This is a genomic window from Qipengyuania sp. BR81-2 (assembly GCF_055693895.1).
Genome location: NZ_CM146344.1, coordinates 1,788,911 through 1,842,480 on the forward strand (window position 1 = coordinate 1,788,911; position 53,570 = coordinate 1,842,480).

The 53,570-nt window shown below is 63.0% G+C and carries 63 protein-coding genes, 1 tRNA gene and 1 pseudogene (2 of these 65 running past the window's edge); 35 read left to right on the forward strand and 30 right to left on the reverse strand.

Annotated elements, in window-relative coordinates:
- Positions 1-352 carry the 3' end of an aldo/keto reductase gene (locus ACZ1G8_RS08960; RefSeq protein WP_472679089.1) on the forward strand. The gene continues 671 nt to the left of window position 1, outside the view, so the window shows 352 of its 1,023 coding nt (coding positions 672-1,023); its start codon lies off the left edge, out of view; the stop codon is at positions 350-352.
- 99 nt (positions 353-451) lie between these two features.
- Positions 452-1,126: a response regulator transcription factor gene (locus tag ACZ1G8_RS08965; RefSeq protein WP_221552439.1), complete on the forward strand. Its 675-nt coding sequence runs from the start codon at positions 452-454 to the stop codon at positions 1,124-1,126.
- A gap of 87 nt (positions 1,127-1,213) precedes the next feature.
- Here ACZ1G8_RS08965 and ACZ1G8_RS08970 read toward each other — a convergent pair whose 3' ends face one another.
- Both ACZ1G8_RS08970 and ACZ1G8_RS08975 read right to left on the reverse strand, forming a co-directional pair.
- Positions 1,214-3,970 carry a TonB-dependent receptor domain-containing protein gene (locus tag ACZ1G8_RS08970; RefSeq protein WP_472679090.1) on the reverse strand — a complete coding sequence of 919 codons (2,757 nt, stop codon included), beginning with the start codon at positions 3,968-3,970 and terminating at the stop codon, positions 1,214-1,216.
- 110 nt (positions 3,971-4,080) lie between these two features.
- Positions 4,081-5,661, reverse strand: coding sequence for a hypothetical protein (locus ACZ1G8_RS08975; protein WP_472679091.1), 1,581 nt, complete (start codon positions 5,659-5,661; stop codon positions 4,081-4,083).
- 241 nt (positions 5,662-5,902) lie between these two features.
- Here ACZ1G8_RS08975 and ACZ1G8_RS08980 point away from each other — a divergent pair, with 241 nt between their 5' ends.
- From ACZ1G8_RS08980 to ACZ1G8_RS09025, 10 genes and pseudogenes are all read left to right on the forward strand, one after another.
- A complete protein-coding gene (locus ACZ1G8_RS08980) occupies positions 5,903-6,286 on the forward strand; it encodes a hypothetical protein (RefSeq protein ID WP_472679092.1) in 384 nt (127 codons plus the stop codon).
- 194 nt (positions 6,287-6,480) lie between these two features.
- Positions 6,481-7,079, forward strand: a pseudogene (locus ACZ1G8_RS08985) (lytic transglycosylase domain-containing protein).
- 6 nt (positions 7,080-7,085) lie between these two features.
- The gene (locus ACZ1G8_RS08990) at positions 7,086-7,391 is read left to right on the forward strand and encodes a TrbC/VirB2 family protein (RefSeq protein WP_221429148.1); all 306 of its coding nucleotides are present in this window, start codon (positions 7,086-7,088) and stop codon (positions 7,389-7,391) included.
- 1 nt (position 7,392) lies between these two features.
- The gene (locus ACZ1G8_RS08995) at positions 7,393-7,677 is read left to right on the forward strand and encodes a VirB3 family type IV secretion system protein (RefSeq protein WP_221429147.1); all 285 of its coding nucleotides are present in this window, start codon (positions 7,393-7,395) and stop codon (positions 7,675-7,677) included.
- A complete protein-coding gene (locus ACZ1G8_RS09000; RefSeq protein ID WP_472679093.1) occupies positions 7,667-10,096 on the forward strand; it encodes a VirB4 family type IV secretion/conjugal transfer ATPase in 2,430 nt (809 codons plus the stop codon). The genes ACZ1G8_RS08995 and ACZ1G8_RS09000 overlap by 11 nt, the downstream gene beginning before the upstream one ends.
- On the forward strand, positions 10,093-11,283 hold the full coding sequence (locus ACZ1G8_RS09005; RefSeq protein WP_472679094.1) for a TrbL/VirB6 family protein: 1,191 nt from the start codon (positions 10,093-10,095) through the stop codon (positions 11,281-11,283). The genes ACZ1G8_RS09000 and ACZ1G8_RS09005 overlap by 4 nt, the downstream gene beginning before the upstream one ends.
- Positions 11,280-12,047 (forward strand): TrbG/VirB9 family P-type conjugative transfer protein, encoded by a 768-nt coding sequence (locus ACZ1G8_RS09010; protein ID WP_472679095.1) that lies wholly within the window; start codon positions 11,280-11,282, stop codon positions 12,045-12,047. Before ACZ1G8_RS09005 ends, ACZ1G8_RS09010 begins: the two co-directional genes overlap by 4 nt.
- Positions 12,047-13,144: a TrbI/VirB10 family protein gene (locus ACZ1G8_RS09015; protein WP_472679096.1), complete on the forward strand. Its 1,098-nt coding sequence runs from the start codon at positions 12,047-12,049 to the stop codon at positions 13,142-13,144. The genes ACZ1G8_RS09010 and ACZ1G8_RS09015 overlap by 1 nt, the downstream gene beginning before the upstream one ends.
- A 16-nt stretch (positions 13,145-13,160) precedes the next feature.
- Positions 13,161-14,186: a P-type DNA transfer ATPase VirB11 gene (virB11, locus tag ACZ1G8_RS09020; RefSeq protein WP_472679097.1), complete on the forward strand. Its 1,026-nt coding sequence runs from the start codon at positions 13,161-13,163 to the stop codon at positions 14,184-14,186.
- 209 nt (positions 14,187-14,395) lie between these two features.
- Positions 14,396-17,371 carry a TonB-dependent receptor gene (locus ACZ1G8_RS09025; RefSeq protein ID WP_472679098.1) on the forward strand — a complete coding sequence of 992 codons (2,976 nt, stop codon included), beginning with the start codon at positions 14,396-14,398 and terminating at the stop codon, positions 17,369-17,371.
- 67 nt (positions 17,372-17,438) lie between these two features.
- Here the strand turns inward: ACZ1G8_RS09025 and ACZ1G8_RS09030 are convergent, their stop codons facing one another.
- Positions 17,439-18,176 (reverse strand): queuosine precursor transporter, encoded by a 738-nt coding sequence (locus tag ACZ1G8_RS09030; protein ID WP_472679099.1) that lies wholly within the window; start codon positions 18,174-18,176, stop codon positions 17,439-17,441.
- Positions 18,177-18,236: 60 nt separating this feature from the next.
- Between ACZ1G8_RS09030 and ACZ1G8_RS09035 the strand changes: the two genes are divergently transcribed.
- Positions 18,237-18,313: transfer RNA gene (locus tag ACZ1G8_RS09035), tRNA-Arg, on the forward strand.
- Positions 18,314-18,354: 41 nt separating this feature from the next.
- Here ACZ1G8_RS09035 and ACZ1G8_RS09040 read toward each other — a convergent pair.
- The 8 genes from ACZ1G8_RS09040 to leuC form a co-directional block, all read right to left on the reverse strand.
- Complete coding sequence (locus tag ACZ1G8_RS09040; RefSeq protein ID WP_472679100.1) at positions 18,355-19,137, reverse strand: NUDIX hydrolase; 783 nt, start codon at positions 19,135-19,137, stop codon at positions 18,355-18,357.
- 288 nt (positions 19,138-19,425) lie between these two features.
- Complete coding sequence (grxD, locus tag ACZ1G8_RS09045; protein WP_472679101.1) at positions 19,426-19,758, reverse strand: Grx4 family monothiol glutaredoxin; 333 nt, start codon at positions 19,756-19,758, stop codon at positions 19,426-19,428.
- 38 nt (positions 19,759-19,796) lie between these two features.
- Positions 19,797-20,030, reverse strand: a complete 234-nt coding sequence (locus tag ACZ1G8_RS09050; RefSeq protein ID WP_472679102.1) for a BolA/IbaG family iron-sulfur metabolism protein — start codon at positions 20,028-20,030, stop codon at positions 19,797-19,799.
- A 6-nt stretch (positions 20,031-20,036) separates the two neighbouring features.
- On the reverse strand, positions 20,037-20,363 hold the full coding sequence (locus tag ACZ1G8_RS09055; protein WP_472679103.1) for a DUF1476 domain-containing protein: 327 nt from the start codon (positions 20,361-20,363) through the stop codon (positions 20,037-20,039).
- Positions 20,364-20,438: 75 nt separating this feature from the next.
- The gene (locus ACZ1G8_RS09060) at positions 20,439-21,437 is read right to left on the reverse strand and encodes an NADPH:quinone oxidoreductase family protein (protein WP_472679104.1); all 999 of its coding nucleotides are present in this window, start codon (positions 21,435-21,437) and stop codon (positions 20,439-20,441) included.
- A complete protein-coding gene (gene leuD / locus ACZ1G8_RS09065) occupies positions 21,434-22,045 on the reverse strand; it encodes a 3-isopropylmalate dehydratase small subunit (RefSeq protein WP_472681229.1) in 612 nt (203 codons plus the stop codon). Before leuD ends, ACZ1G8_RS09060 begins: the two co-directional genes overlap by 4 nt.
- Entirely contained in the window at positions 22,045-22,203 is a 159-nt protein-coding gene (locus ACZ1G8_RS09070; protein ID WP_472679105.1) for an isopropylmalate isomerase, read from the reverse strand. Before ACZ1G8_RS09070 ends, leuD begins: the two co-directional genes overlap by 1 nt.
- A gap of 39 nt (positions 22,204-22,242) precedes the next feature.
- Positions 22,243-23,679, reverse strand: a complete 1,437-nt coding sequence (leuC, locus tag ACZ1G8_RS09075) for a 3-isopropylmalate dehydratase large subunit (protein ID WP_472679106.1) — start codon at positions 23,677-23,679, stop codon at positions 22,243-22,245.
- Between the two features lie 90 nt (positions 23,680-23,769).
- On the opposite strand from leuC, the gene ACZ1G8_RS09080 reads away from it, so the two are divergent.
- From ACZ1G8_RS09080 to ACZ1G8_RS09090, 3 genes are all read left to right on the forward strand, one after another.
- On the forward strand, positions 23,770-24,192 hold the full coding sequence (locus ACZ1G8_RS09080; RefSeq protein WP_472679107.1) for an acyl-CoA thioesterase: 423 nt from the start codon (positions 23,770-23,772) through the stop codon (positions 24,190-24,192).
- Positions 24,193-24,234: 42 nt separating this feature from the next.
- Positions 24,235-24,753 carry a sterol desaturase family protein gene (locus ACZ1G8_RS09085; RefSeq protein ID WP_472679108.1) on the forward strand — a complete coding sequence of 173 codons (519 nt, stop codon included), beginning with the start codon at positions 24,235-24,237 and terminating at the stop codon, positions 24,751-24,753.
- A gap of 124 nt (positions 24,754-24,877) precedes the next feature.
- A complete protein-coding gene (locus ACZ1G8_RS09090; protein WP_472679109.1) occupies positions 24,878-25,168 on the forward strand; it encodes a hypothetical protein in 291 nt (96 codons plus the stop codon).
- A 12-nt stretch (positions 25,169-25,180) separates the two neighbouring features.
- Here ACZ1G8_RS09090 and ACZ1G8_RS09095 read toward each other — a convergent pair whose 3' ends face one another.
- Complete coding sequence (locus ACZ1G8_RS09095) at positions 25,181-25,339, reverse strand: YqaE/Pmp3 family membrane protein (RefSeq protein ID WP_160608000.1); 159 nt, start codon at positions 25,337-25,339, stop codon at positions 25,181-25,183.
- A 163-nt stretch (positions 25,340-25,502) separates the two neighbouring features.
- On the opposite strand from ACZ1G8_RS09095, the gene ACZ1G8_RS09100 reads away from it, so the two are divergent.
- Positions 25,503-27,455, forward strand: a complete 1,953-nt coding sequence (locus tag ACZ1G8_RS09100; RefSeq protein ID WP_472679110.1) for a TIR domain-containing protein — start codon at positions 25,503-25,505, stop codon at positions 27,453-27,455.
- 3 nt (positions 27,456-27,458) lie between these two features.
- Here the strand turns inward: ACZ1G8_RS09100 and ACZ1G8_RS09105 are convergent, their stop codons facing one another.
- From ACZ1G8_RS09105 to ACZ1G8_RS09170, 14 genes are all read right to left on the reverse strand, one after another.
- Positions 27,459-27,809, reverse strand: coding sequence for a YbaN family protein (locus tag ACZ1G8_RS09105; RefSeq protein ID WP_472679111.1), 351 nt, complete (start codon positions 27,807-27,809; stop codon positions 27,459-27,461).
- Between the two features lies 1 nt (position 27,810).
- Entirely contained in the window at positions 27,811-28,218 is a 408-nt protein-coding gene (locus tag ACZ1G8_RS09110; RefSeq protein ID WP_472679112.1) for a SufE family protein, read from the reverse strand.
- A gap of 43 nt (positions 28,219-28,261) precedes the next feature.
- The gene (locus ACZ1G8_RS09115; RefSeq protein WP_221547762.1) at positions 28,262-28,438 is read right to left on the reverse strand and encodes a hypothetical protein; all 177 of its coding nucleotides are present in this window, start codon (positions 28,436-28,438) and stop codon (positions 28,262-28,264) included.
- Entirely contained in the window at positions 28,435-28,671 is a 237-nt protein-coding gene (locus ACZ1G8_RS09120; RefSeq protein WP_472679113.1) for a hypothetical protein, read from the reverse strand. The genes ACZ1G8_RS09115 and ACZ1G8_RS09120 overlap by 4 nt, the downstream gene beginning before the upstream one ends.
- A 33-nt stretch (positions 28,672-28,704) precedes the next feature.
- The gene (locus ACZ1G8_RS09125) at positions 28,705-29,001 is read right to left on the reverse strand and encodes a hypothetical protein (RefSeq protein WP_472679114.1); all 297 of its coding nucleotides are present in this window, start codon (positions 28,999-29,001) and stop codon (positions 28,705-28,707) included.
- Positions 28,998-29,303, reverse strand: coding sequence for a hypothetical protein (locus ACZ1G8_RS09130; protein ID WP_472679115.1), 306 nt, complete (start codon positions 29,301-29,303; stop codon positions 28,998-29,000). Before ACZ1G8_RS09130 ends, ACZ1G8_RS09125 begins: the two co-directional genes overlap by 4 nt.
- Positions 29,303-29,554, reverse strand: coding sequence for a hypothetical protein (locus tag ACZ1G8_RS09135; protein WP_472679116.1), 252 nt, complete (start codon positions 29,552-29,554; stop codon positions 29,303-29,305). The genes ACZ1G8_RS09130 and ACZ1G8_RS09135 overlap by 1 nt, the downstream gene beginning before the upstream one ends.
- Positions 29,554-29,868, reverse strand: a complete 315-nt coding sequence (locus tag ACZ1G8_RS09140; RefSeq protein WP_472679117.1) for a hypothetical protein — start codon at positions 29,866-29,868, stop codon at positions 29,554-29,556. Before ACZ1G8_RS09140 ends, ACZ1G8_RS09135 begins: the two co-directional genes overlap by 1 nt.
- The gene (locus ACZ1G8_RS09145; protein ID WP_472679118.1) at positions 29,868-30,203 is read right to left on the reverse strand and encodes a hypothetical protein; all 336 of its coding nucleotides are present in this window, start codon (positions 30,201-30,203) and stop codon (positions 29,868-29,870) included. The genes ACZ1G8_RS09140 and ACZ1G8_RS09145 overlap by 1 nt, the downstream gene beginning before the upstream one ends.
- Complete coding sequence (locus ACZ1G8_RS09150) at positions 30,203-30,508, reverse strand: hypothetical protein (protein ID WP_472679119.1); 306 nt, start codon at positions 30,506-30,508, stop codon at positions 30,203-30,205. Before ACZ1G8_RS09150 ends, ACZ1G8_RS09145 begins: the two co-directional genes overlap by 1 nt.
- Positions 30,509-30,532: 24 nt before the next feature.
- Positions 30,533-30,910 (reverse strand): envelope stress response membrane protein PspC, encoded by a 378-nt coding sequence (pspC, locus tag ACZ1G8_RS09155; protein ID WP_472679120.1) that lies wholly within the window; start codon positions 30,908-30,910, stop codon positions 30,533-30,535.
- Positions 30,907-31,203 carry an envelope stress response membrane protein PspB gene (pspB, locus tag ACZ1G8_RS09160; RefSeq protein WP_221429119.1) on the reverse strand — a complete coding sequence of 99 codons (297 nt, stop codon included), beginning with the start codon at positions 31,201-31,203 and terminating at the stop codon, positions 30,907-30,909. The genes pspC and pspB overlap by 4 nt, the downstream gene beginning before the upstream one ends.
- Positions 31,204-31,206: 3 nt before the next feature.
- Entirely contained in the window at positions 31,207-31,896 is a 690-nt protein-coding gene (gene pspA, locus ACZ1G8_RS09165) for a phage shock protein PspA (protein WP_472679121.1), read from the reverse strand.
- 201 nt (positions 31,897-32,097) lie between these two features.
- Positions 32,098-32,250: a hypothetical protein gene (locus ACZ1G8_RS09170; RefSeq protein WP_472679122.1), complete on the reverse strand. Its 153-nt coding sequence runs from the start codon at positions 32,248-32,250 to the stop codon at positions 32,098-32,100.
- Positions 32,251-32,407: 157 nt separating this feature from the next.
- Here ACZ1G8_RS09170 and pspF point away from each other — a divergent pair, with 157 nt between their 5' ends.
- The gene (gene pspF, locus ACZ1G8_RS09175) at positions 32,408-33,439 is read left to right on the forward strand and encodes a phage shock protein operon transcriptional activator (RefSeq protein WP_472679123.1); all 1,032 of its coding nucleotides are present in this window, start codon (positions 32,408-32,410) and stop codon (positions 33,437-33,439) included.
- Here the strand turns inward: pspF and ACZ1G8_RS09180 are convergent.
- Positions 33,436-33,912, reverse strand: coding sequence for a hypothetical protein (locus ACZ1G8_RS09180; RefSeq protein ID WP_472679124.1), 477 nt, complete (start codon positions 33,910-33,912; stop codon positions 33,436-33,438). The two genes, pspF and ACZ1G8_RS09180, sit on opposite strands and share 4 nt — an antisense overlap.
- Positions 33,913-34,177: 265 nt before the next feature.
- Here ACZ1G8_RS09180 and rimP point away from each other — a divergent pair, with 265 nt between their 5' ends.
- The 8 genes from rimP (at position 34,178) to rbfA (ending at position 41,376) form a co-directional block, all read left to right on the forward strand.
- On the forward strand, positions 34,178-34,735 hold the full coding sequence (gene rimP / locus ACZ1G8_RS09185) for a ribosome maturation protein RimP (protein ID WP_472679125.1): 558 nt from the start codon (positions 34,178-34,180) through the stop codon (positions 34,733-34,735).
- The gene (gene nusA, locus ACZ1G8_RS09190) at positions 34,735-36,402 is read left to right on the forward strand and encodes a transcription termination factor NusA (protein ID WP_222441871.1); all 1,668 of its coding nucleotides are present in this window, start codon (positions 34,735-34,737) and stop codon (positions 36,400-36,402) included. The genes rimP and nusA overlap by 1 nt, the downstream gene beginning before the upstream one ends.
- The gene (locus tag ACZ1G8_RS09195) at positions 36,383-37,108 is read left to right on the forward strand and encodes a DUF448 domain-containing protein (RefSeq protein WP_472679126.1); all 726 of its coding nucleotides are present in this window, start codon (positions 36,383-36,385) and stop codon (positions 37,106-37,108) included. The genes nusA and ACZ1G8_RS09195 overlap by 20 nt, the downstream gene beginning before the upstream one ends.
- A gap of 20 nt (positions 37,109-37,128) precedes the next feature.
- Positions 37,129-39,636: a translation initiation factor IF-2 gene (gene infB / locus ACZ1G8_RS09200; protein WP_472679127.1), complete on the forward strand. Its 2,508-nt coding sequence runs from the start codon at positions 37,129-37,131 to the stop codon at positions 39,634-39,636.
- The gene (locus tag ACZ1G8_RS09205) at positions 39,633-40,058 is read left to right on the forward strand and encodes a PaaI family thioesterase (RefSeq protein ID WP_472679128.1); all 426 of its coding nucleotides are present in this window, start codon (positions 39,633-39,635) and stop codon (positions 40,056-40,058) included. The genes infB and ACZ1G8_RS09205 overlap by 4 nt, the downstream gene beginning before the upstream one ends.
- A complete protein-coding gene (locus tag ACZ1G8_RS09210; RefSeq protein WP_472679129.1) occupies positions 40,055-40,609 on the forward strand; it encodes a DUF1697 domain-containing protein in 555 nt (184 codons plus the stop codon). Before ACZ1G8_RS09205 ends, ACZ1G8_RS09210 begins: the two co-directional genes overlap by 4 nt.
- Positions 40,610-40,696: 87 nt before the next feature.
- Positions 40,697-40,915 carry a hypothetical protein gene (locus ACZ1G8_RS09215; RefSeq protein WP_472679130.1) on the forward strand — a complete coding sequence of 73 codons (219 nt, stop codon included), beginning with the start codon at positions 40,697-40,699 and terminating at the stop codon, positions 40,913-40,915.
- 56 nt (positions 40,916-40,971) lie between these two features.
- Positions 40,972-41,376 carry a 30S ribosome-binding factor RbfA gene (gene rbfA, locus ACZ1G8_RS09220; RefSeq protein WP_472679131.1) on the forward strand — a complete coding sequence of 135 codons (405 nt, stop codon included), beginning with the start codon at positions 40,972-40,974 and terminating at the stop codon, positions 41,374-41,376.
- Between the two features lie 4 nt (positions 41,377-41,380).
- On the opposite strand, the gene ACZ1G8_RS09225 is transcribed toward rbfA, so the two are convergent.
- Positions 41,381-43,009, reverse strand: a complete 1,629-nt coding sequence (locus ACZ1G8_RS09225; RefSeq protein ID WP_472679132.1) for an AbgT family transporter — start codon at positions 43,007-43,009, stop codon at positions 41,381-41,383.
- Between the two features lie 99 nt (positions 43,010-43,108).
- Here ACZ1G8_RS09225 and ACZ1G8_RS09230 point away from each other — a divergent pair, with 99 nt between their 5' ends.
- From ACZ1G8_RS09230 to ACZ1G8_RS09260, 7 genes are all read left to right on the forward strand, one after another.
- Positions 43,109-43,687, forward strand: a complete 579-nt coding sequence (locus tag ACZ1G8_RS09230; protein ID WP_472679133.1) for a thymidine kinase — start codon at positions 43,109-43,111, stop codon at positions 43,685-43,687.
- A 39-nt stretch (positions 43,688-43,726) separates the two neighbouring features.
- Complete coding sequence (locus ACZ1G8_RS09235; RefSeq protein WP_472679134.1) at positions 43,727-44,416, forward strand: site-2 protease family protein; 690 nt, start codon at positions 43,727-43,729, stop codon at positions 44,414-44,416.
- The gene (truB, locus tag ACZ1G8_RS09240) at positions 44,413-45,414 is read left to right on the forward strand and encodes a tRNA pseudouridine(55) synthase TruB (RefSeq protein WP_472679136.1); all 1,002 of its coding nucleotides are present in this window, start codon (positions 44,413-44,415) and stop codon (positions 45,412-45,414) included. Before ACZ1G8_RS09235 ends, truB begins: the two co-directional genes overlap by 4 nt.
- Before the next feature lie 5 nt (positions 45,415-45,419).
- Positions 45,420-45,689 carry a 30S ribosomal protein S15 gene (gene rpsO / locus ACZ1G8_RS09245; RefSeq protein ID WP_221431800.1) on the forward strand — a complete coding sequence of 90 codons (270 nt, stop codon included), beginning with the start codon at positions 45,420-45,422 and terminating at the stop codon, positions 45,687-45,689.
- Positions 45,690-45,865: 176 nt separating this feature from the next.
- Positions 45,866-48,163, forward strand: coding sequence for a polyribonucleotide nucleotidyltransferase (gene pnp / locus ACZ1G8_RS09250; RefSeq protein WP_472679137.1), 2,298 nt, complete (start codon positions 45,866-45,868; stop codon positions 48,161-48,163).
- Positions 48,164-48,352: 189 nt separating this feature from the next.
- Positions 48,353-49,414, forward strand: coding sequence for a class I SAM-dependent methyltransferase (locus ACZ1G8_RS09255; RefSeq protein WP_472679138.1), 1,062 nt, complete (start codon positions 48,353-48,355; stop codon positions 49,412-49,414).
- A gap of 61 nt (positions 49,415-49,475) precedes the next feature.
- A complete protein-coding gene (locus tag ACZ1G8_RS09260; protein ID WP_222405273.1) occupies positions 49,476-50,156 on the forward strand; it encodes a spermidine synthase family protein in 681 nt (226 codons plus the stop codon).
- A gap of 4 nt (positions 50,157-50,160) precedes the next feature.
- Here the strand turns inward: ACZ1G8_RS09260 and ACZ1G8_RS09265 are convergent, their stop codons facing one another.
- Entirely contained in the window at positions 50,161-51,342 is a 1,182-nt protein-coding gene (locus ACZ1G8_RS09265; protein WP_472679139.1) for a GGDEF domain-containing protein, read from the reverse strand.
- Between the two features lie 260 nt (positions 51,343-51,602).
- Complete coding sequence (locus tag ACZ1G8_RS09270) at positions 51,603-52,283, reverse strand: GcrA family cell cycle regulator (protein WP_472679140.1); 681 nt, start codon at positions 52,281-52,283, stop codon at positions 51,603-51,605.
- A gap of 73 nt (positions 52,284-52,356) precedes the next feature.
- Between ACZ1G8_RS09270 and ACZ1G8_RS09275 the strand changes: the two genes are divergently transcribed.
- A complete protein-coding gene (locus ACZ1G8_RS09275; RefSeq protein ID WP_472679141.1) occupies positions 52,357-53,274 on the forward strand; it encodes an ABC transporter permease in 918 nt (305 codons plus the stop codon).
- 42 nt (positions 53,275-53,316) lie between these two features.
- Positions 53,317-53,570, forward strand: partial view of an ion channel gene (locus tag ACZ1G8_RS09280; RefSeq protein WP_472679142.1) — the 5' portion only. 196 nt of this gene lie beyond the right edge of the window; 254 of the gene's 450 nt are visible here — the first part of the coding sequence; it begins with the start codon at positions 53,317-53,319; its stop codon lies off the right edge, out of view.

Below are 53,570 nucleotides of genomic sequence, written 5' to 3' on the forward strand. Positions count from 1 at the left end.
GGCGTGGGACGAAAGCACCGTGCGCAGCGAGACCGACGGGTTTGGCAAGATGCTCTACACGCAGAATGTCGATGCCGACCGCGAAGTGGTGGAGGCTGTTGGTGCGATCGCCGAGGATCGCGGCACCTCGCGGGCGACGGTTGCGCTCGCCTGGCATTTCGCGAAGCAGATGACGGCGCCGATCATCGGGGCGACCAAGCCCGGGCATATTGCTGCGGCGGTCGATGCGATGACCCTCGACCTCACCGACGAGGAAGTCTCCACGCTCGAGAATCCCTACCTGCCGAAGATGCCGGTAGGCGTCGCTTCGACCGCACCGGGCTTCGGGAAAATCACGCTCGCCGACGGCTGAAAAACGCGGTTGTTACAATCCCGATGAATCGGTCACACGGCAGTCACATGTCTGGGCCATCGCTGTTCGCGTATTCCAGGGGACAGGGACCGCCCGGGCGTGAACGTGACAACTATTCTGCTGACCGGCGAAGATGCATCCGATTTCGCCGATTTTGACCACGGCGATACGCGTTTCGTATTCGACCGACTCACCGAAGCCGGGCCGCAGCGCCTGCTCGACGGGCCGGTCTGCGCCTTCGTCGACTGGGTCATGGACGAGCTTTCCGGTCTCGAGATGTGTCGCCGCCTGCGCGCAGACCCTCGCACCGCCGATGCCCATATTACCATGGTGCTGGAAGGCTGCGATCCCGAGGACAAGCGCCGCGCGCTGGCCGCCGGTGCGGACGACTACATGGTCGGTCCGACCGATCGCACGACCGTCCTCGACCGTGTGCTGGCTCTGGGTACCGGCAGGGCGGCCGCCGTTTCGACGCAGCCATTCCAGCTTGGCGACCTAGAGATCGACTTGCCCGCCCTGCAGGCGCGTTGGCACGGCAAGCCCATTTCCCTCCGCCCGAACGAATTCCGGCTGCTCCGCTTCTTCGCTGAAAACGCCGACCGCGTGATGAGCCGCACCGAGCTGATCGACGGCCTCGGCAAGCAGGACCCACCGATCGACGAGCGGACGGTCGACGTCTGGATCGGCCGCCTTCGCAGGGCCCTGCGCAAGGTCGGCGCAGGCGAACCGATCCGCACGGTCCGCTCGCTCGGCTACGTATACGACAGCCACTAGAGCTTACGACCCTATCCCAAGGCAGACGCAAAAAGGGCCGCACCTCACGGGTGCGGCCCTTTAGTTCGTTCCGAGGAGATGGGGAGCTCAGAACTTCAGCGAAGCACCCAGGCTTATGCTCCGGCCAACATCGTAGCTGTTGATGTCGATCCGGGTGGTGCCATTGGTCTGGAATTCCTCGTAATCGCGGCCGGTGAGGTTGCGCGCCTCGAGCTTCATTTCGAGCTCGTTACCGCCGAACACCTCGAAGCCTTGGCGGACCACGAAATCGACCGAGAGACCCGGCTTCTCGATAATGTCGGGAAGCGGGCCTGCACCGCGGCCGGTGACCCGTTCGCTGGCGTATTTGAGCAGCACGGTGAACTGGCTCAGGCGATCGAGATCCTCGAGGCCGAGCTGGAGGTTCACGAGGTGGTCCGACTGACCGGTGAGCGGAACGCCGTCATCGAAGAAGTTCGTCGCCGGCTGGTCCGCGAAGGGGAAGACCAGCGCAATATCGTCCGGACCGACTTTGATCTCCGACTGGGTGTAGGTGTAGTTCGCGATCGCAACCAGCTGCTGGCTCTCGAACCAGCCGCCCAGGTCGACGAGATCGTAATTGTACTGGAACTCGACCTCTGCACCGAACAGCTCGGCCGAGGGCGCATTGGCGAAGCCCGATACAATTTCGTTGTCCGAGAAGCTGGTGAAGACTTCGATCGGGTTCTCGATGTCCTTGTAGAAGCCGGCAACACTCGCGCGGCTGCCACCACCGATGTAGTATTCGAGGCGTGCTTCGAAGTTGGTCAGCTCGCTGTCGACCAGACGCGGGTTACCGTTGAACTGACGGTTGGTTTCCGGATCGAAATAGGTCTGGAAGATCAGCTCGCGGAACTGCGGACGGGCAACCGTCTTCGAGGCGCTGGCACGGAACTGCAGCGCGTCGGTCAGTTCCCAAGTCAGCGTACCGCCCGGCAGCCAGTAGTCGTTCTCAAGCTGCGTGCCCGAGGTGGAGCCGAGCGGGCTGGCGAAGACTTCGACGGCCTCGACCGACTGCACTGCATCCTCGTAGCGCACGCCAACGTCGAGCGAGAGTGTTTCGAACGGACGGAGGTTGATCTTGCCGTAGGCCGCGTGGATCTCGAGGTCAGCCTGGAAAGCCGGGTCGGCCTGCGTCGTCTCGAAGATCGTCAGGTTGTATGGGCCGATGCCAGCTTCTGCCTGCGCCGCCGGATCGAAGGCGAAACCGATCAGCGCATCGCCGAGCAGGTTGTCCGGACGGAACGCGCCGAAGACTTCGGGGAAGCCCGAGGATGCACGAATGTCGAACTCGCGGCGGGTCGAGAAGCGGCTGGTGTCGGTATAGGCATAGCCAACCGTCGCGTTGAGCCAGTCGTTCACGAAATAGCCGACGTCGATGCCGCCGTAGTAGAGGTCTTCCGTCAGGTCAGAGAATGAGACGATGGCGCCGCCGCGCTGGGGGTCGAGCGTGTTGAGGAAGACGTCGCCGAACGGATCGTTCGCGTTGTTGGTGCGGACATACTCGAAGGTCCACTCGAACGGTGCCTCGCGCTGCGTCTGGGCGTAGCCGGCACGAAGGTCGACCGAGAGGTCGCCGAATTCGAGCTCGCCGACGAACTGGCTGTTGAGCAGCTGGCGTTCGAACCACGCGGTGTCCTGGATCAGTTCTTCGTCATCGTCCTGGAAGTCGATGCCCTGTTCGAGCGACGCGCGCTTGAGCGTGTCGTGGATGAAAAGGTTGGTGAGGCGGAACTTGTGCTCGCCGATTTCCAGACCGAAGCCGAGCAGCGCGTTGGTCAGCACGCGGTTATCCGTGGTGAACTCGCGGAAGTCGGTGTCGAGGTCGAGGTCCTCGTTCACCGCGGTCTGCTTGGTGATGAAGCGGTTGCGCCACTTGTTGCTGATCGAGGCGGTGGCAATGATGCCGAGCATGCCGTCGGAGCCGACGTCGAGCGAGGTACCCGCGGTAATGCCGGCCGAGAAGTTCGCCGGAAGGTCGCCGATCTTCTGCAGCAGGTAGAGGGTGGGATCGTTGAGGTCCTGCAGGACACCCTGAACGTTGACGTCGGGATCGCCGATACGGGCGCCGCTGTCGAAGAAGCCCTGGAGGTTGGCGTAGTTCGACACGTCGCGGCGGCCCTGGTCGAAGCCGGTCCAGTCGTAGTCGCCGCCGAAATATGTATAGCCGGGACCGAAGGTGGTCTCGCTGTCACCGCTCAGCGAACCGCTGATGGTCACGAAGTCTTCGGTCGGAATGGCGCGAGTGGTCAGGTTGACCACACCGCCGCCGAATTCGCCGGGGAAGTTGGCCGAATAGGTCTTCTGGACGAGGCTCGATGCGACAACGCTGGTCGGGAAGATGTCGAGCGGGACCACGCGGCTCAGCGGCTGCGGAGAGGGGAGCGGCAGGCCGTTGAGGAGTGCGAGCGAGTAGCGATCGCCGAGACCGCGGACATAGACGAGGCCGTTCTGCTGCGAGAGGCCGGTCACGCGGCTGAGTGCGCCCGCGATGTCGCCTTCACCCGTGCGGGCGATGCTCTCGGTGTCGAGAACGGTGACGACCTGCGGCGAGGCGCGGGTCACGTCGCGCGTGCGACGACCGGTGACGACGATGGTGCCGCCGGGGATCGAGATGTCGGGCTCTGCCTGCTGCTCTTCCTCGGCGATATCGCCGGGGACGGTGTCGTTTGCCGCATCGACGTCCTCGGTCAGTTCCTGGTCGGGAACTTCCTCTTCGGTCGGCGGCGGCCCCTCTGCTCCGGTGCTCTGCGCAAGCGCGGCAGCCGGGAAGGTCAGGGCGGTGGAAAGCAGGAGCAGCCCTGCAAGCTGCTTGCCAGTGGACATATGAATGACCCCCTCGAATTCAGGTCGGTATCAGTGGCGGGGCAAGGCCCCGGAAACGGGTTGGGGCGGGGGTCGCGCGGCGATGCGCGAACCCCGCCCCGATCATGCGATCAGTTGTAGACCGGCAGGCTCGTGCAGTCGGACACGGAGCTGTCGAAGGTCACGGTGGCAGAGTTGCAGGTCCAGCCGTTCACCCAGTCCTGGTTCTCGGTGAAGACGGCGCCGATACGGGCCGGGGTCTCGAAGAAGGCATCCCAGGCCGACACGTCGAACACCGGCACGGCGTCTTCGTTGCTGCCGTTGAGGAACAGCATCGCGAGCGTGTTGGTGAATGCCGAGTTGGTGTTGGTGCCGGCGTTGAAGCGCGTTTCGATTTCCGTTGCGGTCACACCCGAGCTGTCACGGAATGCGGTTGCGCAATCGAGCACGAGCGAGTCGAAGGCGACCGGGCCGGCTTCGTCGATGGCAGCGTTAGCCGCACGGTTCAGCTCTTCCGGACCGTCGATGCGCAGGCAGGGCGTGCCTTCGGTCGAAACGATCACCGAGTTGGCGATCGAGTAGTCGGCGAAGCCGCGGATACGGACGACTTGGTCGTCGGCGCGCTGGTGAACGAAGGTGGCGTTGGAGATGCGCGTGTTCTGGCGCGGCGTACTTTCGTTGAAGGCATTGTCCGAATCGGCCTCAATGATCGTGTCGCCGGCGCCGGGGCGCTGGATGGCGATGACGTACTGGAGGTTTGCCTTTACCCCGGTGTCGGTGTCGATGCTGTCGTCTTCCGCGCCGACGACGATCATGTTCTGGACATTCACGCGGCCACCGAAGAATTCGACGCCGTCATCCGAGCTGTTGTAGCTCATGATGTTGTTGAGCACGGTGCCCGAGCCAGTGCCGCCGGTGGTGAGCGATTGAAGCTCGCTGTCGCCCGAAAGGACGAAGCCCGAGTAACGGATCTGTACGTAGCTCATCTCGCCCGAGCTGTCGTCCGGGGTCGCACCGCCGAAGATGGCCGGCTGTGCAGCACCTTCAACCTGGCGTTCGCAGTTCACGCTGCCCGGGGTTGCGCCTGAAGCGATACAGTCGGTGACCGGAGCGCGGCCCGAAAGGACGACGCCGCCCCACTGGCCCGACGAGCTGTCGTTGTTGATGCCGAGCACGTTGTCGCGGCTGGTGAAGATGATCGGGCGGCTGGCGCTGCCGACGGCGCTGATCGTGTTGCCGCGGTTGACGTTGAGGAAGCTCGAGCCCGAAGCGTAGACGATTACGCCCGGTTCGATGGTCAGCTCGACATTTGTGTCGTCGAGGCCGTCGCTGTTGTCCGGAGCCGGACCGCCGTCGGTGCCGACATCGACGCGGCCGTTCATGCGATAGAGCAGGCCTTCGATGTAGGGGAGGGTCGAGCTGGCGTTGAAGCGAGCGGGCATAGTGCAGACGCGGTATTCGCCGGTCGGGCCGCTGATTGTGCCGTCGTCGGTTAGGCCCTGCGCGTCGGCGATGGTCGGGCAGCCTGCTGACGGGGTGACGAGCGTGCCCGAGGTCGGGGTCGGCGTCGGGGTCGGCGTGCCGCCACCGCCATTGCCGTTGTTGATGGTGATGTTGCCGCCGGTGCCGGGCGAGACGATTTCGTCGGCGCCGCAGCCGGCAAGAGCGATTGCGGAGGCGCCAAGGATAAGCGAGCGATGGAAATTGGTCACGGGTTCGGTCCCCTCAAAAACCGGGAAGAAAGTCGAGATTTCGAATGCGAATTCGTTGATCGCGACTCGCCAGCTAGGGACGCCGTGTGACAGTTTGTGTTGGTTCGTGACCGTTGTGTTGCAGTTTCAACAGCTGTGGCACGAAGATCGTAGATTTCAGTTTTGTGACAATGTGACGGTTTTGTTGCAGTCGGTTTTCCGGCGAGGTATTTCGCTCCCATAAGTCTGGGAGAGAAAACCAATGTCCTTGCTCGTAGCTGCCACCCTTCTGGTCGTCGCCGACAGCTCCGCCCTGGTCGTCACCGCACCCGAAACGGAATTCGATATCGGCTATGAAGAGCTGATCGCCGGTCACGATCACGAAGCGCTTGCCGCGATCGAGGAATGCGAGAAATCTTCGCACCGCGATCCTGCTCGCCAGATCAATCACGGCATCGCCCTCGCGCGGCTGGGCAATTATGAAGAAGCCCGCGTTCGCTTCAGTGCAGCGGCCCGCAATGCTGACCGCTACGAGCTCGAGACTTCGACCGGAGAATGGGTGGATTCGCGCGTTCTCGGACGCCGCGGTCTCGCCATGCTCGAAAGCGGCGATTTCCAGAGATACGCAGCGCTCGCGAGCCGCTAACTGGCGGCCACCACCGGGCCTAGAGCCCCCTTGGTCCGCATCGCCTTATCGGTGGTGCGGGCTTTATTTGCGCCGCTTAGGGGCAAATTTACCATATTCATGCTTACGTCACCCTACTGTCATGTATGAAGGCCATTGGGGCCGCACGGAGGGTGTACGACATGATCTGCACACACCCGGCGTTGGTGACGGGATTGATTTGCACCGCGCTGGCCGTCTTCCCGGCGAAGGCGGATGTAATTGAGATCGATGATGACGGTGCACGCTGGAAGGCCGGCGGGGGCACTGCCATTGCTGCTGTCCAGCCTCCTGCAAGCATGTTTGCCGCTCCGGTAGAGGAAGTTCCGGCAGAGATTTACGTGCCGGACACGATCGCCTCGGATCCGGCACACCATGCCCGCGGCGTGCCCGCTGCCTACCAGGCCAAGGTCGCCGAGCTTTCGGCCAAGTACGACCTCAGCGCCTCGCTTATCGAAGCGATGGTCTGGCAGGAAAGCCGCTGGCGGCATGATGCGGTTTCCCCGGTCGGGGCACAGGGCCTCGCCCAGCTCATGCCGGGCACTGCGCGCGACCTTGGCGTGGACCCGCGCGACCCCTTCGCCAATCTCGAAGGCGGTGCGCGGTACCTGCGCGAACAGCTCGACCGTTTCGACGGCGATTTGGAAAAGGCGCTCGCCGCCTATAATGCGGGACCCGGACGGGTCGAACGTGCGGGGGGATCCCGCGTATCCGCGAAACCCAGAATTACGTCGCCTCGATCATGGGGCGGCTCGCAGATCACTCACGGGAGTAAGAAAACTTGAAATCGCTTTTCGCAAAGCTGGCCGTCATCCTGGCCCTTGCAAGTCCTACCGCCGCGATGGCGCAGGTGCAGACGAACGATCCGGCCGGTTCGGGCCCGATCGTCAACGCGCTCGGCTGGCTGCAGGGAACGCTGCTCGGCAATGTCGCCACTGCGGTTGCCGTGATGGCCGTGGCTGCGGTCGGCTTCATGATGCTGACCGGCCGGCTGAACTGGCGTTTCGGCGCAACCGTGATCATCGGTGTTTTCATCCTCTTCGGCGCGGCATCGATCGTCGCCGGCATCCAGCAGGTTGCGGCATAAGATGACCGCCCTCGTTCGCCACCCCGTCCACAGAGCGCTTACGCGTCCGCAGATGTTCGCGGGCGTAACGTTCAACTATTTCATCATCAACGGGGTGGTGACGACCGAGATTTTCCTGATCACCGGCAGTTTCTGGGCGCTTTTCGCAGCGCTCGTCATGCACGGTGTCGGCTACTTCGCCTGCCTTCGCGAGCCGCGCATCTTCGACCTCTGGATCACCAAGGTCTCGAAGTGCCCCCGCGTGAAGAACTACAAGCATTGGGGGTGCAACAGCTATGCCGCGTAACGGCAAATGGATCGGCCCTGCCGCCTGGAGTTCGAAGGAAGCCCGTGCCGGCGACCGCCTGCCCTATGCGCGGCTGGTCGACGAGAACACCGTCCTGCTGCGCGACGGCAGCGTGATGACCGCCATCCAGGTCCCCGGCCTCCTGTTCGAGACCGAGGATAGCGAGGCGCTCAATGCCCATGCGGCGACGCGCGAGGTCATGCTTCGCTCGACGCTCGATGCGCGCTTTGTGCTCTATCACCACGTCATCCGCCGCCGCGTGTCGGTCGAGCTCGATGGCACCTTCCCCGATCCGATCAGTCGCCACATCGATGCTCGCTGGAAAGAACGCCTCGGTTCGGGCCAGCTGTTCGTGAACGACCAGTTTATCACGCTGATCCGCCGCCCCGCGCGGGGCAAGGCCGGCCTTGTCGAGCGTGTGGGCAAGACGCTGCGCCGCCAGAAGGACCGGCTCGAAGCCGATCCCAAGGACCTGCGTTCGCTGCGTGCGGCAGCGCAAGGTCTCGTCGCCTCGCTCCAGTCCTACGGGGCGAGCGTGCTCGGCGAATACACGGGGCCGCAGGGCAATCTGAATTCGGAAATGCTCGAGCTGCTCTCCGCGCTCTACAACGGCGAGATGCGCCCGGTGCGCAAGCCGAGCGAAGACGTCGATCTCGGCATGATGCTGCCCTATCGCCGCGTGAGCTTCGGCCTCGACGCGATCGAGCAGCGCGGTTCGGGCTCGCCCGATTTCGCCGCCATACTCGGTCTCAAGGACTACCCCGAAGCGACCAGCCCGGGCCTGCTCGACGGCCTGCTGCGCCTGCCATTCGAGATGATCGTGTCGGAAAGCTATGCGCCGACCGAGCGCCAGACGGCTCGTGAGCGCATGGACCTCGCGATCCGCCGCCTGAAGAGCGCGGACGAAGAAGCCGCCGCCGAACGCGCAGACATGTTGGCCGCGCGTGACGAGCTTGGTGCAGGAGCCGTCGGCTTCGGCGACCATCACCTCACCGTCATGGTCAAGGAACGCGACCTCGGCCGCCTCGACGATGCAACTGCCGCCTGTGCCGCCGCGCTTGCGGACACCGGCGCGATTGCCGTGCGCGAAGATACCAATCTCGAGCCGGCATTCTGGGGCCAGTTCCCCGGCAACGAAGGTTATCTCGTACGCCGCGCGCTGATCTCCAGCGCCAACATGGCGAGCTTCGGCAGCCTGCACGGCTTCGCGCTCGGGCAGGCCTACGACAACCACTGGGGCGATGCGGTCACGCTGCTGGAAACCACCAGCGCGACGCCGTTCTTCTTCAATTTCCATCACGGCGACCTCGGCAACTTCTCGGTCATCGGGCCCTCGGGTTCGGGTAAGACCGTGGTGATGAACTTCCTTGCCGCTCAGGCACAGAAGTTCGCGCCCCGCACGATCCTGTTCGACAAGGATCGCGGTGCAGAGCTCTTCGTGCGCGGCATCGGCGGGCGTTACGACAGCATCCGTGCAGGCCACCCCACCGGATTCAATCCGATGGCGCTCGAAGACACGCCGACCAACCGCGCATTCCTTCGCGACTGGCTGGGCGTGCTGCTCAAGGCCCATGGGCCGGAGGAAGAGGCGACGATCGCTCATGCGGTCGATGCTGCCTATGCGAACGATGCTTCGCTTCGCCGCCTGCGTCATTTCAAGGAACTGCTTTCGGGTAGCCGACGTCCGGTGCCGGGTGATCTTGCCGATCGTCTCGGCGCATGGATCGGTGAGGGCGAGAACGCATGGCTGTTCGACAACCCGGAAGACAAGCTCGACCTCGATGCCCGCGTGCTCGGCTTCGACATGACCGCGCTGCTTGAAAATCCCAAGCTGCGCACTCCGACCATGATGTATCTCTTCCACCGTATCGAGGAGCGTCTGGACGGCAAGCCGACCATGATCCTCATCGACGAGGGGTGGAAGGCGCTGGACGACGAGGTCTTCGCCGCACGCATCCGCGACTGGCTGAAGACGCTGCGTAAGCGCAATGCGCTTGTCGGTTTCGCCACGCAGAGCGCGCGCGATGCCCTGGAAAGCCGTATCTCGACCGCGCTGGTCGAGCAGACCGCGACCATGGTCTTCATGCCCAACTCGCGTGCGCGGCCAGAGGATTACTGCGATGGCTTTGGCCTCACCAGCCACGAGCTGGCACTGATCCGTACGCTTCCCGCGCACAGCCGCTGCTTCCTCGTGCGCCAGCCGGACGCAAGCGTCGTCGTGCGTCTCGACCTTTCGGGCGCGCCTGAAGTGCTTACGCTGCTTTCGGGCCGTGAAAGCTCGGTCCGCCGTCTCGACACCCTGCGCCAGGCGATGGGCGATGCGCCCGCCGACTGGTTCCCCGCGCTCACCGGCACTGCGTGGCCGGGCGGGGCGAACGAGGCCAATGACGATATCGAGATCGGACTGGCTGCGGAATGACCAGCGCGAACTGCCAGCAGGTCACCGAACAGGTAGGCAACGGTGTCGCAGCAGCACTGCGCGGCGTCGACTGCGTTGCCGGTGAAGCGAGCGCGGCTGCCTTCGGCAAGCTGTTCGCACCTGGCGGCGCGCTTGGCACGACGCTCACGATCCTTCTCACGCTTTACGTCGCGATCTTCGGCTACCTGCTGCTGACTGGTCGCACCAATATCGGCGTCCGCGCGTTGATCCCGCGCATGATGACGCTCGGTCTCGTGCTGACCTTCGCCACCAGCTGGGTCGCTTACCAGAGCGTCGTGTGGAACATCTTCGTCGGCACGCCCGACTATCTCGCCGGCATCCTGACCGGCACGCGAGGTTCGGCGACGGACGTCTTTGCGCAAAAGATCGACGTGGTCTTCATCGCGATACAGGAAGCCAGCGGCAACAATTCGGACTTTTCGGCATTCTCGCCGCACGGCATGATGTGGCTCGGCGCCATGCTGTTCATGCTCGGGACCGTCGGCCTTCTGGTCACGACCAAGATCGCACTCGGCATCCTCGTGGCGCTTGGCCCGATCTTCGTGGTGCTCGCGCTGTTCAATGGCACACGCGGCCTGTTCACGGGCTGGCTCAAGGGCCTTGTAATGTGCGCGCTTGCACCGCTCTTCGCGGTGCTGGGTGGCTCCATTATGCTCGAGCTTTCCGTCCCGATCCTCTCGGCCCTGACCGAGCAGCCGGGCGTAGTGCCCGCGCAGGCCGGCATGGCATTCTTCATGATCGGCGCGGTGCACGTCGCGCTGATGGTGATCGTCTTCAAGGTCGCAGGCGCGATGGTATCGGGCTGGAGCGTGTTCGGCCTCGTCCCGTCGAAGGAAGACGGCGGCACGGCTTCCGGGCCCGCCTCTGCTCCCATTGTCACGAACCAGCAGCAACCGCTCGCCCAGGCGCAGGCCGCTACGCAGGCGAGCGACCAGGCGCGCCGCATCGACGTATCGGCGCTCTCGACCGGCTCGGCCGCGAACGATAGCGGCGCAGGCGGCGAAGGCGGCGAAGGTTCGCGCACCACCAAGGTCTATGCCACCCCTTCAGGTGGCGCTCAGCTCTCGCCCGCTAGCAGCGGGCCCAGCCGCACGGCAGGGATCGGCAGCCGCTTCAAGTCCGCCCCGCCGCGCAGCCTCGATGCTTCTACGGAGAATAAGTCATGAAACGCGCGTTTATCCCCGCGCTCGCGCTCGCTGTCATTGCGGTTCCGGCACAGGCCGATCCGCGACTGCAGGAAGTCGTCTACGACGAGTTTTCCGTCGTCACGCTGCCCGGCCGCGTGAACGTACAGGCCAGCATCGTTTTCGGCGAAGACGAGGTGATCGAGAATGTCGCCATCGGCAATTCGCAGACCTGGCAGGTGACGCCCAACAAGCGCGCCAACATCCTTTTCGTGAAGCCGCTCGAAGTGCGCGCTGCGACCAACCTCACGGTCGTAACGAGCAAGCGCACCTACCTCTTCGACCTTGTAGCCAGCCCCAATGCGAAGCCGGTCTACGTGCTGCGCTTCAACTACCCGGTCGATCCGGAGGAGGAAGCCCGCAAGGCAGAACTCGCGCAGGCGGAACCCGCTGCGCCGGAAGATCCGTTCGCTTCGGTCGATCCGGCCGACCTCAACTTCGCCTGGAACGGCGAGGGCAATGAGGCGCTCCTGCCCGAACGAGCCTTCGACGACGGCGAAGCTACCTTCCTCACATGGACCAACGGCCGCGACGTACCGGCCATCCTCGTCACCAATGCCAAGGGCGACGAAGGTCCGGTCAACTATACCGTTCGCGGCGACACCGTCGTGATCGACGGAGTGCCGCGCTCGATCATCCTGCGTTCGGGCGAGGAAAGCGCGACGCTGGTAAATTCCGGACCGGTGCGCAGCACCGAAAGCCGCGATCTCGGCGATACGTCGCTTGCCCAGAGGGGAGAAAGCTGATGCGCAGTGCCCTGAAGACCTCGACCAAGGGTGTCGCAAACGACATCGATCCGCGCGACGAGAGCGATGCGGAGGTCATCGATCTCGCGCAGCGCAACGCCTTCCCGGCGGTGGCGCGCCCTGGCGGCAAGAGCGATGCGCTCGGCATGGTGGCGGGCATCGCCATCGTTGCCGGTCTCGGCGCGGTAACGCTGTGGAGCATGAACGCCGCGCGCACGCCGGCAACCGAAGGCATCGGCAATCCCGACGTTGCTGCGCCAGTGCCCATCGTGGCTCCGGTCCAGCCGCCCGTTGCAAACCCCGTCCCGCAAGCGGCCGCGGCGCCTGTAATGGCACCGGCGCCCGTCCTTGCGGCATCCCCCGAGGCTGTGCCGGCCGGCAATCCGTTCAACAATCCGACTGTCGTCTTCGATGCCGGCTCTGCTGTCGGCCTGGTCGATCCGACCGCTGACGGCGTCGCTGCAGCAGCAGGTGAAGCCACCGGCAACTCGGCGACCGATTTCGCCAGCCGCGTCGGCGGCGTGGGCGGCGCTCCCGCGCAGGCCAAGGCGATGACCAATCCCTCGACTACTGTCACGCAGGGCACGCTCATCCCCGCAATCCTCGAGACCGCGATCGATACCAACGTGCCCGGCTACGTCCGCGCCGTGGTGAGCCAGGATGTGCGCAGCTTCGATGGCTCGCGCATCCTCGTGCCGCGTTCGAGCCGCCTGATCGGCCAGTACCAGTCAGGCATGCAGAACGGTCAGAAGCGCGCCTATGTCATCTGGACCCGCCTCATCCGTCCGGACGGTGCATCGGTGAACCTCGCATCGCCCGCCATCGGTTTCGACGGCACCACGGGCCTTGCCGGCAAGGTGTCGGGTAACGGCTTCTTCAACCGTTTCGGTTCGGCAATGCTGCTGTCGGTCGTCGGCGGCCTCGGCACGATCGCGACCGGCGGGGCAGGCGGCATCGTGCTGGGCGGGGCGAGCCAGTCGGCTGCCGCTACCGCAGCCCAGCAGGATGGCGAACGCAGTCCCACGGTCCGCGTGAAGATCGGCGAACCGATCCGTATCTTCACCGCCCGCGACCTCGACTTCTCGCGCGTCAATTAAGGCAGGCGGAAGAGACGTGAGCGCCGATATCCATCCTTTCCTGCCGGACGATCATCCGGAAGAGGATGCGCCGAATGTCGACCTTCACGGCGAGCGCAGCGTCTATCTCGATGCATATCTCAAGCCCTTCGCCGAATGGCTCGAGCGCGACACCGTTACCGAAATCCTCGTCAACAAGCCGGGCGAGGTCTGGGTGGAAGATGCGGCTGCCGGCGGCATGCAGCGCATCCAACGGCCCGACATCGATGACCGGCTGATCCAGCGACTTGCCGAGCAGGTCGCGCGTGTCAGCCACCAGGGCATCAACCGCGAACATCCGTTGCTCGGCGCCACGCTTCCCGATGGCGCTCGCGTCCAGTTCTGCGGCCCGCCAGCCGCACGCAAGCACTGGGCCATGGCGATCCGTCGCCATCGCCGCCTCGACCTGCCGCTCGATGCTTATGATTCCGGCCCGCTCGGCAAGGGCGCGGTTGCGCCGATGCCCGATCCGCAGGCTGAACCGGTCGCTTTCCTTCGCGAAGCCATTCGCCAGCGCAAGACGATCCTCGTCTCGGGCGGTACCAGCACCGGCAAGACCACATTCCTCAATGCGATGCTGGGCGAAATCCCGAAGCAGGAGCGCGTCGTGCTCGTCGAGGATACGCCCGAGCTCAAGCTGCCGGGTAAGAACGGCGTAGGCCTGGTCGCGGTGAAGGGCGAACTGGGCGAAGCCAAGGTGACCGCGAACGAACTGCTGCAAGCGGCGCTGCGCCTCAGGCCCGACCGGATCGTGCTAGGCGAACTGCGCGGCGCGGAAAGCGTTAGCTTCCTTCGCGCCATCAACACCGGTCACCCCGGAAGCTTCTCGACGATCCATGCCAACAGCCTGCGCGGCGCGCTAGAGCAATTGTCGCTGATGGTGATGCAGACCGGCATCGGCCTGACGCGTGCGGATACCATCGCCTACGCTGCCAGCGTGATCGATGTCGTCGTGCAGCTTAGCCGCGATTCGAGCGGCAAGCGCGGTATTTCGCAGATTGCGCAGAGCGCCGACCTTATTTGACAATTCTGACGGGTGCCGTAGCGGCACCCTTTGGCTGGCGGCCATGCCGTAACGTCAATTGCATTTCGTGAAATTGCTGCACTGCAACATAGCGTCGCGAAAGGTTGCTTTTGCGCAAGATTAATGCGTGAAAACTTGCGCGCATACGAATGTGTGATAGCCTCGAACCCAGGCCTCCAGAGAGAAGGCCATCGGAGAGGAGAGGGATTATGAGGATCAGGGCTTCCCTGATGGCCGGCATCTGTGCCGGTGCGATTGCCGTTCCAGCCTATGCGCAGGATGTTACCGGAGACAGCGACGAGTCCGGCATCGCAGAAGAAACGACCACCGAACGCGTCATTATCGTGACCGCTCAGCGCCAGGCGCAGAGCCTGCAGGAAGTGCCGATCGCGGTCAGCGCCTTCGACACCGAGGCACTTGAGGCCCAGCAGATCGAAAACGCTAGCGACCTCCAGCTGACGCTGCCGAACGTCTCTTTCACCAAGTCCAACTTCACGGCATCGAGCTTCACGATCCGCGGAATCGGCGACCTTTGCGTCGGTGTGACCTGCGACAGCGCGACAGCCATCCACCTCAACTCCGCGCCGCTTTTCGGTACGCGTCTGTTCGAGACCGAATATTTCGACCTTGAGCGCGTCGAGGTCCTTCGCGGCCCTCAGGGCACCCTGTTCGGCCGCAACGCCACGTCGGGCGTGGTCAACGTCGTGACCGCCAAGCCCGACCTTTCGGGTTTCGGTGCCGCAGCCGAATTCGAATATGGCAACTACAACTCGCTCCGCGCCAAGGGTATGGTCAACGTTCCGATCGGCGATGCGATCGGCCTGCGTGTCGCTGGCTACTGGCTCGACCGCGACGGCTATACGGAGAACCTGTTCGACGGGAGCGATATCGACGACCGCGAAATGTATGCCATCCGTGGCTCGCTGCGTGTCGAACCGGGTCCGGACACGACCATCGACCTGATGGCCTACTATTTCCGCGAAGACGATAACCGCCTCCGCATCCAGAAGCAGAAGTGCCAGTACGACCCGACCGGCGTGCTGGGCTGCCTCAATTCGCGGCGCGACTTCTCAGGCAACAACTCGAATGCGACCTTCACCGGTACGCTGGGTTCAAGCGAGTTCCTCGCGATCAGCGGTATCCCGGCGAGCTTCGGCCTCGGAAGCCTCTATGACGGCGGTATCTACGCCAATGTCGACACGCCTGCGGACTCCCGCGTCGTGAACACCGCGTTCACTCCCGAGTACTTTGCCGACGAACTGCAATTGCAGGCCCATGTCGAACAGGACTTCGGGGATCTGCAGCTCTCGATCACGGGGACCTACCAGGAAGTCAGCGTCGATTCGCGGCAGGACTACAACCTCGCGATCGGCGACCGCGCCGGTTATGCAACCGCGCTCAATACGCTGCAGCTCTTCGGTACCAGCGGTGTGCCGATCACCGATCCGGGCACAGGGGCTATCCTCGGCTTCGTTCCGGGCTCGAGTGCGTATTTCGCGCCGATTTCAAACGGACTGATCCCCAACGGGCCTTCGGGCACGCTGTGTACGTCCGACAATGACAACGGGAACCTTGGCCTGTTCGAAGGCAACTTCCTGTGCGCCGACAGCGGCCTGCAGTTTGACCGTTCGAACCAGGACGACAAGGCATGGTCGGTCGAGGCGATCCTCTCGAGCGACTTCGACGGACCGTTCAACTTCCTGCTCGGCGGTATCTACGCCGACCGGAACACGACCGAGAACAGCTACTACGTCAACAGCTTCGCGATCGATTACATCACGGGCATTCTCGGGGCATTCAATACCTTCCCGAGCATTCTTGACGGCAACCCGGCGACGAACTTGCCGCCGAGCTATCTCGCTACCTCGTTCTTCCGCAACAACACGCTGGACTTCAAGCTGGAGAGCTATGGCATCTTCGGCGAGGTCTATTTCGACGTCACCGATCGCCTCAAGGTGACCGGCGGTCTGCGCTACAACAACGACAGCAAGACGAACGTCGCGCGGTCGACGCTGGCGAGCTTCCTGAACCCGTTCGGCACCGACGAGCCGTTCAACTCACCCTTCGTCGGGCTGTTCGATGCCGATCCGGGGCGTGCAGGCAACCAGCTGCTGCAGGAACGCACTGCGGACTTCGACGAGATCACCGGTCGCTTCGTGATCGATTATGAGATCTCGCCGGACAACCACCTCTATGCGTCCTACTCGCGCGGCTACAAGTCGGGTGGTATCAACCCGCCGCTGCAGCCTATTTTCGAGGTGTCGGAAACCTTCGGGTCCGAGAGCATCGACGCTTTCGAGATCGGTTCGAAGAACACATTCCTCGACGGCACGCTGCAGTTCAACGCAACGGCCTTCTACTACAAGTACAAGGACCTCCAGCTCAGCCGTATTATCGCGCGCACTTCGGTCAACGACACGATCGACGCCGATATCTGGGGCCTCGAGTTCGAGACGATCCTTCGTCCGGACTACAACTGGCTCGTCAACATGAACCTGTCGTTCCTCAACGCAGAGGTTGCCGGAGACCAGTTCTTCTCCAACCCGCGCGATCCGGGCGGCGGCGACCCCAACGCGGTGATCATCAAGGACATCACCAACGGTGCCAACTGTGCCGTCACCGGTGCCGGTGCCGATGGCTTCGTGGCTGCGGTCAACGGCAGCCTCGGCCTGCAGGGCCCGACCGAGTTCCCTGCGGACGGCGGCATTGCCTCCTCGGGTGCCTTCAGCATCTGTTCGGTGCTCGAAGCCCAGTCGGCAAACCCGACTCTCGTCGGCCTGTTCGGATCGGTCTCGGTCCTGAGCCCGGGTGTCCAGGTCAACCTGAAGGGCAACAAGCTGCCGCAGGCGCCCGAAATGAAGGCATCGTTCGGCGTGCAGTACACGGCGGAGTTCGGCAACGGCGCAACGCTGGTCCCGCGCTTCGATATCGCCTTCACAGGCGAGCAGTACGGCAACGTGTTCAACGGCACCGTCAACCGGATCGCACCGTTCGTCCAGGCGAATGCGCAGATCCAGTTCAACGATGCCAGCGATCGGTTCTACGCAAGGGCCTTCGTGCAGAACATCTTCGACTCGGATTCGGAGACCGGCCTCTATGTCACCGACGCGAGTTCGGGTCTGTTCAGCAACATCTTCACGCTCGACCCGCGGCGCTACGGCATCGCGGTGGGTGCCAAGTTCTAATCCGCTTGGATCACAAAGGGGAGAGGAAGGGGCGGTTTTCGGGCCGCCCCTTTTTTCGTGCCCGCTCCTAAGCTTCGCTGCGGCTCGTTGCGAAGGGCGAGAAATCGGTGTCGGTGTCGAAGATCTCGACCTGCTCTGCCTGCTTGAGCTTGCCGACGACGAGGTAGGTCACCGGCGTCAGCAGCGCTTCCCATGCCGTTTTGATGAGCCACTGAGAGAGGACCACCTGCCACAAGAGCTCGACCGGCCAGCCGGCGAGGCCCCAGAAGGCGAGGGGGTAGAAGATAAGGCTGTCGAGCCCCTGCCCGACGACGGTCGAGCCGATCGTGCGCATCCACAGGTGCTTGCCCTGCGTCCACACCTTCATCTTGGCGAGTACGAAGCTGTTGGCGAATTCGCCCGCCCAGAAGGCAACCATCGATGCGAGCACGATACGCCAGCTGTTGCCGAAGACGAACTCGTAGGATTCCTGCCCCGGCCAGCCCTCTGCAGGCGGCAACTGGACCACTACCCAGGCCATGAAAGCCATGAAGAGCAGCGCGGCAAAGCCGGTCCAGATGACTCGGCGCGCGCGGGCATAGCCATAGACCTCGGTCAGGATGTCGCCGATGATGTAGCTTACGGGGAAGAACAGCACGCCCGCACCGAAGGACCACTGCCCGATGACCGGCAGGTCGACATAGCTCGGCTTGGACGCGCCGATCAGGTTGGACAGCAGCAGGATGGTTACGAATGCCGCCATCACGAGATCGTAATAGCGGAAACGGTGTCCTTGCGGCACAGCGGGGCTCTCGGGCTTTTCCATAGCGCGCTGCCTATCCTTGATTGGCGCTCGGGCAAAGCCGCGTTATGGCGACGCTGGCGCGCGCCCGTAGCTCATCTGGATAGAGCGCGAGACTTCTAATCTTGAGGCAGCAGGTTCGAGTCCTGCCGGGCGCGCCAAACTCTTACACTACCGCTTTGGTCCTCAAGGGCGGGTTTGGTCAGCCGCGCGCGACGGTGTCGAGCGGCTCTCCGGTCACCGGATATCCCAGGTCTTCACCGATCTCGAGCCAGCTCTTGCCCTCGCGCTTGCCCATGTATGGCGTGATAGTGCGCACGGGGATGCGATCCGCCTGTTCCTTGGCCGCGGCGAAGTCGTCGAACAACGCGAGACGTTCAAGGTTGCGGCGGGTGGGAAAGATCAGCTTGATATCGCCGCGCTCGGCCGCATCGAGCGCACCTTGCGCGGTGCTCCAGAACAGGTGTGTGTTCTCGGACAAATCGGCCTCGATTTCGACGGCACCGGTGCCGAGGTCAGCGATGTAGAAGCGGGTGTCGTAGACGCGCGAGAGCTTTTCGTTCTTGGGGAACCAGCGAGCGAAGGGCGTCAGCTGGTCGAGATCGAGCGACCAGTCGAAATGATCGAGCACGCTGGCAAGATCGCCTGTCTCGAGCAGGTAGCGGCGCGCCGCCCGAGCCTTCTCGGCATCGATATCTCCCGAAAGACCGATCACGAGGCCGGTCTCCTCCAGCGTCTCGCGCACGACGGCGATCTGGTGGGCCGCCTCGTCGGGCTCGAGCGAACCGCCCATCATCGCACCGAGATCGAAATCGGCTGGATCCACGCGCCCTCCAGGGAAGACGGCCATGCCGCCTGCGAAAACCATCTCGCGGGACCGGATCGTCATGAGGACTTCGGGAGGACCATTTTCCGGCCCTCTGCGGAAGATCACGACGGTAGCTGCGGGAATGCCTTCGGGACTGTCGCCAGGGTTAATCGTCATGCGGACCTGTGTGGCGGGATTGCGCGCGAATGCCAAGCACGAGAAGGTTAATGCGTTCTGTCGGGAATTTTTACAAAAGCCGGATGCGGAAAGTTGGTGTTAACCACCGCAAGGCAGGCAGCGTGCGGCATCGGCCTTTTTGGCACGCGGCGTGCATATCTTCCTGCGTCCCATTAGTCTTCGAGAGGCGGACCCTTCTGGTCTCCCGGTCCGCCTCCCCGAACGAACAAAAAGGCCCGCCCGGCAGTCCCCCGGGCGGGCCTTTCCCGTTTCTGGTTCGGCTGTGTCTTAGCCTTCGGCCTTGGCGACCTGCTTTTCTTCCATCAGCTGCTGGAGTTCGCCGGCCTCGAACATCTCCATCATGATATCGCTGCCGCCGAGGAATTCGCCCTTCACGTAGAGCTGGGGAATGGTCGGCCAATCCGAATAGGTCTTGATGCCCTGGCGGATTTCCATGTCCTGCAGCACGTCGACGCTGTCATAAGCGACGCCGCAATGGTCGAGGATAGCAACCGCACGGCTGGAGAAGCCGCACTGGGGGAAGAGCGGAGTGCCCTTCATAAAGAGAACGACGTCGTTGCTGCCAACGATGTCGGAAATGCGCGAGTTTACGTCGGACATGGGTGTCCTGCCTTTGCTTTAGCGAAAATGTCTGGCTGTCAGTTGGGTGCTTGCGTGGTCAGTTGCAAGGCGTGGAGTTCGCCGCCCATGCGTTCACCCAGTGCTTCGTAGACCATCTTGTGCTGGGCGACGCGAGTCTTGCCGGCGAATTGCGGCGCGGTGACCTTGGCCGCCCAGTGATCGTTGTCGCCCGCAAGATCGCGCATCTCGACTTCGGCGCCGGGAAGCGCGGCCTCGATCAGCGCGACGATGTCTTCGGCTGGCATCGGCATGGTGGGTTACTTCTGGTCGCTCATGAACTGACGGCGCGCTTCGACGGCGCATTCTTCCAGCTTGGCGCGGATGTCGGCTTCGCTGACATCGCATTCGGCGGCGGTCAGGTCGCCGAGCAGCTTGCGGACAACGTCCTCGTCACCGGCTTCCTCGAAATCGGCCTGGACGACCGCTTTCTTGTAAGCGTCGGTTTCCTCTTCGGTCAGGCCCATGAGACCTGCAGCCCATTCGCCGAGCAGGCGATTGCGGCGCGCAGCGATCTTGAATTCGGTTTCCTGGTCAAAAGCGTATTTTGTTTCTTCGCCGCGTTCGCGGTCCTTGAAGTCGGTCATGTCCTGTCCCCTTGGAGATTGGTTGCCCTGCCGAATAGGCATCGCACGGCATAGCGGCAAGGGTGTGGCGACGGATTAGTCCATCGTGACGACAAGTTTTCCGATAGCGCCGCGATTTTCCAGCTTGGCAATCGCTTCGTGCGCACGTTCGAGCGGGTACGTCTCGCTGACTAGCGGGTTGATTTTGCCCGCCTTCCAAAGGTCGAAAAGCTCGGAGATGTTCTGGTTGTTGCGCTCCGGCTCGCGAGCAGTGAACGCGCCCCAGAAGACGCCGCGAATGTCGCAACTCTTCAGCAGGGTGAGGTTGAGCGGCATCTTGGCGATACCTGCGGGGAAGCCGATCACGAGGAAGCGGCCTTCCCAGGCGATCGAACGCAGAGCCGGTTCGGAATAGTCGCCACCCACGATGTCGTAGACGATATCCGCACCATTGGGGCCGACGGCGGCCTTGAAGTCGTTGGCGAGTTGCTTGGAGGTGTCCTTGTCGAAGGGGGCGCGCGGGTAGATCACCACTTCGTCGGCACCGGCCTTCTTCGCGACCTCGCCCTTTTCTTCCGTAGAGACGGCAGCGACAACGCGGCATCCATAGGCCTTGGCGAGTTCGACCGCAGAAAGACCCACGCCGCCTGCAGCGCCCAGCACGAGGACGGTCTCGCCCTCCTTGATGTCGCCGCGGTCCTTGAGGCCGTGGATCGTGGTGCCATAGGTCATGAGCAGCGCCGATGCCTGCACGAGGTCGATGCCTTCAGGTACCTTGAACAGGCGCGCGGCGGCTACCGCGACCTTTTCCTGCAGGCCGCCATTGCCGACGCCGCAGATCACCTTGTCGCCGACCGCGAAGCCTTCGACGCCTTCGCCCAGTGCCTCGATCGTGCCCGAGATCTCGCCACCCGGGGCGAAGGGGCGCGGGGGTTTGAACTGGTACATGTCACGAATGATCAGCGTGTCTGGAAAGTTGATCGCACAGGCTGCCACGTCGATCAGGACTTCGCCCTTGCCCGGCGTGGGGGCTTCGATGTCCTCGACGACGAGGGTTTCGGGACCGCCGGTTTCTTTCGACAGGACAGCTTTCATGCGGGTTCTCTCCGGTGTTTCGTGGGCGCATCGAGCCATGGGAGGCTTCCGGCGCGTTGTTTTTCGTGTTTTGCGATAATCTCGTCGCGCTCGAGCGTTAGCCCGATCTCGTCAAGACCGTTGATCAGGCAATGCTTGCGGAAGGGATCGATCTCGAATGCGAAGCGATCCTGAAATTGCGTGGTAACGACCTGGTTTTCCAGATCGATGGTAATCGGGTGCTCTTTCGCGACTTCGAGCAGGCGATCGACCTGCTCTTGTGGCAATTCGACCGCCAGGATGCCGTTCTTGAACGCATTGCCCGAGAAAATGTCCGAGAAGCTCGGCGCGATGACTGCGGTCAGTCCCATGTCGAGCATGGCCCATGCCGCGTGTTCACGGCTCGAGCCGCAACCGAAATTGTCTCCAGCGATCAGGATCGGGGCGCCCGCGAAATCCTCGACATCGAAGGGATTTCCCGGGGCCGCGCGGATCGTCTCGAAGGCACCCTTGCCGAGCCCCTCACGACTGACCGTTTTCAGCCAATGCGCGGGAATGATGACATCGGTATCGACATTCTTGAGGCCCAGCGGGATCGCCCGGCCGGAAATTGTCGATACCTTGTCCATCAATCTGTCTCCGGCTTCTCACCCGAGGGGATCGGCCCGGGCTGCTTGGGTTTGTTCTTCTTTTCGCGGCGCTTGTTCGCATAGAGCAGCGCGGCGGCGATGGCGGCGGAGCCGATGGCCCCTGCGATGGCGGCCTTGCCTTTGGGTAGTTTGGTCATGACCCCCTCATGGGATTTGACGCGGGCAAGGGCAAGAGGTCACTCGCTCATCAACTTGCGAACATCGGTGAGCCGACCGGTTACCGCGGCAGCAGCGGCCATGGCGGGGCTGAGCAGATGCGTGCGCGAGCCCGGGCCCTGACGGCCGACGAAATTGCGGTTCGAAGTAGATGCACATCGTTCGCCTGGCGGGACCTTGTCGGGGTTCATCGCAAGGCAGGCCGAGCAGCCCGGTTCGCGCCATTCGAAACCGGCATCGGTGAAAATGCGGTCGAGCCCTTCTTCCTCGGCTTGCAGCTTGACGAGACCCGAACCCGGCACGGCGATGGCCCAGCGCACGTTCGCCGCCTTTTTGCGGCCCTTGAGGATTTCGGCAGCAGCCCGCAGGTCTTCGATCCGACTGTTAGTGCAAGAGCCGATGAAGATGTTCTCGACCTCGACGTCCTCCAGTGGAGTTCCGGGGGCGAGGCCCATGTAATCGAGGCTCTTGCGGGCTGCTTCCTGTTTCGAGGGATCTGCGAAACTCTCGGGCGAGGGGACGCTGCCGCCGATCGCGACCACGTCTTCCGGGCTGGTACCCCAGCTGACCGTTGGTTCGACATTGGCGGCATCGATCACGACGGACTTGTCGAAGCTCGCTCCGGTATCGGTGGCGAGCGATCGCCACCATGCGACCGCCTTGTCCCATGCCTCGCCGCTCGGTGCGTAAGGGCGTCCCTTCAAGTAATCGAAGACCACATCGTCGGGCGCGATCAGTCCGGCGCGCGCGCCGCCTTCGATGCTCATGTTGCAAACGGTCAGGCGGCCCTCGACGCTCATGCGCTCGAATACGTCACCGCGATATTCGATGACGTGGCCGGTCCCGCCCGCGGTTCCGATCACGCCGATGATGTGGAGGATGAGGTCCTTGGGCGTGACGCCCGGGCCGAGTTTGCCCTCAACGCGGACTTCCATGGTCCTGGAAGGCCGCAGCAGCAGTGTCTGCGTGGCGAGCACATGCTCGACTTCGCTCGTGCCAATCCCGAAAGCCAGCGCGCCGATCCCGCCATGCGCCGCGGTGTGGCTGTCGCCACAAACGATGGTAGCGCCGGGAAGCGAGAAGCCCTGCTCCGGGCCGACGACATGGACGATGCCCTGCTCGGGCGCGACCGCGTCGATATAGTCGATATCGAAAGAGGGGGCGTTACGTTCTAGCGCGGCGAGCTGTGCGGCGCTCTGCTTGTCCTCGATGGGTAGGCGCGAACCGTCGGAGGCCTTGCGCGCGGTCGTGGGCAGGTTGTGGTCGGGGACTGCCAGCGTGAGGTCCGGACGCCTGACTTTGCGCCCTGCTAGCCGCAGCGCCTCGAAAGCCTGCGGGCTGGTGACTTCGTGGACCAGGTGCCGGTCGATATAGACGAGGCAGGTGCCATCGTCCTGCCGTTCGACCACGTGGGCATCCCAGATCTTCTCATAAAGTGTGCGCGGTTTGCTGGCCATGCCTCAGGGTGTGGCCCCAGTTCGGGACAGGTGCAAAAAGGCAAATCCAGAGTCTTCCAAACTTCATCTTTCTATGCTTTACTTACACTCATGTCAGCAAAGCCATTCTCTTTTCCGATCAAAGTTCTGCCCGCGGATATCGATTTCATGGGGCACGTGAACAACGCGCGCTACCTGAACTGGGTGCAGGACACTGTCCTCGCGCACTGGCAGAAACTCGCCCCTGCAGAGGAGGTGGCGAGCAAGGCCTGGGTCGCGCTCAAGCACGAGATTACCTATCGCAAGCCTGCCTTCCTCGACGACGAGGTGATCGCAGAGACGGTGCTCGAGAAGATCAAAGGCGCGCGCAGCTTCTACAATACGGTGATTCGCCGCGGTGAGGATGTGCTTGCCGAGGTGAAGAGCATGTGGTGCTGCCTCGATGCGGAAAGCCACATGCCTGCGCGGATCAGCCGCGAGGTGGCACGCGACTATTTCGGCATCGATACGCGCAAAGCATCGCCAGAAGCGTAGTCAGGCTTTGCGCTGCCCCTGTGCAGCGCCTATATTGCGACCATGGAAATCATCGCACCGATCTTGATTGTCCTTGCGACCGTTGCTGCCATGGAGTGGGTCGCGTGGGCGAGCCACAAGTACATCATGCACGGCTTTGGCTGGGGGTGGCACCGCGACCATCACGAGCCGCATGACAATGTGCTCGAGAAGAACGACCTCTATGCGATTGTCGGTGCCGCGATGAGCATTTCGATGTTTGCGCTCGGAAGCGAATGGGTTCTTGGCGCGAGTGCCTGGTGGCCTGCGACCTGGATCGGGCTCGGCATCCTGTTTTACGGCATCATCTACACGCTGGTGCACGACGGGCTGGTCCACCAGCGCTATTTCAAATGGGTCCCCAAGAAGGGCTACGCGAAGCGTCTGGTCCAGGCGCACAAGCTGCACCACGCCACCATCGGCAAAGAAGGCGGCGTAAGTTTCGGTTTCGTCTTCGCGCAGGACCCTGCCAAGCTGAAAGCCGAACTCAGGCGTCAGCGCGAAGCGGGCGAAGCGATCGTTCGCGAGAGCGCGGGAGCCTGACGCAATCGCCGATCCGCTCGACCTGACAGGGGACTGGGACGGCAGCTTTTCCTATCCGGGCGTTGAAGCGACAACGCCTTTTCGTGTAAGGATCTCAGAAACCTCCGGCCAGTTCTCGGGCCCGGTGATCGAACCCGATATCTACCGCCCGACCGCGACGATCGAGGCCGAAATTTCCGGTGTCAGGACTGCCCGCTCGGTCGATTTCACCAAGGTCTATCTCGATGCGCCCCGCGGCTATGAAAATCCGGTCGATTACGTCGGCCAGATTTCGAGCGACGGCCTAGAGGTGACCGGTGTCTGGAGCCTGCTCGACATGAACGGCACCTTCGAAATGCAACGCGAGCAGGGTATTTCGGAAACGGAAGAGGCCGAGACCGCCGAAACGGTCTCGGCCCCTGCCGAATTCGATTAGTCTGTCGCCGCTTTACCTGGCGTAATTCACGTAGAGACCGTGGATCAGGCCCGGGATGAATCCGAGCAGGGTCAGGACGAGATTCAGCAGCGTCGTACCTCCAAGTCCGTGCTTGGCAGCAACGCCGAGCGGGGGAAGCAGGATGGTCGCGATCAGAATCAGAATTGCCATGGAGAGTGTCCTTTCGTCAGCCCTCCCGTCGTATGGCATATCAACGACTTGACCGGGTGGGGGTTCCAAAAATACCGCGGTGGGGCGCTCCTCGCCGCCACTTTGGGCGGCCTATCCGTTTGCGTCATTGGACAAGCGAGAGATTGATGGCACATTGCCCGCAATGGGGGATGTCTTCCTTTCCTATGCGCGGGCCGACCGAGAGCAGGCCGAGCGGCTGGCTGCCGAGATCGAAGCTGCCGGATATTCGGTCTGGTGGGATCGCCATATCGATGGTGGATCGGAATTTGCTGCCGAGATCGAACGCCGGCTGGAAGAAGCGCAGGTCGTGCTTGTCCTCTGGTCCAAGGATGGTGTCGCGTCGCGCTGGGTTCGCGACGAGGCCGGAATAGGCCTCGAGGCGGGCAAACTGGTCGCGACAAGCCTCGACAGGACGCCTCCTCCGATAGGCTTCAAGCAGATCCATGCAATCGACATGACCGACGAGCGGGGGCACTCGGACCTGCTGCGCGCTTTGGGGCACAGGCTCACGAGTCTTCCGGAAACGCCAGCCCCCAAGGTCGAACGGCCGGCGGCCAACCGGACTGTCGCCATACTGATGGTAGCCATGGCTCTCGTGGTCGTGGCTGCGGGGTTCTGGTGGATCAACCGGTCCAGCGACAGCGAGGCTCTTGCCAGCGAACAGACCGGCGTCGCCGTCCTGCCTTTCCGGTCGCTGTCCGAGAACGAGGATGACAGATATTTTGCGGAAGGAGTTGCCGAGGAAATCCTCAACCGGCTCGGAGCACTGGCGGAATTGAGGGTCACCGCACGCTCGTCGAGTTTCCAATTCGCAGGCACCGATCTGGCGCCTGCGGGAATTGCCGAGCAGCTCGGGGTCACGCATCTCGTCGACGGGACGGTACGTCGTAATGGCGAAGACTGGCGGGTCACGGCCCAGCTCGTGCGAGCAAGCGACGGCAGCCAGCTCTGGAGCAACACCTACGACGTGACAGGTTCGGACATTCTCGAGGTCCAGTCCGAAATTGCCGAACGTGCGGCAGAAGCGCTCGGCGTCCTGCTCGACGATAGCAAGCGCAAGCGGATGGGCGAGGCGGGGATCGACAATCCCGAGGCCTATGCCCTCTTCGCGCGGGGGCTGGAGCTATTCGGGAAGGCGCATAATCAGGGTGCTACGTACGAGAACCTTGCCGAGGCCAACGCGCTTTTCGACCGCGCCTTCGCAATTGAGCCGAGGTTCTGGAATGCGCAGATCGCCGCGATCGACCGCTACAGCCACTTGCTGACCGACCACAGCATCGGCTTCGATGTGGGAGGGCCGGAGGTCGCCGAAGAGGCGCGTCTCGAAATCCTGCGCAGGCTCGCACTGGCGCGAGAGAATGCCCCACGCTCGGCCTATCCGGTGATCGACCAGCAGGCGATCCAGTATTCGGACGACTGGTCGAACGCCAAGGAAGTCGTCCTGCGAATGCTCACCAATCAGGGCGGCTGCAGCATGCTGACCAGCTACGACGACTGGCTCGTGATCCGGTTGGGGCTGGTCGAAGAGTATATCGATTATGCCCAGCGCTTGCAGAAGTGTGATCCTTTCGCGAGCCGGGTCCCCCTCGTAGCCATGCTCATTTATGCAGACCGCATCGAAGAAGCGATCGAAGTTGCCGAGACTTCAGGTGACACGTCGGAAGCGATGATGCGTATTCATGTCCTTGCGCTTGCGACGGCGGGACGGACCGAGGATGCCCGTGAGGTGTTGGGCAAGATGGATCCGCAAGCCTACTATCGCGGTCAGGCCGAGACTTGGGTGTTGGCGGCCGAAGGCGATCGTAAAGGCCTGCAGGCCCAGATGGATTTCTTCGAGCAGATGGGCGCACCCGATGTCGCGTTCATGCATGTCGCAACGCTGATGGGCGATCAGGAACTCGCGAATGAGGTTGCGGCGCGGATCGACGCGCGGCCGGCAGGCCCGATCTGGTTTGCGCACAGCGGCATAGTGACCTGCCACTGCGGAAATGGTTTCGATATGGATGCGACGCCAAGGTTCAAGGCGCGCCTTGAGCAAGCCGGCGCCTCACTCGATCTTCCATCGCCGATGGACTGGCCGCTGCAGAAGGACTGAGGATCACTCGTTGCGGGTGGCGATCCAGCTGCCCGCGATCACGAGGATGGCGGCGGAAATCCAATACCAGGGATGGCCGAGGGTGAAATAGGTGACCACCGCGCCAGTCGCCATCGCGCCGATTGCCATTGTCTTTGCGCGCCGGCTGATTGCGCGGCGCTCACGCCAGTCACGGACCTGCGGACCCCATGTCGGATGGTCGAGGATCTTCTGCTCGAGCTCGGGACTCGAGCGCGCGAAGAAGTATACCGCCAGCAGGAGAAAGGGGACGGTCGGCATGATCGGCAATGCCGCGCCGATCGCGCCAAGGCCCACGCTGATGAAGCCGAGGGCGCGGTAGACCGTCCGCCACATGTCAGCTGGCCGCGATCCTGGCGGCGTGATCCTTCACCAGCGCGATCATGTTCGGCACGCCCTGTGTCCGGTTGCTCGAAAGCTGGTTCTTCAGGTCGAACGGCGCGAGCGCTGCGTGGATGTCCAATCCGGCAACTTCTCCGGCGGGCTTGTCCTGCACGGCAGAGATCACGAGCGCGACAATGCCCTTGGTAATCGCGGCGTTGCTGTCGGCGAGGAAATGGAGCTTGCCGCTATCACCCGTGGGATAGACCCAGACGCTGGCCGAACAGCCACGCACCAGCGTGGCATCGGTCTTGAGCGCAGCGGGCATGTCGTCGAGTTCGCGGCCGAGTTCGATCAGCAGGCGATAACGCTCGTCGCCTTCGAGGAACTCGTATTCTTCTTGGATATCGGAAAGGGAGCGCATGGCCGCGCCATCTAGCGGCGTGCGGCGCCTGCGTCCATCGGACTCAGCCCATCAGCCCGCCGGGGCGCGTAAATGCATGGTAGATGACGTAGATCCAGCTGATAAAGCCGTGAAATATGGCCCAGAGGATCGACTGGTTCTTGGTCCAGGAGATCGCGATCGCGAGCGCGCTCCCGATGCCGATACCGACCTTGGCGACTTCACCGCCGCGCTCGATCACAGGTCGACCCCGCTGGCGATAGCCTCGAGCTTTTTGATGCGCTCCTTCAGGTCGGCGAGCTCGATGCGCGCTGCGCCCATCGACGAGCCTTCTTCCTGCCGCGGGCCGGAATGCTCTTCCAGTTCACGCCGTTTGAGGTCCAGCCAGCCCTGCCAGCCGCGCAGCATGGCCGCAGCCACGATGACCAGCCCGGTAAGGCTTGCCGCTGCAATGATTAGTGTCGGTTCGAACATTTCCCCATGTCCTCCTTGAACCAGTGCCTATCCCTATTCGCCTTTGCCGGACTGCTTGTCGCGCAGTGCCTCGATCTCGGCGGATATTCTCTTTGTTTCCTGCGCATCGAGCGAGTTACCGTCGGTGGCGATCCGCTCGAGCACCTTGATGCGTTCACGCAGGTCCTCGATTTCATGCTCGGTCTCGGCATCGCGTACCGCATTGCCGAAGCTTTCCTTGCCGGTCTCATCCACGATGATTCCGCGCTCCGCCCGGTGGCGGGCCTTGAACATCTGGACCATGCCCCACACCACGATGGCGACGACTGCGACGATGGCCCATCCGCTCACGATGCCGGCTCCCGCTTGTCCTCGACCGCGTCGAGGGCGCGCAGTTCGTCAATCTGCGAGGCGAGCGCATGGTTGCTGTCAGTCGCGATGCGTTCGAGCACCCGGACGCGCTCCTCCATCTTGGAGTAGTCGCCCTTCTGGAAGCGGGCCTGCTCGGCGCGTGACTGCTCTATCTGCGCCTTGAGTTCGAGCTTGCGCTCGTCGGCACGGATCTGGCTGCGATGGATGACGATGCCGGTCAGCATGCCAAGGCTGGCGACGGTCAGGATGAATCCGAAAATAAGTACGAGATCGGCGTCCATCACACAGTCTCCTTCTTGGGCCTGAGGGCCTCGATTTCTTCCGCAAGGTCGATCGAGCGATCGGTCGCAATTCGTTCTAGCACTTCGACGCGTTCTTCGAGACCGCTCTTCGACCGTGCCTTGACTTCTTCTCCGGCGTTGCGAGCCCGAAGGCGCGTGATGCCGAAGGTAAGGCCGACACCGCCTGCAAGGGCCAGCGCCGCAATGATCAGGGCGTCCTGCACGAGCTGGGCGTCAGCTCCGCCGAACATCAGTTGGCCTCCTTTCCATCACGCAGGCGATCGATCTCGCTGGTGAGGTGGTAGCCGCTGTCGGTCACGATGCGCTCGACATTGCCGAGACGATCCTTGAGCGAGCCGAGTTCTGCGCGCAGTTCGGCATTTTCCTGGGTGAGCAGCTTCACGCGCTCCACCGCCTGGTCGTTCCTTGGATACACCGCCTTGCCCCAGCTGTTTTCAAGCGGATAGCCGTGCTTCACGCGGATCCAGGTGTTGGCGACCCAGCCGAGTGCGATGAGAGCCGAAGGAATGGCGAGCATCGCTACGGGGATTTCAGACAGGTCCATTATGCTTTCTCCGAAGTCTTGATATCAAGCGGTACGCCGGTGCCGGTGTCGCGGTCGCGCAGGGCTTCGATCTCGTCGCGGAGCGAATAGCCGCGGTCGGTGACGATCTTCTCGAGCACGATCATGCGGTCCTGCATGGAGTCGAGCTTGTCGTGCAGTTCGCGGTTTTCCTCGCGCAGGCGCTTGGTTTCCGCGTTGTCGCTGCGTTCCGTCTTGCCGCCCCACTCATCTTCGAGTGAGTAGCCGTGCTTGGCACGGATCCAATTGTTGATCAGCCATCCGGCGGTGCTGAGCGCCACGAGGACGATGACGAAAGTGGGGCCACCCCAGTCCATTACGCTTTCTCTCCCTGCTTGATATTGAGCGGCACACCGCTGCCCTTTTCCTCGACCTGGCGCTGGTCACGCAGCGCCTCGATCTGCGTGGCGACGTCGTAACCTTTGTCGGTCACGATGCGCTCGAGCACCTGGACGCGGTCTTCAAGCTGCTGCACGCGGCTGGCGTATTGCGCAGCCTTCTCGGAACTCGCTTCGGCGGTGGCCGAGATGCGCTTCTCCTCAAGCTTGCGCTGGTTCACCAGGTAGATGATGCCCAGCACCATGATGAAGGGTGCAAGCGGGATCAGTATTGCCAGATCCATGGTCTTTCCTCCCCTCTTCGCGGCTTAACGCAGGCGCTCGATTTCGGCGTTCAGGCGCGGGTTATTGCTGACGTAGAAGGTTTCGACGTCGGCCAGGCGGCGATCGATGTCCTTCATCCGGCTGCGGATCTCGCGAGCGGTGCGCTTCGGGTTTTGGCGCACGCCCTGCCAATACCTCTGCTCTGCAGGCTCCGAATAGAGATGCGCGGGCTTCTTGTTCAGCAGCAGGCCGGCGAGGAAGTAGAACGGGATGGTCGAGCCACCGGTCATGAACGTCAGGCCGAGGAAGCCGAGGCGAACCCAGAAGGCATCGACGCCGGTATAGTCGGCGATGCCCGAGCACACGCCCATCAGCTTCGCATTGCTCTTGTCGCGATAGAGGGTCGTACGGGGGGAGTTCACTTCGAGGCTCCTTTCTTCTCGGAAATCAGCTGTTCGAGTTCGCGCAGCTGCTGGTTGTCCTGCTCGCTGTCATGGACGAGGCGTGCGGGACGGAAATCGGGGTTGTCGGAAGCGACCAGGCGCTCCACGGTGTCCATGCGGTCATCGAGGCGCTTGGCGAGGTTGTAGAGTTCCTCCAGCAGCGCTTCGTCATCGGTGGTGATGGTGGCCGAGGTCTTCCACTTCGTGATGTAGTGGAGAATGATCCACGGCAGCGCGATGAAAATCGATACGATTGCAAAAATCTCGTCCACGGATCAGTCCTCTTTCTTGGCGCTGCCCTTGCCGAGCGCCTTCTTCATCTGTTCAAGTTCGTCGTCGATCGCATCGGCACCCTCGAGGGCGGCGATTTCGTCGGCGAGGCTGGGCTTATCCTTGCCATCGGTGATGGCGAGGGCGTCGGCACGGCCTTCGGCGTAATCGACGCGGCGTTCGAGCTGGTCGAAGCGGCTGAGCGCATCGTCGACCCGATCTTCGGTCATCAGCGTGCGCAGTTTAACACGATTTTCCGCGCTCTCGAGACGCGCCGCGATGGCGGTCTGGCGGCTGCGGGCTTCGCGCAGGCGGTTCTGCAGCTTCTGGATGTCCTGTTCGTAGGCGCGCAGCGCATCGTCGAGCACCGAGATTTCCTGCTTGAGCTGGTCAGCCATGTCGCCAGCCTTCTTCTTTTCGACCAGGGCTGCACGGGCAAGGTCTTCGCGGTCCTTCGACAGCGCGAGCTGTGCCTTCTCGCCCCAATCTGCCTGGAGCTTGTCCAGTTTGATGGTGTGACGGTGCATTTCCTTCTGGTCGGCGATGGTGCGTGCGGCACTCGCGCGGACCTCGACCAGCGTCTCCTCCATTTCGAGGATGATCATGCGGATCATCTTCTGCGGATCGTCCGCCTTGTCGAGCATGTCGTTGAAGTTGGCCGCGATGATGTCACGGGTACGGCTGAAGATTCCCATCAAAGGTGCTCCACTAGAAAAAAGTCGGCGGCGCGCTGGCCTGTGTCCTTGGTCGGCGTCGGCGAACGACGAAGCCGTTCTACCTCGCTATCGAGCCGCGACAAGGTTACGCGGTTGGGACGGGCCGAAGCGTCCTTGCGCGATGAAGCGCGGGGGGACTGTCGGGAGTAGTACGCTCCGGCCCGAGGGGATCGAAATTGCTCACGCGATCTCCACATGATTGATCGATGCCACCAGCGGCATCGGGGTGGTAACCGCAATCTGTGAGCTCAAGGCGACGAATGCCGTCATCATTGCGATGCTGGCGAGGGCTGCCTTGCCGAGTTGGGTGCTGAAGAATTTGCGGTCGTACATGGTGTCCTCCCTGGACTGAAACTGTTGTTGTCCCATGTTCAGCAAGCAGCGTGCCAAAAATCGAAAAACGGGAGAAAACCGTGCCGTTGGGAGAGGTTGGTGATTTTTCCCATGGCGGGGATTGCCAAGGCTTGGTGAAAATTCCTATATATTGGCCATGGAGAGGGAAAATCAGTTTCTCGGGCAGTCCGGAGCCTTCCTCGATGCGGTCGAGCGGACCAGCCGCGCGGCCCCCATGCGCAGGCCCGTGCTGGTCATCGGCGAGCGCGGAACCGGCAAGGAACTGATCGCCGAACGCCTGCATCGCCTGTCGACCCGCTGGGACGAGCCTCTCGTCACCATGAACTGTGCCGCGCTTCCCGAAACACTGATAGAGGCGGAGCTGTTCGGCCACGAGGCCGGGGCGTTCACGGGTGCTACCAAACAACGCGCCGGAAGGTTCGAGGAAGCCGACAAGGGCACTCTATTCCTCGACGAACTGGGTACTTTGTCGATGGGCGCACAAGAGCGCCTGTTGCGCGCCGTCGAATATGGTGAGGTCACCCGCATCGGTTCGTCTCGTCCGATCCGTGTCGACGTGCGCATCGTGGCTGCGACCAATGAGGATCTGCCTGCCAAGGCAGAGCGCGGCGAATTCCGCGCCGACCTGCTCGACCGGCTCAGTTTCGAGGTCATTACCTTGCCGCCGCTGCGCGTGCGCGAAGGCGATATCGAAGTGTTGGCAGACTATTTCGGGCGCCGCATGGGCGCAGAGCTCGGCTGGGAAGCCTGGCCCGGTTTCGCCGATCATGTCGCCGAGGAGCTTGAGAACCACCAGTGGCCGGGCAACGTGCGCGAATTGCGCAATGTGGTTGAACGCGCGGTCTATCGCTGGGACGACTGGGGTGCGCCGATCGGGCATGTCGTGTTCGACCCCTTCGACAGCCCGTGGAAGCCGGTGGCGATGCCGTCCTCGCGCCCGAAGGCGCAGCAAGCTGCGGCCCAGCCCGCGCCTTCAGCTGCGGCCATGCCCGATCTCGAGCATGTCGACGATCTCAAGGCGGCAGTCGAGGAGCACGAGCGAGCGATCGTCGAGCATGCGCTCGGAAAGCACCGCTGGAACCAGCGCCAGACCGCCAAGGCGCTCGGGCTGAGCTACGACCAGCTACGCCACTGCATCAAGAAGCACGGGCTGACCGACGACGATTAGCTTTCCTCGGTGTCGCGCCGACAGGTCAGCTCGTCTGCTCCTATATATAGGACCACGTTCTCGCCCACAGGTTCGATCCAGAGGTCGTCCATGCCTTGGCGCACGACCACGACCGGCCGTGAATGCATGAATGCCGACTCGATGAAGCCTTCGCCCCGTCGATGCTCGAGCGTGTCGCGCGGCGTGTAGAGATCGAGGTTCCCGCTCCAGGCGGTCAGCACGTATTCGCCAGGCCGGTCCGCAGGTGGTTTCTCGGTGAAGTTGCAGGCCTCGCTCTTCTGAGGCTCGAGTTGGTTGATCCAAGTCCCGATCCCGGGGTTGGGGTCCTGCCGGTCGGCAAAATCGGGCAACCCTTCCTCGGGCGTCCACGCCGCATCGCGCTCGCGCGGGCCGGTATCGGGCGCTTCTTCGACGGTTTCGCCGCAGGCGCTCAGCGTCAGCAAGGCGGCGATGGTTGAAATGACAAGTCTCATCTCGCATCCCCTAGTTAAAGGGCTCTCCCGGCCAAATTGGCTAAACGGGAAGACCGGGGAGCACGGCGCGGCCTCGTTGACCGCGAGCCGACCATACCACGAAGCGGCTAGAATGCAGAACTGTGTTGCTTTTTGCAGGAGTCGCCCCTATCTGGCTCCCATCCCGACATTGTCGCGACATTGTAGGGGCTGGCGCCGCAAGGGGCCGGCCGAAAAGCCTTTGAGCAACCCGGATGTCGCATTGCATGTCTAAGACGGAGTACGAATGGCTGATCTTGAGCGCTTGAACGAAGTGATCGAACCCGAAGCGAAGGCGCTGGGTTTCGAACTCGTGCGCGTCAAGATGATGCCTTCGGAAGCCGGCGACGGCGGCGAAGCGCTCCAGATCATGGCGGAAGACCCGGCAACCGGGCAGCTCGTGATCGAACAGTGTGCCGCCCTCTCGCGCCGCGTTTCGGAAAAGATCGACCAGCTCGAAGAGCAGGGCGAAGTGCTGATCGAAGGCGCCTACCACCTCGAGGTGAGCTCGCCCGGCATCGACCGTCCGCTGACCCGCCCCAGGGATTTCGCCAACTGGGCAGGGCACGAGGCCAAGATTTCCATGGCCAAGGGCTTTGATGGCCAGCGCAACTACAAGGGCGAACTCAAGGGCATCGAAGGTGACGACGTCGTCATCGAGGATGCCAAGGCGGGCGAGGTCAAACTCGATCGCAACCAGATCCACTCGGCAAAGCTCGTCTTGACCGACGAGCTTATTGCCGCCACCCAGCCGCTCGATACGAGCGGTGCCGACGACATCGAAGAAGAAAAGGCAGACGACTGATGGCCAGCGCCATTTCCGCCAACAAGGCTGAACTCCTTGCAATCGCGAACGCGGTCGCATCGGAAAAGATGATCGACAAGTCCATCGTGATCGAAGCGATGGAAGAGGCGATCCAGAAGTCCGCCCGCAACCGTTACGGCGCGGAGAACGACATTCGTGCCAAGCTCGATCCGCAGACCGGCGACCTTCGCCTGTGGCGTGTCGTCGAGGTCGTCGAAGAAGTTGAAGACTACTTCAAGCAGGTCGATCTCAAGCAGGCCCAGAAGCTGCAGGACGATGCCAAGATCGGCGACTTCATCGTCGACCCGCTGCCCCCGGTCGACCTCGGTCGTATCGATGCACAGTCGGCCAAGCAGGTCATCTTCCAGAAGGTCCGCGACGCAGAACGCGAGCGCCAGTACGAAGAGTTCAAGGACCGCGCAGGCGAAGTCATCACCGGCGTGATCAAGTCGGTCGAATTCGGCCACGTGATCGTGAACCTCGGCCGGGCCGAAGGTGTCATCCGCCGCGACCAGCAGATCCCGCGCGAAGCCGCCCGTGTCGGCGAGCGTGTCCGCGCGCTCATCACCAAGGTGGAGCGCAACAACCGCGGCCCACAGATCTTCCTGAGTCGCGCGCACCCCGATTTCATGCGCAAGCTGTTCGCGCAGGAAGTGCCCGAAATCTACGACGGCATCATCGAGATCAAGGCTGCCGCCCGCGACCCGGGCAGCCGCGCCAAGATCGGCGTCATCAGCCACGACAGCAGCATCGATCCGGTCGGCGCCTGCGTCGGCATGAAGGGTAGCCGCGTCCAGGCCGTCGTGCAGGAGCTGCAGGGCGAGAAGATCGATATCATTCCCTGGTCGGAAGATGGCGCGACCTTCATCGTGAACGCGCTCCAGCCGGCCACCGTCAGCCGCGTCGTCCTCGATGAGGAAGATGGCCGTATCGAAGTCGTCGTTCCCGACGACCAGCTGTCGCTCGCGATCGGCCGCCGCGGCCAGAACGTGCGCCTCGCCAGCCAGCTGACCGGCAACCAGATCGACATCATGACCGAGGAAGAAGCCTCGGAGAAGCGCCAGAAGGAATTCGCCGAGCGTTCGAAAATGTTCGAAGAGGAACTGGACGTCGACGAAACGCTCTCGCAGCTGCTCGTCGCCGAAGGCTTCGCCGAGCTCGAAGAAGTCGCCTATGTCGAGCTGGAAGAACTCGCCAGCATCGAAGGCTTCGACGAGGAACTGGCCGAAGAACTCCAGAACCGCGCCAAGGAAGCGCTCGATCGCCAGGAAGCCGCGCACCGCGAGGCACGCCGCGAACTGGGTGTCGAAGACGACCTTGCGGAGCTGCCGCACATCACCGAAGCGATGCTCGTCACGCTCGGCAAGGCAGGCCTCAAGACGCTCGACGACGTGGCCGACCTCGCCACCGACGAACTGATTGCCAAGAAGCGCGAAGCTCCGCGCCGCCGGAACAACAATCCCGACGGCCCGCCGATGCGCCGCGATCGCCCCATGCGCGAGCAGGACAAGGGCGGCGTGCTTGGCGAATACGGTCTGACCGAAGAGCAGGGCAACGAGATCATCATGGCTGCCCGCGCCCATTGGTTCGAAGACGAAGAGGAAGCTCCGGCAGCCGCCGACGCGACCGACACGCAGGAGGCCGCCGATGCGGACTCCACGCAATGAGCGCCTGAGCCCCGACATCGCTGAAGCCCCGCGGCCCCGTAAATCGGAGCCCGAAAGGCGCTGCATCCTTTCCGGAGAGACGGACACGCGCGACGCGCTTGTCCGCCTTGCCGTCTCGCCTTCCGGCCTGGTCCTGCCCGATGCGCAGGAAAAGGCACCGGGACGGGGCGCCTGGGTGTGCTCCTCGCGCGAGCAGATCGAGCAGGCGCTTGCCGACGGCAAGCTGAAAGGCGGCCTCTCGCGCGCCTTCAAGACCGGCGACCTCGAGATCCCGGAAAACCTGCCCGAAAAGATCGAGGAGGCGCTCACCCGCGTCCTGCTCGACCGGCTGGGCCTCGAAATGCGCGTCGGAGCCCTTATCTTGGGGACACAGCGCATTGCCGAGACGGCGCGGATGGGCGGCGTGGCGCTGCTTCTCCACGCGAGCGATGCCAGCGAGGACGGGCGCAAGAAGCTCGATCAGGCCTGGCGCGTCGGCCGCGAGGCCGAAGGCTCGGGCGAGAGAGGCTGGACGCTACCACTGGACCGCGACGCTTTGTCTGTGGCATTGGGCCGCGACAATGTCGTCCATCTCGGTCTGACACATGATGCTTCTGCCGCGCGGGTGCTCAAGCCCTTGAAGCGGCTGATGCATTACCTGGGGCAAGACATCCCGACTGAATATGGGCGTGCCGAGATGCGCGCCGGTGACGATACGAACGATTGAACGAAGAGAAACGAGCAAGAATGAGCGACGACGACAAGAAACCTGCCCGCAAACCGCTGACCCTGAAGGGCGCGCAGTCGGGCGAGGTCAAGCAGACCTTCAGCCACGGCCGCACCAACAAGGTCGAGGTCGAGGTGAAGCGCCGCCGCAAGCTCGTGAAACCGGGCGAGGCGCCGCCTCCTCCTCCGCCGCCTGCCCCCGAGCCGACGCCGGAACCCGCACCGGCGCCTGCGGCCAAGAAGGCTGCGCCCAAGAAGCCCGCTCCGCCCAAGGAAACTCCGCAGGAACGCGTCGCGCGTCTCCAGCGCGAGGCCGAGGAAGAGCGCTTGCGTCTGACCGAAGAAGCGCGCAAGCGTGACGAGCAGAACGCCAAGAAGGCTGCCGAGGACGAGAAGAAGCGCGCCGAGGAAAACAAGAAGGCCGAAGCCGAGGCTGCCAAGAAGGCCAAGGAAGAGGCTAAGAAGGCCAAGGAAGAGCCTGCTGCAGCTGCAGAGGAAGAGGCGCCTGCCGAGAAGGGCACGCCGACGCCTGCCGCGCGCAAGTTCACGCCGGTCAAGCGCCCCGAAATCAAGAAGCCGGAACGCGCCAAGAAGAAGGACGACAAGGCCGCACGCACTGCGGAAAAGCCGGACAAGCGCCGTTCGGGCAAGCTTACCGTCAAGAAGGCTCTCAACGAGGACGAAGGCCGCCGTGCACGCAGCCTCGCCGCTCTCAAGCGCGCCCGCGAGAAGGAGCGCCGCCTGCAGGGTGGTGGCTCGAACAAGCCGCGTGAGAAGCAGGTCCGCGACGTGGTCGTCCCCGAGGCGATCACCGTCGGCGAACTGGCCAAGCGCATGGGCGAGAAGGGCGCCGACCTCGTGAAGGAGCTCTTCAACCTCGACATGATGGTCACCGTCAACCAGACGATCGACCAGGACACCGCGGAACTGCTCGTCGAACAGTTCGGCCATAACATCCAGAAGGTCTCGGAAGCTGATGTCGACATCCAGGCCGAAGAGGACGTCGATCCGGATGAGACGCTGCAGTCGCGTCCGCCGGTCGTCACCATCATGGGCCATGTCGACCACGGCAAGACCAGCCTGCTCGACGCGCTTCGCGGCGCCAATGTCGTTAAGGGCGAAGCCGGCGGCATCACGCAGCACATTGGCAGCTACCAGGTGACGACGAAGGGCGGCGACACGATCACCTTCCTCGACACGCCGGGCCACGCCGCCTTTACCGAGATGCGCCAGCGCGGTGCCAATGTCACCGATATCGTGGTGCTGGTGGTTGCTGCCGACGACGGCATCATGCCCCAGACGATCGAGGCCATCAATCACACCAAGGCCGCGGGCGTCCCGATGATCGTGGCGATCAACAAGATGGACAAACCCGAGGCGGATCCGAACAACATCCGCAGCCGCCTACTTGAACACGAAGTCATCGTGGAAGCGATGTCGGGCGATGTGCAGGATGTCGAAATCTCCGCCAAGGAGAAGACCAACCTCGACGAACTGCTCGAGAAGATCGCGCTGCAGGCCGAACTGCTCGAACTCAAGGCGAACCCCGACCGCATGGCCGAGGCAACCGTCATCGAGGCACAACTCGACAAGGGCCGCGGCCCGGTCGCTACCGTCCTCATCACGCGCGGTACGCTCAAGCGCGGCGACACTTTCGTCGTCGGTACGGAAAGCGGACGTGTCCGCGCGATCGTCAACGATCAGGGCAAGCAGATCAAGGAAGCCGGTCCTTCGATGCCGGTCGAGGTCCTCGGCCTCGGCGGCGTGCCGAGCGCCGGTGATACGCTAACCGTCGTCGAAAACGAACAGCGTGCCCGCGAAGTGGCGGCCTACCGCCAGGAAAAGGCGACCGAAAAGCGCACTGCGCTCGCCCCGACCAGCTTCGACACGATGTTCAACAACCTAGCGGCGAACATCATCGAGTTCCCGGTATTGGTGAAGGCCGACGTCCAGGGCTCGGTCGAGGCAATCACGACCGCCCTGCACAACCTCTCGAACGACGAGATCAAGGTCCGCGTCCTGCACGCAGGCGTGGGTGCGATCACCGAGAGCGACGTCAGCCTCGCATCGGCCTCGAACGCGCCGATCATCGGCTTCAACGTGCGCCCCAATGCGAAGGCACGCGAGCTGGTTAAGCGCGACGGCGTGGAGATGAAGTACTACGACGTCATCTACCACCTGACCGAGGAAATCGCGAAGGAAATGGCTGGCGAGCTTGGTCCGGAGCGGATCGAGAACGTCGTCGGCCGTGCCGCCGTCAAGGAAGTGTTCCGTTCGGGCAAGCGCGACAAGGCTGCCGGTCTGCTCGTCGAGGAGGGCGTCATCCGCAAGGGACTGCATGCACGTCTCACGCGCGAAGATGTCATCGTCTCGGCGACGACCATCGCCTCACTGCGCCGCTTCAAGGACGACGTGGACGAAGTCCGCGCCGGTCTCGAATGCGGTGTGGTCCTTGCCGACACCAACGACATCCAGCCGGGCGACCAGCTTGAGGTGTTCGAGGTCGAGGAGCGTGAACGCACGTTGTGAGCGAGACCGCTAGCGCAAGGCCGCATAACGAAGGCGCCGCCCATGCCGACCTGATGGGCGTCGCCTTCGATCATTTCGACGAGGAGCGCGAGGAAATCACCTTGCGCTTCACCGCGCCCGCCAGCTTCATCACCCCGCGCGGCACGGTACAGGGCGGGCTTGTCGCGGGCTTTCTCGACGAGGTGATGGGCTGGGCGCATGTCTGGGCCACCAAACACGAGGAAGCGCCGCTCAATCTCGATATCACCATGACGCTGCTGCGCCCGGTGATGGCCGGGCCGCTGGTCGGCAAGGGCCGCGTGATCAAGCGCGGGCGGCGGGTGATTTATCTCGAAGGCGAATTGTTCGACGGGGAGGGCACCCTCCTCGCCCGTTCGACCAGCACCGCCATTCCCACGCCGCGACCCGGCAGCAAGGGATGAGCGTCCGGCTCGCGCTTCTCGGCAGCATCAATATCGGCGGCAACCGGATCAAGATGGTCGAATTGAAGGCCGCTCTTGCAGCTGCGGGCTATGACGATGTTGAAACGGTCGCGGCCAGCGGAAACGTGATCCTGCGCGACGACAGCGATCCGGCCATGCTTGAAATCCGGCTCGAAAGCGTGGTGCAGGACAGCTTCGGGTTCAAATCCTGCGCGATGGTGCGAACATCCGAAGAAGTGCGCGCGGCGGTTGCCGACAATCCCTTTCATGGTACCGGCCCCGAACACGGATCGGACAAGATGGTCCATTCGATTTTCCTCAGCCAGCAACCCGACGGCGCGGCGGTGGAGGCTTTGATCGAAGAGCACCGCAGCAAGGGCAGCGAGAGGCTGGCGCTGGGAGACAGGGTCCTGTTTCTCGACTATGTCTATGGCGTCGGAGTTTCAGACCTGTCGAACAAGTTCTTGGAAAAGCGGTTGGGCTGCAAGGGCACGGCGCGGAACATGAACTCTCTCAAACGCATACTCGCAAAGATGGAAGAATTCACCTGATGGCAAGTCCATCCATATTTGCTTGTAGGTAACTGAAAGCTAACGGGTTCAGCCTAGGTAACCCTCCACCGACCGGAGGATTTCACCGTGCAAGATAACGATCCGACTGTCGCGAAGGCGATCTGGAAGCAGGTCAGCGGCAACGCCAAGGAGGACTGGCCGCGAGCAAAGCGCGATTTCGTCCAGGGCGAGGTCGATAATGCACTCCTCCAAATCGGCATTCCCTGGTTCGGATCGCTGAAAGCGACCCGCTACTACTTCCTCGGCTTGTTCCTCATTACGATATTCGGGGCCGCCGTATTCTAGACGGGTCGGCGCGCCTGCGCTTGCGCTGATGGCCGCAAGCCGCCTATGGGCGCGCCATGGCCAAGCACCAGCATTCCACGCCCGAACAGCAGTCCGTTCGCGTCCTGAAAGTGGGCGAGCGGGTGCGCCACATCCTGTCCGAACTGCTCGCGCGCGGCGAAGCGCATGACGACGTGCTGCGCGCCAGCCACATTTCCGTGACCGAAGTCCGCATGACTCCCGACCTGCGCAACGCCAAGGCCTATGTGAAGCCCCTACTGGGTCAGGGTGAGGCCGAGGTCCTGAAGGCGCTGCGCACAAACACCGCCTTTTTCCAGAAGGAAGTCGCCAAGCGACTGGGCCTGAAGTTCGCGCCCAAGCTTGCCTTCAAGCCCGACGAAAGCTTCGACGAGGCAGACAGGATCGAACGACTGCTCTCCGACCCCAAGGTCTCACGCGATCTCGGGGACGAAGAGGAATAGTCGTTTACGGCGTTACCGTCGGCATGGTGTAGCCGACCGGGGCATCGGGTCCCAGCGGGATGCCGAGGTAGAACCAGCCCACGATCAATGCGACGCCCGAGATGAGCAGCCATACCGAGTAGGGCAGCATCATGGCGGTGAGGCTTCCGAGACCGAAGTCCTTCTGCCAGCGCTGGGCGAAAACCAGGATCAGCGGGAAGTACACCATCAGCGGCGTGATGATGTTGGTTGCGCTGTCGCCCACGCGATAGGCAGCGGTCGCGCCTTCCGGGCTGATGCCAAGCAGCATGAGCATCGGAACGAGGATCGGAGCGAGCAGCGCCCATTTCGCCGAAGCGGAACCTACAAACAGGTTCAGCAGGCCGGTGAAGATCACCATCAGGCCCAGCACCAGCGGCAGCGGTAGGCCGGTTGACTCGATCGCCGCTGCGCCATGCACTGCGGAAATCAGGCCGAGGTTCGACCAGCCGAACATCGCAACGAAGTGCGCCGCAGCGAAGGCGAGGACGAGGTAATAACCCATGTCCTTCATGCTCTCGGCCATCATGTTCACAAGGTCGCGGTGGTCCTTGATCGTGCCGGCGGCACGGCCATAGGCCCAGCCGGTCAGCAGGAAGAGCAGGAAGAAGCCTGCGACCAGCGACTGGTAAAGCGGTGCCAGCTCGGTATGGATCGAGCAGTCAGGAATGGCCGAGCCATCCTCCGCAAGGCAGGCCGCCTCGTTCACGAGCGGGGTGCCGGGTGCGAACACCATGACTGCCCAGAGGCCGACCACAGCGAGAGCTGCAAGACCGGCTGCGCGCAGGCCCTTGCTCGCCGCGGCATCATCGTCGGACGTCACGCTGTTGGTATCGTCCGAACCCGCGGTTGCACCGCCAGTCCATGCGCCGAGGCGCGGCTCGATGATCTTGTCGGTCACGTACCAGATGATCGGCAGGTAGAGGAACGTCATAGCGCTGATGAAGTACCAGTTGCCCGCGATATTGGCGGTCCAGCTGGGATCGAGAGCGCTTGCGCCCACGGCTTCCTCGGTGATGCCGAATAGCAACGCGTCGAGCTGGCCGGGCGAGATGTTTGCCGAGAAGCCGCCCGAAACGCCGGCAAAGGCTGCAGCGATACCTGCCAGCGGATGGCGTCCGGCGGCGGCAAACAGGATGCCCGCGAGCGGGATCAGCACCACGTAACCCGCATCGGCTGCATGGTTGCCGAGCATCGCGACCAGCGCCACCACCGGCGTCAGCAGCGACTTGGGCGCGGCCTTCACAGCCTTCGACATCCCGGCTGCGAAGAAGCCCGAGCGTTCTGCAACGCCCGCGCCGAGCATCACCACAAGCACGTATCCCAGCGGGTGGAAGTGGGTGAAGGTCTTGGGCATTTCGACCCAGAGGCGCTGGATGTTGTCGGCGGCCAGAAGGCTCACCGCCTCGATCCGGAGCGCGCCGCCGGTTTCAGCGTCGATCGCCGTCGGATGCAGCGCTGAAACGCCTGTCATCGCCGCGATGATCGAGATCACGACCAGCGCGATGATCAGGTAGAAGAAGATGAAAACCGGATCGGGCAGCTTGTTGCCCGTTCTCTCGACCCAACCGAGAATGCCTGTCTGCGCGTTCGACGCGGTGCTCGCCTCTGCCATCGATGGTCCCTGTATCGTTTTGTGCGTAGTGGGGTGTCATCCCCAATCCTGTCTGACGGTCTCCTTAACAGTCTCGTCGTGTCAGGCTAGGCCCCATCAATGGCCAAGCTCTATTTCTATTTTGCCAGCATGAACGCGGGGAAGAGCTCGACGCTCCTACAGACCGCTTTCAACTATGGCGAACGCGGGATGACGGTGTCCCTGTGGACTGCCGCGCTCGACGACCGGCCGGGCTTCGGCGCTATTTCCAGCCGTATCGGTCTGTCGAGCGATGCGCACCGCTACGAGGCGGATACCGATATCGAGGCGCGGGTGCTCGAAGAGCATGCCGAGAACCCGCTCGCCTGCGTACTGGTCGACGAAGCGCAGTTCCTCACCAAGGAGCAGGTCTGGCAGCTGGCGAGCCTCGCCGACAAGGCGGGCATACCGGTGCTTTGCTACGGTCTTCGCACGGACTTCCAAGGCGAGCTGTTTCCCGGCTCCGCTGCGTTGCTGGGCATTGCAGACAAGCTGATCGAAATGAAAGCGGTCTGCGACTGCGGGAAGAAGGCGACGATGAACCTGCGCGTCGATGAATTTGGCAAGGCCGTTAGCGAGGGTGCGCAGACCGAGATCGGCGGGAACGACCGCTATGTCGCCATGTGCCGCAAGCATTTTTCCGAGGCGATCGAAGGCTAGAGGGTGCGCAGGCGCCGCAGCGTACCTAGATAGTGCCGCATGATCGACACGCTCTCTCTCGCGCTGATCCTCATACCCTGCCTGATCGTGGCCATCGTTTTCCACGAGGTCGCGCACGGCTGGACCGCCCTCGCGCTCGGCGACACGACCGCGCGCGACATGGGGCGGCTGACGCTCAACCCGATCAAGCATGTCGATCCGATCGGCACGCTTCTGGTGCCGGGCGCGCTGGCGCTGTTCGGCGGACCCATCTTCGGCTGGGCCAAGCCCGTGCCGGTGAATGCAAGGCGGCTCGACAATCCGCGCTACGGCATGATGGCGGTGGCCGCGGCAGGGCCGGGCACGAATATCCTGCTTTCGCTGCTGGGAGCGGTCGTCTTCGGCATCATCGCCGGTTTCGCGACGAACTGGGGCGTGGCGCTTCCCGAAGGGCTGATGACCGCATTCGGCGCATTCATCCTGATCAATGCCTTTCTCGCGCTGTTCAACCTGCTGCCGATCCCGCCCTTCGACGGTTCGCACATCGTCGGCGGGCTGATGCCGCGTCGGTGGGCGCGCCATTGGCAGAGGCTGCAGGCGATGGGCATGCTGCTGCTGGTCGTGCTGATCGCTGCGACCTGGGCCTTTCCCGATGCGCGTTGGATCGAGAACACGGTCTATCCGCCCGTCGAGTGGCTGACTGGTGTGTTCTACTCGGTGGCTGACGGTATCGCAGGCATGATCGCATGACCGAACGCACCAAACCCGCACCGCACGGCTGGCTGCTGCTCGACAAGCCGCGCGGGCTCGGCTCGACGCAGGCGGTCGGCATGGTCAAGCGCGTGCTGCGGCAGGGCGGCTACAGGAAAACCAAGGTCGGCCATGGCGGCACGCTCGATCCGCTGGCCGAAGGTGTGCTTCCCATCGCGCTGGGCGAGGCGACGAAGCTGGCCGGCCGAATGCTCGATTCCGACAAGATCTACGAGTTCACGATCCAGTTCGGCGAGGAGACCGACACGCTCGATACCGAAGGCGAGGTCATCGAACGGACCGACAGACGTCCGCCCATGGCCGCGATAGCCGCCATGCTTGAACACTTCACCGGTCCCATCGAGCAGGCGCCGCCTGCCTATTCGGCGATCAAGGTCGACGGCAAGCGTGCCTACGACCGCGCTAGGGCGGGCGAAGAGGTCGAGATGAAGACCCGTGCAGTCACCATCCACGAGCTGGGCTTTGCTGGCGAGCGCGAAGACGCGGAGCTGCGGTCTTCCTTCGCCACGACAGCGGGCAGGCCGGACCCCTACGACCCCCAGGCGCCGCTCGAACTGGCGGAGTCCGTCACGCTCGTCGCGCATGTCTCGAAGGGTACGTACATCCGCTCGCTTGCACGGGATATCGCACGCGCCCTTGGGACTCTGGGACATGTTACCTATTTAAGGCGCGTGAAGGCCGGTCCATTCCTCGAAAACCAAGCGATTTCGCTGGACAAGCTCGAGGAAATCGCTAAGGGCGCGGCCATCGAAAACCTTCTCCTGCCGCTAGAGGCGGGACTGGACGACATCCCGGTCCTTCACCTCGAACCCGACAGCGCGCAGGCGGTCCGCCAGGGCCGGGTATTGTCGGACCTGCCCCAAACCGATGGGCTCCACTTGGCGAAACTGGGCGAAACCCCGGTTGCGCTCATGGAACTCGAAGGTGGGACGGCCAAGGTCGTCAGGGGTTTCAACCTACCGGATGTCGCGGAGTAGAATGAATGTCGGTTACCACCGAGCGTAAAGCTGAAATCATGAAGGATCACGCACAGGGCAAGGGCGACACCGGTTCGCCGGAAGTCCAGGTCGCGATCCTCACCGAGCGTATTCGCAACCTCACCGATCACTTCAAGGCGAACCACAAGGACAACCACTCGCGTCGTGGTCTCCTCATGATGGTCAACAAGCGCCGTAACCTCCTCGCCTATCTCAAGAAGAAAGATGTGGAGCGCTACAACGCCCTGATCGCGAAGCTGGGTCTTCGTAAGTAAGAGTTTCTCGGAGGGGCGGCCAAGAGGTCGCCCCTCTTGCTATTTGGCCTCCTGCGCAATTCGGTGCGGGAGTATCAATGGGGCAGATGGAATGCCCCGAACCGGACCGGGACGGTACACCCGGCACTGTAGGCCCCGCACCGCAATGAGGCCGTGCGGGTTCATAAGGAAAATACATGTTCGACAAGAAAACCGTATCGATTGAGTGGGGCGGAAAGACCCTCACCCTCGAAACCGGTCAGATCGCCCGTCAGGCAGACGGCGCCGTTCTGGCCACTTATGGCGAAACCGTGGTGCTCTGCGCCGTGACGGCCGCCAAGAGCGTCAAGGAAGGACAGGACTTCTTCCCGCTGACCGTTCACTACCAGGAAAAATTCTCCGCCGCGGGCCGTATCCCGGGTGGCTTCTTCAAGCGCGAAGGTCGCGCCACGGAGAAGGAAACGCTGACTTCGCGCCTGATCGACCGCCCCGTGCGCCCGCTCTTCCCCGAAGGCTTCTACAACGAAATCAACGTCATCTGCCAGGTTCTCTCGTTTGACGGCGAGACCGAACCCGATATCGTTGCAATGATCGCCGCTTCGGCAGCACTCACCATTTCGGGCGTGCCCTTCATGGGCCCGATCGGCGCTGCACGCGTCGGCTTCCGCAATGGCGAATACGAACTCAACCCGAGCCTCGCGAACGCGCTCGACGAAGAAGGTCGCCTCGACCTCGTCGTCGCCGCCACGCAGGACGCGGTGATGATGGTCGAATCCGAAGCCAAGGAACTGACCGAGGAAGAAATGCTCGGCGCCGTCATGTTCGCGCATGACGAAAGCCGCAAGGTCATCGGTGCGATCATCGACCTCGCCGAACAGGCCGCCAAGGATCCGTGGGAAATCGACACCTCGGACGACACTTCGGCGATCAAGGAAAAGCTGCGCGGCCTCATCGGCGACGATATCGCTGCCGCTTACAAGCTGACCGACAAGTCGGCCCGCTCGGACGCGCTCAACGAAGCACGTGCCAAGGCCAAGGAAGCTTTCGCAGACGAAGAAGCACAGACGCAGCTCGTCGCCAACAAGGCGGTGAAGAAGCTCGAAGCGGAAATCGTCCGCGGCGCCATCATCAAGGACGGCACCCGCATCGACGGCCGCAAGCTCGACCAGGTTCGCCCGATCGAAGCGATGGTCGGCCTGCTTCCGCGTACGCACGGTTCGGCGCTGTTCACCCGCGGTGAAACGCAGGCGATCTGCACCACCACGCTGGGCACCAAGGATGCCGAGCAGATGATCGATGGTCTGGAGGGTCTCTCCTACAACCACTTCATGCTGCACTATAACTTCCCGCCGTACTCGGTCGGTGAAGTCGGCCGCTTCGGTTTCACCGGTCGCCGCGAAACGGGTCACGGCAAGCTCGCATGGCGCGCTCTGCACCCCGTCCTGCCCGACCACGAGGACTTCCCCTATACGATCCGCGTCCTGTCGGACATCACCGAGTCGAACGGCTCGAGCTCGATGGCGACCGTTTGCGGTGGCTGTCTGTCGATGATGGACGCAGGCGTTCCGATCGAACGTCCGGTCTCCGGCATCGCCATGGGCCTGATCCTCGAAGGCGACGAATTCGCAGTCCTGTCGGACATCCTGGGTGACGAAGATCACCTCGGCGACATGGACTTCAAGGTTGCCGGTTCGGAAGCTGGTATCACCACCATGCAGATGGACATCAAGGTTGCCGGCATCACGCAGGAAATCATGGCCAAGGCGCTGGAACAGGCGAAAGCCGGTCGCCAGCACATCCTCGGCGAGATGGCGAAGGCGCTGTCGACCTCGCGTACGGGCGTTTCGAAGCATGCTCCGCGCATCGAGACCATGCAGATCGACAAGTCGAAGATCCGCGACGTCATCGGTACGGGCGGCAAGGTGATCCGCGAGATCGTCGCCGAAACCGGTGCCAAGGTCGACATCGACGACGAAGGCGTGATCAAGATCTCGTCGAGCAATGCCGACGAGATCGAGGCAGCCCGCAAGTGGATCGAAGGCATCGTCGAAGAGGCGGAAGTCGGCAAGATCTACAACGGCAAGGTCGTCAACATCGTCGACTTCGGTGCATTCGTGAACTTCATGGGCGGCAAGGACGGTCTCGTCCATGTCAGCGAAATGAAGAACGAGCGCGTCGAGAAGCCGACCGACGTCGTGTCGGAAGGCCAGGAAGTTAAGGTCAAGGTCCTCGAGATCGACCAGCGCGGCAAGGTCCGCCTGTCGATGCGCGTGGTCGACCAGGAAACCGGCGAAGAGCTGGAAGACACCCGTCCGCCGCGCGAACCGCGCGGTGACCGTGGCCCGCGTGGCGGCGGTGATCGTGGTGGCCGTGGCGGCGATCGTCGCGGCGGTGGCCGTGGTCCTCGCGGCGGCGGTCGTGACCGCGGCGGCGACCGTGGCGGGAACAAGGACGGGGGCGGTGAAGCCCACGTGCCGGACTTCCTGAAGGACTAAGTCTTTCCGGACGCAAATCGAAGAGGGGCCGCGGGGAAACCTGCGGCCCCTTTTTCGTGTACGCCCCATTCGCACGCTCGCTGTGCTATGACGCGACACACTTCCTGAAGTTGCACTGCCCAAGAGCGAGTCGCAGGAACATTCATTCGGATCGCATCGGGTCGCTTGTCCTCAAGACAGGAGAGCGAAATGAGCGAAGAGATCGACATAACGAAAGTGGAGGAGCTCGCCGGCAAGGTGATCGGCGACGTTGCGGGCGCGCTGAGCCTCTTCATGGCGTATATCGGCGACCAGGCGGGCGTGTTCGACGCCCTCGACGGCGAAGGACGGCTGACGCTGGCGCAAATCGCCGCAAAGACCGGCTTCAACGAGAAATACCTCCACCAGTGGCTCGGATCGGTCAGTGCCGCGGGCTATGTCACCTACCATCCCGAAGACGAAACTTTTTCCCTCTCGCCAGAACAGGCGCTGATCATGGCGCGCGAGGGCCAGCCGGCCTGCATGCAGGGCTTCATCCAGGCGGTCGTCTCGCAATATGAAGAACACGAAAAGTCGGTCGATACCTTCAAGTCGGGCAAGGGGCGGCCATGGGGCGAGCATTCGCAGTGCCTGTTCTGCGGCACCGATCGCTTCTTCCGTCCCGGTTATCAGGCGAACCTGGTCGATAACTGGATACCCTCGCTCGACGGGGTAGAGGCGAAGCTCAACAAGGGCGCCAAGGTAGCCGATATCGGCTGCGGTCACGGCTCCTCGACCGTGCTGATGGCGAAAGCTTATCCGTCATCGACGATCCACGGCATCGATTTCCACGAACCCTCGATCGAGGAAGCACGCAAGAAGGCCGCGGAAGCGGGTGTCACCAATGTCGAATTCCATGTCGCCACTGCGCAGGATTTCGATGGCGAGGGCTACGACTTCGCCTGCATCTTCGATGCCCTGCACGACATGGGCGATCCGGTCGGTGCGGCGAAGCATATCCGAGAGGCACTGAAGGACGATGGCACGCTCATGCTGGTCGAGCCCATGGCTGGCGATACGATGGCGGACAACATGCATCCGCTCGGCCAGATCTTCTATGCGTTCTCGACCACGGTCTGCACGCCGGCCTCGCTGTCGCAGCCGGTCGGGCTAGGGCTGGGCGCTCAGGCGGGACAGAAGCGGCTGACCGAAGTGCTCGAGGAAGCCGGCTTCGGGAATGTCCGCCGTTCGGCCGAAACGCCGACAAACATGGTGCTCGAAGTCACGGGCTGACTATCGGGAGCGGCGAAGGACCGCTAACGGGGCATGCGAACCGGTTGAAACAGGATTGCCGATGCTCCCGCGCGAAGAACTTGCCACTGCCGAAATCCCCGGAGGCGATACGCTGACGCTGGTCAGCCATGGCCGCGATTTCATCATCATGCTCGGCCGCAACGAGCTGATGGGTACGCGCATGCAGTTCAGCGAGGAACAGCTTGCCGAGCTGACGCTGGCCGAGCTGCGCACCTCGGCGCCGCGTGTTCTGATCGGCGGCTACGGAATGGGCTTCACCTTCCGAAAGGCGCTGGAGAAGGGCGGCGTGAAGGCTGAGATCGTGGTGGCGGAGGTCGTGCCCGAGATCCTCGAATGGGCGCAGGGGCCATTGCAGCACCTCACCGGAGACACGCTCGACGATCCTCGCGGTGACGTGGTGCTGTGCGATGTCGCGGCGTTGATCGATGATGCCAATGACGGGACCTGCGACAAGTGGGATGCGATCCTGCTCGATGTCGACAATGGGCCCGACGGTATCGTGCGCGACGGCAACGAGCGGCTCTATTCGCGCACCGGGCTCGGCAAGGCACGCGATGCGCTCAAGCCGGGCGGAGTGCTGGCCGTGTGGTCGGCAGCGCCCGACCATCGTTTCCGCATCCGCCTGAAGGAAGCGGGTTTCGATGTCGAGGAGCGCACTGTGCGCGCCCGCCCCAACAACAAGGGGCCGCGTCACACGATCTGGTTCGCGCGCAAGCCCTGAGGCGTCAGGCGACTTCGCCGATCTCTGAGGGAGGGCGGAACTCGGTGAGCGACAGGCTGCGGTTCCGGCCGCTTTCCTTGGCCGCATAGAGGGCTTTGTCGGCGCGCTTCATCGCGCAGGTCAGCGTGTCGCTCTCGCTGATGGACGTGAGGCCCGCGCTTGCCGTGACCGGGTAGGGCAGGTCCGGCACATAGGCTCGTACCGCCAGCGTGATGCAGCGACGCGCCTGTTCTGCGCGTTGCTGCCAATCGTCCCCGTAGATCAGGACGACGAACTCTTCCCCGCCGAGGCGGGCGACGAAGGTGCTGTCGATCTTCAGCCCCTGCGCGATCCCGACGAGAACCCTGTCGCCGGTCTCGTGACCGAACTGGTCGTTGATCCGCTTGAAGTGGTCGCAATCGATCAACGCTAGGCCCGAGAGGTTGGATCGGTCCGCATGCTCGAAATGCTGGTCGAGCCCGCGGCGATTGGCGATTTCGGTCAGCGGATCGGTCACGGTCATGAGCTCAGCAGCCTTCATGTCCGCCATGGCACGATCACGCTCCTTCTGGATGATGACGAAACCGTCCACGATGCCCGTTGCCGAGACCACGAAGTCGATCACCAGGCCCGCCAGCAGGAGGTAGGGCCAGTATGGCAGGTCGGCCTGTGTCACCAGTTCGTAGCTGAATGCCACAAGCCCGATCAGGATCAGTGGACCCCAGCCGATCAGCTGAAAACGCGCCGCCCTGCTTCCTGCCTTGATTGCGGCATAAAGCCCACTGGCGAGCAAGACGGTGCAGGCGAGAAGGGCGAGGTCATGCAGTTGGTTGTACAGCGGAATTTTTTGGCCGATGGCACTAGCCACGGCAGCGAACAGGCCGAGGGGAAGCATCCAGTAGAGCAGGCGCCGTGCCGGCCCGAGCTTGACGTGCGGTTCGACGTAATTGGCAAGGAAGGGGCCGGTCATTGCTGCACCGAGTGCAAGAGCAGCTTCCGCCAGCCACAGGTCGGTGCCGGGGACAGGTTCGCCATTGGAGAGTTCGATTGGGAAGAGCGCGATCACCATGCAGGAGAAGAAGATTGCACGCGCCACGCCCCAGAGCAGGTAGCTCCGCCGGACGAGCGGGTAGATTGCTGCGGCCGTGAGACCGAAGACCCCTGCAATCCCCAAGAATGCGCCGAAGGTGACGCTTTCCAAATCCATGACAGTCTCTTGTCCTCTCAATCCTGCTGCTCGCTTTAAGGGCAAAACAGCAGCCTCCCTTATCGCTTCAAGACGTGACAGCTTGGTCAACCGAAATGGTAACCAACAGTAAAACTTTTAATCCAATATCGATCTATTTCAGGTGGTTACGCGAGTTAATACTTGGCCGGCAAGAAGTAAACGCGCTGGAACGAATCGCAAAAACAAAGGCCCCCGGGGCATTCCCGAGGGCCTCTTTTGTCTGTTTGCCTGTGGCCGGATCAGCGCACGCGCGGACCGCCGAAGGGCAGCGGCGGAGGGGGACGGCGCGCACCGCGGGGCAGCTGCGCCTGGTAGGCCCTGCCGCAATGCTCGACGCAATAGGGGAAGCCGGGGTTCACGGCTTCGCCGCAGAAATGGAAATCGGGTTCGCCCGGATGGCCCATCGGCCAGCGGCAGACCTTGTCCGAAAGATCGAGCAGGCTGGTCTTGTCGGCGATCTCGGGGCTGGGCTTTGCCGGCACGAGGCGGCGCGGCGGCGCGGGCGGGATCGGTGCCTGCTGGTCACCGGGGCCCTGGCGCAGGAAGCCACCCGGTCCGACCGAGACGATCTTGGGCAGGTCGGGCGTCTTGTTGGGCAGTGGCTGCGACGGCGTGGTGCCACCACCCGCCTTGGCGGCGGGCTTCGGCGCAGCGGCAGCCGGTGCGGGCGCCGGCTTGGGAGCGGGGCGCGGCGCGGCCTTCTTTGCAGCGGCTTTGGGTGCCGGTTTCGCCTTTGGGGCAGCCTTCTTCTTCTCGGCAGCCTTTACGGGCGAGGGGCGCGATTTGAGACCGAGCCGGTGGGCCTTGCCGATAACGGCATTGCGGCTGACGCCGCCCAGTTCTTCGGCGATCTGGCTGGCGGTCGAGCCGCCTTCCCACATTTTTTTCAGCGTCGCTATCCGTTCGTCGGTCCAGCTCATGCGCAATCCGTATCCTTCGTGTCTCCACCGGCCATGCTTGCCAGCGGAAGTGCTTGGCCCTAGGCGCACGCCCATGGCCGATCAAGTCCAACCCTCTCCTGCCGCCGGTCCTGTCGAGAAACAGGGCAGCGAAGATGCCTCTTTCACCGAGAATACGGGCAAGGGGAGGGGCAGTTTCCCGAAACGCGGAGAGCCGGTGATCACCGGTATCAACCGCGTGGGACTATGGAGCCTCTATATTAAGGAGGTTCGCCGTTTTCTCAAGGTCCAGACGCAGACGATCTGGGCTCCGGCGGTCACAACCTTGCTGTTTCTGGTGATCTTCACGGTCGCGCTGGGGCGCGAAGGACGCGAGGTGCTCGGCGTGAACTTCGCCAGCTTCGTTGCGCCGGGACTGATCGTGATGGGCATGATGCAGAATGCCTTCGCCAATTCGAGCTTCTCGCTGCTCTCGGGCAAGATCCAGGGTACGATCATCGACCTGCTCATGCCGCCGCTTTCGACCGGCGAGCTGATGACGGGTATCGTGGCCGCAGCGGTCACCCGCGCGATCGCCGTGGGCGGAGCCGTCGCGCTGGCGATGCTGTTCTACCCGGGCGTCAGCCTGTCGATGGCTCATCCCTGGGCGGTCGCATGGTTCGGCCTGATGGGCGCGATCATGCTCGCGCTCATGGGCCTGCTCGCATCGATCTGGGCGGAGAAGTTCGACCACAATGCGGCGGTATCCAATTTCGTGATCGCCCCGCTCAGCCTGCTGTCGGGCACTTTCTACGTGATCGACAACCTTGCACCCGCCTTCCAGGCGATCAGCCGCGCCAACCCCTTCTTCTACGTCATCAGCGGCTTCCGCTTCGGTTTCCTCGGCCAGAGCGACATAGGCGATAGCAATGCTGCGCTGGTGCAGGCGGCCCTCGGTCTCGGCATCTTCAACATCATCTTCGGCTTCATCGTCTACCGCATACTCGCGTCGGGCTGGAAGATCCGCAGCTAGCGGGGCTTGCCCTGCGGCCTGCCTGTTGCGATGCTGGGCCGCATGCAGACGTTGATCGTTTCGCTCCTTCTGGTCGCAGCAACGATTGCGATCCACTACGAAGTGCTCCGCTTCACTTCGCAGCGCGTGACGCATGTCCGGGTTTATCCGCGCATGCGCATCATCCTGATGCTGGTCGCGGCGCTGGTGTCGCACACGATTCACGTGCTGCTCTATGCTGGGGCATTTCTCCTGCTCGAGGAAATCGGCGGTTTCGGCTCGATCGATGGCCAGCGCGGTCATTCGATGGAAGATGC

What these genes read in the sequence shown, in the direction of transcription:
- rbfA (WP_472679131.1), top strand. Translation starts at nt 40,972, where the DNA reads ATGGCCAAGCACCAGCATTCCACGCCCGAACAGCAGTCCGTTCGCGTC.
- infB (WP_472679127.1), top strand. Translation starts at nt 37,129, where the DNA reads ATGAGCGACGACGACAAGAAACCTGCCCGCAAACCGCTGACCCTGAAG.
- ACZ1G8_RS09010 (WP_472679095.1), top strand. Translation starts at nt 11,280, where the DNA reads ATGAAACGCGCGTTTATCCCCGCGCTCGCGCTCGCTGTCATTGCGGTT.
- ACZ1G8_RS09150 (WP_472679119.1), bottom strand. Translation starts at nt 30,508, where the DNA reads ATGGATCTGGCAATACTGATCCCGCTTGCACCCTTCATCATGGTGCTG.
- ACZ1G8_RS09210 (WP_472679129.1), top strand. Translation starts at nt 40,055, where the DNA reads ATGAGCGTCCGGCTCGCGCTTCTCGGCAGCATCAATATCGGCGGCAAC.
- ACZ1G8_RS09105 (WP_472679111.1), bottom strand. Translation starts at nt 27,809, where the DNA reads ATGTGGCGGACGGTCTACCGCGCCCTCGGCTTCATCAGCGTGGGCCTT.
- pspF (WP_472679123.1), top strand. Translation starts at nt 32,408, where the DNA reads ATGGAGAGGGAAAATCAGTTTCTCGGGCAGTCCGGAGCCTTCCTCGAT.
- ACZ1G8_RS08970 (WP_472679090.1), bottom strand. Translation starts at nt 3,970, where the DNA reads ATGTCCACTGGCAAGCAGCTTGCAGGGCTGCTCCTGCTTTCCACCGCC.
- ACZ1G8_RS09015 (WP_472679096.1), top strand. Translation starts at nt 12,047, where the DNA reads ATGCGCAGTGCCCTGAAGACCTCGACCAAGGGTGTCGCAAACGACATC.
- ACZ1G8_RS09225 (WP_472679132.1), bottom strand. Translation starts at nt 43,009, where the DNA reads ATGGCAGAGGCGAGCACCGCGTCGAACGCGCAGACAGGCATTCTCGGT.
- ACZ1G8_RS09080 (WP_472679107.1), top strand. Translation starts at nt 23,770, where the DNA reads ATGTCAGCAAAGCCATTCTCTTTTCCGATCAAAGTTCTGCCCGCGGAT.
- ACZ1G8_RS09260 (WP_222405273.1), top strand. Translation starts at nt 49,476, where the DNA reads ATGCTCCCGCGCGAAGAACTTGCCACTGCCGAAATCCCCGGAGGCGAT.
- ACZ1G8_RS09030 (WP_472679099.1), bottom strand. Translation starts at nt 18,176, where the DNA reads ATGGAAAAGCCCGAGAGCCCCGCTGTGCCGCAAGGACACCGTTTCCGC.
- ACZ1G8_RS09140 (WP_472679117.1), bottom strand. Translation starts at nt 29,868, where the DNA reads ATGGACCTGTCTGAAATCCCCGTAGCGATGCTCGCCATTCCTTCGGCT.
- leuC (WP_472679106.1), bottom strand. Translation starts at nt 23,679, where the DNA reads ATGGCCAGCAAACCGCGCACACTTTATGAGAAGATCTGGGATGCCCAC.
- ACZ1G8_RS09195 (WP_472679126.1), top strand. Translation starts at nt 36,383, where the DNA reads ATGCGGACTCCACGCAATGAGCGCCTGAGCCCCGACATCGCTGAAGCC.
- rimP (WP_472679125.1), top strand. Translation starts at nt 34,178, where the DNA reads ATGGCTGATCTTGAGCGCTTGAACGAAGTGATCGAACCCGAAGCGAAG.
- ACZ1G8_RS09060 (WP_472679104.1), bottom strand. Translation starts at nt 21,437, where the DNA reads ATGAAAGCTGTCCTGTCGAAAGAAACCGGCGGTCCCGAAACCCTCGTC.
- ACZ1G8_RS09005 (WP_472679094.1), top strand. Translation starts at nt 10,093, where the DNA reads ATGACCAGCGCGAACTGCCAGCAGGTCACCGAACAGGTAGGCAACGGT.
- nusA (WP_222441871.1), top strand. Translation starts at nt 34,735, where the DNA reads ATGGCCAGCGCCATTTCCGCCAACAAGGCTGAACTCCTTGCAATCGCG.
- ACZ1G8_RS09050 (WP_472679102.1), bottom strand. Translation starts at nt 20,030, where the DNA reads ATGCCGATGCCAGCCGAAGACATCGTCGCGCTGATCGAGGCCGCGCTT.
- ACZ1G8_RS09025 (WP_472679098.1), top strand. Translation starts at nt 14,396, where the DNA reads ATGAGGATCAGGGCTTCCCTGATGGCCGGCATCTGTGCCGGTGCGATT.
- ACZ1G8_RS09270 (WP_472679140.1), bottom strand. Translation starts at nt 52,283, where the DNA reads ATGAGCTGGACCGACGAACGGATAGCGACGCTGAAAAAAATGTGGGAA.
- ACZ1G8_RS09085 (WP_472679108.1), top strand. Translation starts at nt 24,235, where the DNA reads ATGGAAATCATCGCACCGATCTTGATTGTCCTTGCGACCGTTGCTGCC.
- ACZ1G8_RS09135 (WP_472679116.1), bottom strand. Translation starts at nt 29,554, where the DNA reads ATGTTCGGCGGAGCTGACGCCCAGCTCGTGCAGGACGCCCTGATCATT.
- ACZ1G8_RS09180 (WP_472679124.1), bottom strand. Translation starts at nt 33,912, where the DNA reads ATGAGACTTGTCATTTCAACCATCGCCGCCTTGCTGACGCTGAGCGCC.
- ACZ1G8_RS09000 (WP_472679093.1), top strand. Translation starts at nt 7,667, where the DNA reads ATGCCGCGTAACGGCAAATGGATCGGCCCTGCCGCCTGGAGTTCGAAG.
- ACZ1G8_RS09145 (WP_472679118.1), bottom strand. Translation starts at nt 30,203, where the DNA reads ATGGACTGGGGTGGCCCCACTTTCGTCATCGTCCTCGTGGCGCTCAGC.
- ACZ1G8_RS09040 (WP_472679100.1), bottom strand. Translation starts at nt 19,137, where the DNA reads ATGACGATTAACCCTGGCGACAGTCCCGAAGGCATTCCCGCAGCTACC.
- truB (WP_472679136.1), top strand. Translation starts at nt 44,413, where the DNA reads ATGACCGAACGCACCAAACCCGCACCGCACGGCTGGCTGCTGCTCGAC.
- ACZ1G8_RS09110 (WP_472679112.1), bottom strand. Translation starts at nt 28,218, where the DNA reads ATGCGCTCCCTTTCCGATATCCAAGAAGAATACGAGTTCCTCGAAGGC.
- ACZ1G8_RS09055 (WP_472679103.1), bottom strand. Translation starts at nt 20,363, where the DNA reads ATGACCGACTTCAAGGACCGCGAACGCGGCGAAGAAACAAAATACGCT.
- ACZ1G8_RS08980 (WP_472679092.1), top strand. Translation starts at nt 5,903, where the DNA reads ATGTCCTTGCTCGTAGCTGCCACCCTTCTGGTCGTCGCCGACAGCTCC.
- grxD (WP_472679101.1), bottom strand. Translation starts at nt 19,758, where the DNA reads ATGTCCGACGTAAACTCGCGCATTTCCGACATCGTTGGCAGCAACGAC.
- ACZ1G8_RS09235 (WP_472679134.1), top strand. Translation starts at nt 43,727, where the DNA reads ATGATCGACACGCTCTCTCTCGCGCTGATCCTCATACCCTGCCTGATC.
- ACZ1G8_RS09095 (WP_160608000.1), bottom strand. Translation starts at nt 25,339, where the DNA reads ATGGCAATTCTGATTCTGATCGCGACCATCCTGCTTCCCCCGCTCGGC.
- ACZ1G8_RS09275 (WP_472679141.1), top strand. Translation starts at nt 52,357, where the DNA reads ATGGCCGATCAAGTCCAACCCTCTCCTGCCGCCGGTCCTGTCGAGAAA.
- ACZ1G8_RS09265 (WP_472679139.1), bottom strand. Translation starts at nt 51,342, where the DNA reads ATGGATTTGGAAAGCGTCACCTTCGGCGCATTCTTGGGGATTGCAGGG.
- ACZ1G8_RS08995 (WP_221429147.1), top strand. Translation starts at nt 7,393, where the DNA reads ATGACCGCCCTCGTTCGCCACCCCGTCCACAGAGCGCTTACGCGTCCG.
- pnp (WP_472679137.1), top strand. Translation starts at nt 45,866, where the DNA reads ATGTTCGACAAGAAAACCGTATCGATTGAGTGGGGCGGAAAGACCCTC.
- ACZ1G8_RS09130 (WP_472679115.1), bottom strand. Translation starts at nt 29,303, where the DNA reads ATGGACGCCGATCTCGTACTTATTTTCGGATTCATCCTGACCGTCGCC.
- ACZ1G8_RS09170 (WP_472679122.1), bottom strand. Translation starts at nt 32,250, where the DNA reads ATGTACGACCGCAAATTCTTCAGCACCCAACTCGGCAAGGCAGCCCTC.
- ACZ1G8_RS09230 (WP_472679133.1), top strand. Translation starts at nt 43,109, where the DNA reads ATGGCCAAGCTCTATTTCTATTTTGCCAGCATGAACGCGGGGAAGAGC.
- leuD (WP_472681229.1), bottom strand. Translation starts at nt 22,045, where the DNA reads ATGGACAAGGTATCGACAATTTCCGGCCGGGCGATCCCGCTGGGCCTC.
- ACZ1G8_RS09120 (WP_472679113.1), bottom strand. Translation starts at nt 28,671, where the DNA reads ATGTTCGAACCGACACTAATCATTGCAGCGGCAAGCCTTACCGGGCTG.
- rpsO (WP_221431800.1), top strand. Translation starts at nt 45,420, where the DNA reads ATGTCGGTTACCACCGAGCGTAAAGCTGAAATCATGAAGGATCACGCA.
- ACZ1G8_RS09070 (WP_472679105.1), bottom strand. Translation starts at nt 22,203, where the DNA reads ATGACCAAACTACCCAAAGGCAAGGCCGCCATCGCAGGGGCCATCGGC.
- ACZ1G8_RS09100 (WP_472679110.1), top strand. Translation starts at nt 25,503, where the DNA reads ATGGGGGATGTCTTCCTTTCCTATGCGCGGGCCGACCGAGAGCAGGCC.
- pspA (WP_472679121.1), bottom strand. Translation starts at nt 31,896, where the DNA reads ATGGGAATCTTCAGCCGTACCCGTGACATCATCGCGGCCAACTTCAAC.
- ACZ1G8_RS09255 (WP_472679138.1), top strand. Translation starts at nt 48,353, where the DNA reads ATGAGCGAAGAGATCGACATAACGAAAGTGGAGGAGCTCGCCGGCAAG.